The 55,580-nt window shown below is 72.7% G+C and carries 56 protein-coding genes, 1 tRNA gene, 1 pseudogene and 1 riboswitch (2 of these 59 only partly in view); of the genes and pseudogenes, 20 read left to right on the top strand and 38 right to left on the bottom strand.

Annotated features, from left to right (window positions below; all coding sequences use genetic code 11):
- Nucleotides 1-202 carry the start of a hypothetical protein gene (locus EV384_RS07125; protein ID WP_130331248.1) on the bottom strand. The gene continues 245 nt to the left of window position 1, outside the view, so the window shows 202 of its 447 coding nt (coding positions 1-202); the start codon lies at nucleotides 200-202; its stop codon lies beyond the left edge, outside the window.
- Nucleotides 203-458: 256 nt separating this feature from the next.
- On the opposite strand from EV384_RS07125, the gene EV384_RS07120 reads away from it, so the two are divergent.
- The 3 genes from EV384_RS07120 (at nucleotide 459) to EV384_RS07110 (ending at nucleotide 2,490) form a co-directional block, all read left to right on the top strand.
- Nucleotides 459-974, top strand: coding sequence for an SMI1/KNR4 family protein (locus tag EV384_RS07120; protein WP_130331246.1), 516 nt, complete (start codon nucleotides 459-461; stop codon nucleotides 972-974).
- A gap of 121 nt (nucleotides 975-1,095) precedes the next feature.
- Entirely contained in the window at nucleotides 1,096-1,725 is a 630-nt protein-coding gene (locus EV384_RS07115) for a VOC family protein (RefSeq protein WP_207232253.1), read from the top strand.
- Between the two features lie 93 nt (nucleotides 1,726-1,818).
- Entirely contained in the window at nucleotides 1,819-2,490 is a 672-nt protein-coding gene (locus EV384_RS07110; RefSeq protein WP_207232252.1) for a site-specific integrase, read from the top strand.
- Nucleotides 2,491-2,888: 398 nt separating this feature from the next.
- Here EV384_RS07110 and EV384_RS07105 read toward each other — a convergent pair.
- From EV384_RS07105 to EV384_RS07095, 3 genes are all read right to left on the bottom strand, one after another.
- Nucleotides 2,889-2,961: transfer RNA gene (locus EV384_RS07105), tRNA-Arg, on the bottom strand.
- 191 nt (nucleotides 2,962-3,152) lie between these two features.
- On the bottom strand, nucleotides 3,153-4,055 hold the full coding sequence (locus tag EV384_RS07100) for an SdrD B-like domain-containing protein (protein WP_130331242.1): 903 nt from the start codon (nucleotides 4,053-4,055) through the stop codon (nucleotides 3,153-3,155).
- A gap of 782 nt (nucleotides 4,056-4,837) precedes the next feature.
- Nucleotides 4,838-5,728, bottom strand: coding sequence for a LysR family transcriptional regulator (locus tag EV384_RS07095; RefSeq protein WP_130331240.1), 891 nt, complete (start codon nucleotides 5,726-5,728; stop codon nucleotides 4,838-4,840).
- Between the two features lie 94 nt (nucleotides 5,729-5,822).
- Here EV384_RS07095 and EV384_RS07090 point away from each other — a divergent pair, with 94 nt between their 5' ends.
- Nucleotides 5,823-6,758, top strand: a complete 936-nt coding sequence (locus EV384_RS07090; RefSeq protein WP_130331238.1) for a DMT family transporter — start codon at nucleotides 5,823-5,825, stop codon at nucleotides 6,756-6,758.
- Nucleotides 6,759-6,866: 108 nt separating this feature from the next.
- Here the strand turns inward: EV384_RS07090 and EV384_RS37195 are convergent.
- Nucleotides 6,867-7,103: pseudogene (locus EV384_RS37195) on the bottom strand (cellulase family glycosylhydrolase); the annotation flags it as partial.
- Nucleotides 7,104-7,261: 158 nt separating this feature from the next.
- On the opposite strand from EV384_RS37195, the gene EV384_RS07085 reads away from it, so the two are divergent.
- Nucleotides 7,262-8,686 carry an RNA-guided endonuclease InsQ/TnpB family protein gene (locus EV384_RS07085; RefSeq protein ID WP_130331236.1) on the top strand — a complete coding sequence of 475 codons (1,425 nt, stop codon included), beginning with the start codon at nucleotides 7,262-7,264 and terminating at the stop codon, nucleotides 8,684-8,686.
- Between the two features lie 11 nt (nucleotides 8,687-8,697).
- Here the strand turns inward: EV384_RS07085 and EV384_RS07080 are convergent, their stop codons facing one another.
- Complete coding sequence (locus tag EV384_RS07080; RefSeq protein ID WP_130331234.1) at nucleotides 8,698-9,876, bottom strand: FUSC family protein; 1,179 nt, start codon at nucleotides 9,874-9,876, stop codon at nucleotides 8,698-8,700.
- 317 nt (nucleotides 9,877-10,193) lie between these two features.
- Here EV384_RS07080 and EV384_RS07075 point away from each other — a divergent pair, with 317 nt between their 5' ends.
- Nucleotides 10,194-10,589 carry a hypothetical protein gene (locus tag EV384_RS07075; RefSeq protein WP_130331232.1) on the top strand — a complete coding sequence of 132 codons (396 nt, stop codon included), beginning with the start codon at nucleotides 10,194-10,196 and terminating at the stop codon, nucleotides 10,587-10,589.
- Nucleotides 10,590-10,626: 37 nt separating this feature from the next.
- Here the strand turns inward: EV384_RS07075 and corA are convergent, their stop codons facing one another.
- A complete protein-coding gene (gene corA, locus EV384_RS07070) occupies nucleotides 10,627-11,640 on the bottom strand; it encodes a magnesium/cobalt transporter CorA (protein ID WP_242623969.1) in 1,014 nt (337 codons plus the stop codon).
- 310 nt (nucleotides 11,641-11,950) lie between these two features.
- On the opposite strand from corA, the gene EV384_RS07065 reads away from it, so the two are divergent.
- Together EV384_RS07065 and EV384_RS07060 are read left to right on the top strand one after the other, a co-directional pair.
- A complete protein-coding gene (locus EV384_RS07065; RefSeq protein WP_130331228.1) occupies nucleotides 11,951-13,912 on the top strand; it encodes an APC family permease in 1,962 nt (653 codons plus the stop codon).
- Between the two features lie 118 nt (nucleotides 13,913-14,030).
- Entirely contained in the window at nucleotides 14,031-14,468 is a 438-nt protein-coding gene (locus EV384_RS07060) for a hypothetical protein (RefSeq protein WP_130331226.1), read from the top strand.
- A gap of 75 nt (nucleotides 14,469-14,543) precedes the next feature.
- Here the strand turns inward: EV384_RS07060 and EV384_RS07055 are convergent, their stop codons facing one another.
- From EV384_RS07055 to EV384_RS07005, 10 genes are all read right to left on the bottom strand, one after another.
- Nucleotides 14,544-15,233, bottom strand: a complete 690-nt coding sequence (locus EV384_RS07055) for a response regulator (RefSeq protein WP_130331224.1) — start codon at nucleotides 15,231-15,233, stop codon at nucleotides 14,544-14,546.
- On the bottom strand, nucleotides 15,230-17,782 hold the full coding sequence (locus tag EV384_RS07050; protein WP_130331222.1) for a DUF4118 domain-containing protein: 2,553 nt from the start codon (nucleotides 17,780-17,782) through the stop codon (nucleotides 15,230-15,232). Before EV384_RS07050 ends, EV384_RS07055 begins: the two co-directional genes overlap by 4 nt.
- 119 nt (nucleotides 17,783-17,901) lie before the next feature.
- Nucleotides 17,902-18,783: a potassium-transporting ATPase subunit C gene (locus tag EV384_RS07045; protein WP_130331220.1), complete on the bottom strand. Its 882-nt coding sequence runs from the start codon at nucleotides 18,781-18,783 to the stop codon at nucleotides 17,902-17,904.
- Nucleotides 18,783-20,975, bottom strand: coding sequence for a potassium-transporting ATPase subunit KdpB (gene kdpB / locus EV384_RS07040; protein ID WP_242623968.1), 2,193 nt, complete (start codon nucleotides 20,973-20,975; stop codon nucleotides 18,783-18,785). The genes EV384_RS07045 and kdpB overlap by 1 nt, the downstream gene beginning before the upstream one ends.
- Nucleotides 20,976-20,995: 20 nt before the next feature.
- The gene (gene kdpA, locus EV384_RS07035) at nucleotides 20,996-22,651 is read right to left on the bottom strand and encodes a potassium-transporting ATPase subunit KdpA (protein ID WP_130331218.1); all 1,656 of its coding nucleotides are present in this window, start codon (nucleotides 22,649-22,651) and stop codon (nucleotides 20,996-20,998) included.
- The gene (kdpF, locus tag EV384_RS07030) at nucleotides 22,651-22,740 is read right to left on the bottom strand and encodes a K(+)-transporting ATPase subunit F (RefSeq protein WP_036343797.1); all 90 of its coding nucleotides are present in this window, start codon (nucleotides 22,738-22,740) and stop codon (nucleotides 22,651-22,653) included. Before kdpF ends, kdpA begins: the two co-directional genes overlap by 1 nt.
- A gap of 591 nt (nucleotides 22,741-23,331) precedes the next feature.
- A complete protein-coding gene (locus EV384_RS07020; protein WP_130331216.1) occupies nucleotides 23,332-23,703 on the bottom strand; it encodes a hypothetical protein in 372 nt (123 codons plus the stop codon).
- A 661-nt stretch (nucleotides 23,704-24,364) separates the two neighbouring features.
- Nucleotides 24,365-25,123 carry an SRPBCC family protein gene (locus EV384_RS07015; protein WP_130331214.1) on the bottom strand — a complete coding sequence of 253 codons (759 nt, stop codon included), beginning with the start codon at nucleotides 25,121-25,123 and terminating at the stop codon, nucleotides 24,365-24,367.
- Nucleotides 25,124-25,251: 128 nt separating this feature from the next.
- On the bottom strand, nucleotides 25,252-25,710 hold the full coding sequence (locus EV384_RS07010; RefSeq protein ID WP_130331212.1) for a DUF6069 family protein: 459 nt from the start codon (nucleotides 25,708-25,710) through the stop codon (nucleotides 25,252-25,254).
- Nucleotide 25,711: 1 nt separating this feature from the next.
- Entirely contained in the window at nucleotides 25,712-26,320 is a 609-nt protein-coding gene (locus tag EV384_RS07005) for an ArsR/SmtB family transcription factor (protein ID WP_207232251.1), read from the bottom strand.
- 257 nt (nucleotides 26,321-26,577) lie between these two features.
- Between EV384_RS07005 and EV384_RS07000 the strand changes: the two genes are divergently transcribed.
- Entirely contained in the window at nucleotides 26,578-26,796 is a 219-nt protein-coding gene (locus tag EV384_RS07000) for a DUF6059 family protein (RefSeq protein WP_130331210.1), read from the top strand.
- Nucleotides 26,797-26,834: 38 nt separating this feature from the next.
- On the opposite strand, the gene nhaA is transcribed toward EV384_RS07000, so the two are convergent.
- Nucleotides 26,835-28,151: a Na+/H+ antiporter NhaA gene (gene nhaA / locus EV384_RS06995; protein ID WP_130331208.1), complete on the bottom strand. Its 1,317-nt coding sequence runs from the start codon at nucleotides 28,149-28,151 to the stop codon at nucleotides 26,835-26,837.
- Nucleotides 28,152-28,574: 423 nt separating this feature from the next.
- Here nhaA and EV384_RS06990 point away from each other — a divergent pair, with 423 nt between their 5' ends.
- A complete protein-coding gene (locus EV384_RS06990) occupies nucleotides 28,575-29,576 on the top strand; it encodes an ATP-binding protein (protein ID WP_130331206.1) in 1,002 nt (333 codons plus the stop codon).
- Between the two features lie 35 nt (nucleotides 29,577-29,611).
- Here EV384_RS06990 and EV384_RS06985 read toward each other — a convergent pair whose 3' ends face one another.
- A complete protein-coding gene (locus EV384_RS06985; protein ID WP_130331204.1) occupies nucleotides 29,612-29,848 on the bottom strand; it encodes a hypothetical protein in 237 nt (78 codons plus the stop codon).
- Between the two features lie 421 nt (nucleotides 29,849-30,269).
- On the opposite strand from EV384_RS06985, the gene EV384_RS06980 reads away from it, so the two are divergent.
- A complete protein-coding gene (locus EV384_RS06980) occupies nucleotides 30,270-33,506 on the top strand; it encodes an ATP-binding protein (RefSeq protein WP_130331202.1) in 3,237 nt (1,078 codons plus the stop codon).
- Here the strand turns inward: EV384_RS06980 and EV384_RS06975 are convergent.
- From EV384_RS06975 to EV384_RS06965, 3 genes are all read right to left on the bottom strand, one after another.
- The gene (locus EV384_RS06975) at nucleotides 33,448-34,239 is read right to left on the bottom strand and encodes an ABC transporter permease (protein WP_207232249.1); all 792 of its coding nucleotides are present in this window, start codon (nucleotides 34,237-34,239) and stop codon (nucleotides 33,448-33,450) included. The genes EV384_RS06980 and EV384_RS06975 overlap by 59 nt on opposite strands.
- Nucleotides 34,236-35,195, bottom strand: a complete 960-nt coding sequence (locus EV384_RS06970) for an ATP-binding cassette domain-containing protein (protein WP_130331200.1) — start codon at nucleotides 35,193-35,195, stop codon at nucleotides 34,236-34,238. Before EV384_RS06970 ends, EV384_RS06975 begins: the two co-directional genes overlap by 4 nt.
- Nucleotides 35,196-35,273: 78 nt before the next feature.
- Complete coding sequence (locus EV384_RS06965; protein ID WP_130331198.1) at nucleotides 35,274-36,308, bottom strand: extracellular catalytic domain type 2 short-chain-length polyhydroxyalkanoate depolymerase; 1,035 nt, start codon at nucleotides 36,306-36,308, stop codon at nucleotides 35,274-35,276.
- Between the two features lie 290 nt (nucleotides 36,309-36,598).
- Between EV384_RS06965 and EV384_RS06960 the strand changes: the two genes are divergently transcribed.
- Entirely contained in the window at nucleotides 36,599-37,345 is a 747-nt protein-coding gene (locus EV384_RS06960; RefSeq protein WP_130331196.1) for an SAM-dependent methyltransferase, read from the top strand.
- Between the two features lie 10 nt (nucleotides 37,346-37,355).
- Here EV384_RS06960 and EV384_RS35840 read toward each other — a convergent pair whose 3' ends face one another.
- Nucleotides 37,356-37,598 carry a dihydrofolate reductase family protein gene (locus EV384_RS35840; protein ID WP_242623967.1) on the bottom strand — a complete coding sequence of 81 codons (243 nt, stop codon included), beginning with the start codon at nucleotides 37,596-37,598 and terminating at the stop codon, nucleotides 37,356-37,358.
- Nucleotides 37,599-38,028: 430 nt separating this feature from the next.
- On the opposite strand from EV384_RS35840, the gene EV384_RS06950 reads away from it, so the two are divergent.
- Nucleotides 38,029-38,454, top strand: a complete 426-nt coding sequence (locus EV384_RS06950) for an ATP-binding protein (protein WP_130331194.1) — start codon at nucleotides 38,029-38,031, stop codon at nucleotides 38,452-38,454.
- Nucleotides 38,455-38,494: 40 nt separating this feature from the next.
- Here the strand turns inward: EV384_RS06950 and EV384_RS06945 are convergent, their stop codons facing one another.
- The 3 genes from EV384_RS06945 to EV384_RS06935 form a co-directional block, all read right to left on the bottom strand.
- Nucleotides 38,495-39,472 (bottom strand): aldo/keto reductase, encoded by a 978-nt coding sequence (locus EV384_RS06945; RefSeq protein ID WP_130331192.1) that lies wholly within the window; start codon nucleotides 39,470-39,472, stop codon nucleotides 38,495-38,497.
- 13 nt (nucleotides 39,473-39,485) lie between these two features.
- Nucleotides 39,486-40,331, bottom strand: a complete 846-nt coding sequence (locus tag EV384_RS06940) for an NAD-dependent epimerase/dehydratase family protein (protein ID WP_130331190.1) — start codon at nucleotides 40,329-40,331, stop codon at nucleotides 39,486-39,488.
- 118 nt (nucleotides 40,332-40,449) lie between these two features.
- Nucleotides 40,450-41,304, bottom strand: coding sequence for a DUF3152 domain-containing protein (locus EV384_RS06935; RefSeq protein ID WP_242623966.1), 855 nt, complete (start codon nucleotides 41,302-41,304; stop codon nucleotides 40,450-40,452).
- A 215-nt stretch (nucleotides 41,305-41,519) separates the two neighbouring features.
- On the opposite strand from EV384_RS06935, the gene EV384_RS06930 reads away from it, so the two are divergent.
- The 3 genes from EV384_RS06930 to EV384_RS06920 all read left to right on the top strand — a co-directional run bounded on the left by EV384_RS06930 (nucleotide 41,520) and on the right by EV384_RS06920 (nucleotide 44,455).
- The gene (locus EV384_RS06930; protein WP_130331188.1) at nucleotides 41,520-42,737 is read left to right on the top strand and encodes a DUF2786 domain-containing protein; all 1,218 of its coding nucleotides are present in this window, start codon (nucleotides 41,520-41,522) and stop codon (nucleotides 42,735-42,737) included.
- A 114-nt stretch (nucleotides 42,738-42,851) separates the two neighbouring features.
- Nucleotides 42,852-43,211 carry a YciI family protein gene (locus EV384_RS06925; protein WP_242624442.1) on the top strand — a complete coding sequence of 120 codons (360 nt, stop codon included), beginning with the start codon at nucleotides 42,852-42,854 and terminating at the stop codon, nucleotides 43,209-43,211.
- Entirely contained in the window at nucleotides 43,208-44,455 is a 1,248-nt protein-coding gene (locus EV384_RS06920; protein ID WP_130331184.1) for an RNA polymerase sigma factor, read from the top strand. The genes EV384_RS06925 and EV384_RS06920 overlap by 4 nt, the downstream gene beginning before the upstream one ends.
- Before the next feature lie 115 nt (nucleotides 44,456-44,570).
- Here EV384_RS06920 and EV384_RS06915 read toward each other — a convergent pair whose 3' ends face one another.
- The 10 genes from EV384_RS06915 to EV384_RS06870 form a co-directional block, all read right to left on the bottom strand.
- On the bottom strand, nucleotides 44,571-45,011 hold the full coding sequence (locus tag EV384_RS06915; RefSeq protein ID WP_130331182.1) for a hypothetical protein: 441 nt from the start codon (nucleotides 45,009-45,011) through the stop codon (nucleotides 44,571-44,573).
- A 17-nt stretch (nucleotides 45,012-45,028) separates the two neighbouring features.
- The gene (locus EV384_RS06910; protein WP_242623965.1) at nucleotides 45,029-45,529 is read right to left on the bottom strand and encodes an EndoU domain-containing protein; all 501 of its coding nucleotides are present in this window, start codon (nucleotides 45,527-45,529) and stop codon (nucleotides 45,029-45,031) included.
- A 6-nt stretch (nucleotides 45,530-45,535) separates the two neighbouring features.
- The gene (locus EV384_RS06905; RefSeq protein ID WP_130331180.1) at nucleotides 45,536-46,030 is read right to left on the bottom strand and encodes a WXG100-like domain-containing protein; all 495 of its coding nucleotides are present in this window, start codon (nucleotides 46,028-46,030) and stop codon (nucleotides 45,536-45,538) included.
- A gap of 3 nt (nucleotides 46,031-46,033) precedes the next feature.
- Nucleotides 46,034-46,357, bottom strand: a complete 324-nt coding sequence (locus EV384_RS06900; RefSeq protein ID WP_130331178.1) for a hypothetical protein — start codon at nucleotides 46,355-46,357, stop codon at nucleotides 46,034-46,036.
- Nucleotides 46,357-46,779, bottom strand: coding sequence for a YbaB/EbfC family nucleoid-associated protein (locus EV384_RS06895; RefSeq protein ID WP_130331176.1), 423 nt, complete (start codon nucleotides 46,777-46,779; stop codon nucleotides 46,357-46,359). The genes EV384_RS06900 and EV384_RS06895 overlap by 1 nt, the downstream gene beginning before the upstream one ends.
- 171 nt (nucleotides 46,780-46,950) lie before the next feature.
- A complete protein-coding gene (locus EV384_RS06890; protein WP_130331174.1) occupies nucleotides 46,951-47,454 on the bottom strand; it encodes a hypothetical protein in 504 nt (167 codons plus the stop codon).
- A 218-nt stretch (nucleotides 47,455-47,672) separates the two neighbouring features.
- Entirely contained in the window at nucleotides 47,673-47,846 is a 174-nt protein-coding gene (locus EV384_RS06885; RefSeq protein ID WP_130331172.1) for a CsbD family protein, read from the bottom strand.
- Between the two features lie 120 nt (nucleotides 47,847-47,966).
- Nucleotides 47,967-50,222, bottom strand: a complete 2,256-nt coding sequence (locus tag EV384_RS06880) for a heavy metal translocating P-type ATPase (RefSeq protein WP_130331170.1) — start codon at nucleotides 50,220-50,222, stop codon at nucleotides 47,967-47,969.
- Nucleotides 50,223-50,236: 14 nt separating this feature from the next.
- The gene (locus EV384_RS06875) at nucleotides 50,237-51,205 is read right to left on the bottom strand and encodes a hypothetical protein (RefSeq protein ID WP_130331168.1); all 969 of its coding nucleotides are present in this window, start codon (nucleotides 51,203-51,205) and stop codon (nucleotides 50,237-50,239) included.
- A 34-nt stretch (nucleotides 51,206-51,239) separates the two neighbouring features.
- On the bottom strand, nucleotides 51,240-51,449 hold the full coding sequence (locus EV384_RS06870; protein ID WP_130331166.1) for a heavy-metal-associated domain-containing protein: 210 nt from the start codon (nucleotides 51,447-51,449) through the stop codon (nucleotides 51,240-51,242).
- A gap of 114 nt (nucleotides 51,450-51,563) precedes the next feature.
- On the opposite strand from EV384_RS06870, the gene EV384_RS06865 reads away from it, so the two are divergent.
- Nucleotides 51,564-51,863, top strand: a complete 300-nt coding sequence (locus EV384_RS06865) for a metal-sensitive transcriptional regulator (RefSeq protein WP_130331164.1) — start codon at nucleotides 51,564-51,566, stop codon at nucleotides 51,861-51,863.
- A 140-nt stretch (nucleotides 51,864-52,003) separates the two neighbouring features.
- Entirely contained in the window at nucleotides 52,004-52,219 is a 216-nt protein-coding gene (locus EV384_RS06860; RefSeq protein ID WP_130331162.1) for an SHOCT domain-containing protein, read from the top strand.
- A gap of 90 nt (nucleotides 52,220-52,309) precedes the next feature.
- Here EV384_RS06860 and EV384_RS06855 read toward each other — a convergent pair whose 3' ends face one another.
- Together EV384_RS06855 and EV384_RS06850 are read right to left on the bottom strand one after the other, a co-directional pair.
- Entirely contained in the window at nucleotides 52,310-52,954 is a 645-nt protein-coding gene (locus EV384_RS06855) for a DUF305 domain-containing protein (RefSeq protein ID WP_242623964.1), read from the bottom strand.
- Nucleotides 52,955-53,034: 80 nt separating this feature from the next.
- The gene (locus tag EV384_RS06850) at nucleotides 53,035-53,517 is read right to left on the bottom strand and encodes a hypothetical protein (protein WP_130331160.1); all 483 of its coding nucleotides are present in this window, start codon (nucleotides 53,515-53,517) and stop codon (nucleotides 53,035-53,037) included.
- 221 nt (nucleotides 53,518-53,738) lie between these two features.
- Here EV384_RS06850 and EV384_RS06845 point away from each other — a divergent pair, with 221 nt between their 5' ends.
- Together EV384_RS06845 and EV384_RS06840 are read left to right on the top strand one after the other, a co-directional pair.
- A complete protein-coding gene (locus tag EV384_RS06845; RefSeq protein ID WP_130331158.1) occupies nucleotides 53,739-55,070 on the top strand; it encodes a YibE/F family protein in 1,332 nt (443 codons plus the stop codon).
- A 154-nt stretch (nucleotides 55,071-55,224) separates the two neighbouring features.
- Nucleotides 55,225-55,355, top strand: a riboswitch (cyclic di-AMP (ydaO/yuaA leader).
- Nucleotides 55,356-55,359: 4 nt separating this feature from the next.
- Nucleotides 55,360-55,580, top strand: partial view of a coiled-coil domain-containing protein gene (locus EV384_RS06840; protein WP_130331157.1) — the start only. The gene runs 802 nt beyond the window's last position; only the first 221 of its 1,023 coding nucleotides appear in the window; its start codon is at nucleotides 55,360-55,362; the stop codon falls past the right edge of the window.

Here is a 55,580-nt window from a genome sequence, read left to right as displayed (position 1 = left end):
CGGCCGGCGGAAGCGAGTCCTTCGGATCGCCCAACCGTTCCAACCGCGGGTCTAGTACAGCCGAAAAGTCACCGGTGTGCAGTGCGGCCACGAGCAGCACACCGAAGCTGCCGACCAGGTACACGGTCAGGAACAGCAACTGTGCCGACACCACTACGCGGCCGCCGAGTGAGGCCGCCGGGACCTGGTCCTCTCGACTCATCGGCGCAACGTACACCCTCGCTGCCGGCCTCGACAGGCCCGCGTCGGCACGCCAGCCTTCGCTGGCGTCGAACTCGGATTTCGGTGCCTCCGCGGACGCACGGGCAGCGTCGGATGTTCATCCGCTCACTGGGCCGGGCGGTCGCTACGACGACCGGATCTGCCGATCAGCGGATGCCCGGCGGTTTGTCCGCCGTGCGACCGCAGGCGAGGTCTTCCCGGCAGGGCAGCCGTGTCCGTCTGCGTAGGATCGCTTGGTGACAGAGGAGGACCGAACACTGCCGGCCGTCGTCGAAGAAGCACACGCATCGGGGTTCTTCGAGGACCACGACGGCCACGACTTCCAGCCGGACGTCATGTTCATGTGGTCCGGCGAGACCACCGAGTGGTGGCGTCACTGGACCGGCGACTCTGCCGCCGGCGCCCCACCGTTTCGGGTCTTCGGGCGCGACGGGTCCGGCGGGTTGGCTGCCTTCTGGATCCGTGCGCCGGGAGCCGCAATCGAAACACAACCCATCGTGTTCCTCGGTTCGGAGGGCGAACTGCAGGTCATCGCCCGAGACCTGGGTGACTACCTCTGGCTGCTGGCGAGCGGCGTTGGACCCTTGGAGACTGTCGACGGCCTTCACCGCGTACCCGAGCCCGTCCCGGAGCTCGTCGCTATTGCGCAGCGATACACCGGCACTGCGCCGCGGACCGTAGAGGCACTGATCGCCGCCGCCGATGCCGAGCTACCCGCGTTGACAGCGCTCGTCAATTCCGCAACCAAGTAGGCACGGGGGACCCGTACGGCTGGCGCACCCTCACCGATCCGCCTCCGCCCGACGTCCGAATCTGCCGCTTGCAGGCGTTGCCGGTGGCCGCGACGGTGACACACCGTCTATGTTCGCTGGCATGACTGGCCAGATCACGGCAGGGCAGTTCCACGAAGCCGACGGCGTCGAGGACTGGCGCTCCCTATACCATCTGGTCTCGGCCTACTTCAAGACCGGCTCGTTTGCTAAAGGCATCGCGCTCGTCGATGAAATCGGCCGGCTCGCCGACGAAACTGAACAGCGCCATCTTAACGTCGACCTGCGCAACGCTGGCGTCACCGTATCCCTCGGGCTGCGCAACATAGCTTTGGCCCGACGTATCTCGGCCGCCGCCAGGGATCTGGACATCTCGGCTGACCCGGCTGCCGTGCAGCTCATCAACGTCACCCTCGACGCACTCGTCGGAACGGAGGTGCTGCCGTTCTGGCGCGCGGTGCTGGGCTACCGCCAGATCGGCGAGGATTACCTGTTCGACCCGTCGCGCCGTGGCCCGGGCTTTGGGTTGCAGCGAATGGATACCGCGCGTCCACAACGCAACCGCATGCATCTCGATGTCGCCGTCCCGCACGATCAGGCGCAGGCCCGCATAGCCGCCGCCCTGGCCGCGGGCGGCCGACTGGTCTCCGATGCACACGCGCCGATGTGGTGGGTCCTGGCCGACGCCGAGGGCAACGAGGCGTGCGTCGCCACCTGGCTTGGACGCGGATAACAGGCCGCCCCGCACACTCTCAGCCGCTGACCGCGCGCCCCTGACGGACCGTCGAGTCTGCTGCCGCTGCCCGACCTTCGGGAACCGAGGACCGTGCGGGGTGCGCTCGACGTCCTGGCGGTGAAGCTCGACGGCAAGCCGGCCGCCGCCACGACCATGCGTCGCAAGCGGTCGGTGTTCTACAACGCGCTTCAGTACGCGGTCGAGCTCGAAGAGTTGGAGTTCAACCCGATTGACAAGCTTCGCGTGCGGTCGCAGCGCAAGAAGGTCGCCGAGGTCATCGACCGCCGGGTGGTCGTCAACCAGCGACAGGCGCTCGAACTGCTGATCGCCCTTACCTACGTCGGCCAGCGGGGGAAGGCGAAACGTGGTGAGCGCTTGGTCGCGTTCTTCGCCTGCCTGTACTTCGCCACGCTCCGCCCCGGCGAGGGGCTGGGGCTCCGGGAGCAGGACTGCGACCTTCCCGAGACGGGATGGGGACGCCTGACGTTGGCGAAGAGTCGCCCCCAGGCGGGCAAGCGGTGGACCGACAGCGGCCAAAGTCCACGACGATCGCGGGCTGAAGCACCGGGCCGAAGACGAGCCGCGCGGCGTGCCGATCCCGCCCGCGCTCGTGAAGATCCTGCGGGAACACATCAAGCGATTCGGTGTCGCCAAGGACGGCCGCCTGTTCCGCAGCGAGCGGGGCAACATCGTAGCCGCCCCGACATACTCCCGCGTCTGGGAACGGGCGCGCCTTCTGGCGCTGACGCCGCGTCAGGTTGACTCTCCGCTCGCCGGACGGCCGTACGACCTGCGGCACGCTGCGGTCTCGTTGTGGCTCAACATCGGGGTTCCGGCGACCGAGGTCGCCGAGCGGGCCGGGCACTCCGTCGACGTCCTACTCAAGGTCTACGCGAAGTGCATCGATGGGAAGAGGCCACCGTCAACGGCCGCATTGACGAGGCGTTGACCGGCGTAGCCTGGCCGGAATGATGGTAAGCCATTCCGGATCTTGCTCCGAACATCCTGCTTGACCTGGGCAGACACCCTCAAGATCATTCCGTGTATGTTCCGCGACCTACGACAAACGGCCGCTCTCAGTGGCCTACGGCTGCCTATGCTAACCAATCGAGCGCTGTGCGTATTGCCAGCTCAGGTAGTGTTTTCCCTGATCTTCGAGGTGCCCCCGGCAGGATTCGAACCTGCGACACACGGTTTAGGAAACCGATGCTCTATCCCCTGAGCTACGAGGGCGCGAGTGCCCAGCCTACCTGCCAGCGGATACCCACGAGTGCCCAGGAGTCATGTACGAGATCTCATGGGCCGGCAACGCCGGCCCACGAGGGGAGCGCCACGACCGTCCTCGCCCACATCACCGGCTGAGCCGGCCGCTGGGTGTCCGGACCGCCGCCCGCCCGAGTTGTCTGGGGCGGGCGGCGACCGGCTCAGCTCTGGGTGACCAGGCCGGCGTCGACCACGTACTCGCCTCCGTGCACGGCGGAGAACTCGGCGCTGGCGACGAGCAGGGTCGGCTCGAACTGGTACGAGGTCACCATGTCCGAGTCGGTGGCGTCGTCACCCATGTCCGCGACGGTACGAGCGTACGCGCTGGACGCCTCCACCCGGACCTCGTACAGCAGCTCGGTGCGGGCGGTGATCGACCAGGTTCCGTCCGGGTTGACGGTGGTCGAGCCGCCGCCGATGGCCTGCCCCTGCCGAGCCCACAGACGCACGTTCAACACGCCGTCCGGGCCGTCGGCGATGGCCGGCTCACCCTCCTCGCGCTGCCCGTCGCGGTCGAGGTCGTGCCAGACGGTGCCGCGGATGACGCAGGTACCGGAGATCGCCACCGTGACGGAGCCGGTGTTGTTGTCGGTGTTCGATTCGCGCCGGGCCGGGGCGATGGTCGTGGTGATGGGCACCGTGCTGCCCGGCGTCGCACCGGCCACGACGAACGGCACGTGCAGCCGGCTCGCCCGACCGCCAGCCGTCAGTTCCGGGTACGAGCACGTGTAGCTCGTCGTGCTCGCCACCGTGCAGGCCCAGCCGGCGTCGGTAGCGTACGGGGTCGTCGTCTCCAACCCCGAGGGCACCGAGACGGTGACGCTGATCGGGCTCGACTCGCCGGTGCCGTTGTTCCGGATGTCGATCTCGGCGTTGAAGGTCTCGCCCTCCGCCGGGTTCAGCACGTCGGTCACCATCAGGTCGACGACCAGATCGGGCTGGAGTCGCCCGGCCGCCACCGCGTCGGCCGGGGCAAGCGCCGCGCCCCCTACCAGGGCGAGGGTGGCGAGAGAGGCGGAGAAGAAGGTACGTCGGATGGAGCGGGACAGGGAACGAGATCGCATGAGTTCCTCACGTCGCAGGTGACGGCCCTCCCGGACGGCGAGGGCCGGCTGGAGATCAACTGTCTCCACTCATCCGGCGTCGTCGATCCATCTGGCGTTACACAAGGGGGCGGCTCGGCCGGATGGACAGTGGTCCCGCAGGTTCTTCGTCCCGTCCGCATCCCGGTAGAGGTACGCCAGCATGCTGTTGGCGTCCGTAGGCAGGTCGGCTTGGTGTGCCAGATCTGCCGCAGCGCCGGAACGACCGTTCCCCGTCCCGAGTCATCCTCCTCCACGCTCAACGTCGCGGTGCGCGACTCGACGTAGACGAACTGGTCAGCCCGGACCGGCAGGGCGGACTGCCGCCTCGCCTGGTCGGCCGCGCCAGCGAGGACCTGCTCGGCGGCCGACGCCGTCGACACCGGCGCCCGGTCCCCGAAGGAGACCACCTGAGTGGCCAGGACGCCGACGGTCAGCGCCGCGGCCAGGCCGCTGACCGCCGCCAACTGCCAGCCGAGCCGCGGCATCGCGCTCCGGGGCGTACGGCGGGCCGGCCGGGTGGCTTCGGTGAGCACCTTGTGTCGGAGCCGCCCGGCCGGGGGTGGCGGTGGGCGGGTCGACCGTACGGCCCAGCTCGTCCAACGCCTTCAGGTCGTTCATTGGTCCACTTCGGTGGCTTCCCGTACGACGCCACAGCTACGTCGACGTCGCGCCGGCCGACTACCCGGATGCGCAGGCGGCACTCCCGGATACCGGCGACAGGACGTGCGGTGGGGCCGGTCGCCGACGCGTCGCGTCCCGGCTCATCGCGCCGTCGTGGAGTGCAGCGCGGCGAGCAGGGCGGCGAGTGCCGGCTGGGTGGTCGAGGTCTCCCGGACGCCGGCATGGATCGCCCGCACGGGCTCCGGATTGCGGAGTCGACGCACGACGACATCGGGATGGCGGTTGTCGAGTCCCATGCCGGGAACGAGGCTGATCCCCAGACCGGCGGCGACGAACGCCTGGGCCGTCCCGTAGTCCTCGCTCTGCACCACGACCTTCGGGCGGAAGCCGGCCGTGGCGCAGGCATCGAGGATGACGTCGAGGCAGGGTCCGGGCCACTCGCTGCCCACCCACGGCTCGTCGGCCAGGTCGGCCAGGTCGACGACCCGCGCCGAGGCGAGCCGGTGGTTCCGGGGCAGGACGACGCGGTACGGGTCGTCCAGCAGATGCACGAGACGGATGCCGCCGTAGGGCCGGTCATGGGGTCGAACCACGATGGCCAGGTCGGCCTGGCCCTGGGCCACCTCGGGCAGCGGATCTCCGGCGTCGGCCAGGTTGAGGTCGACGTACACTCCGGGATGCTGGTCGCGCAGCCGGGCGAGGGCGGGTGCCATCAGGGCGGCGCCCGCGGTGGCGAAGTAGCGGACCACCAGCCGGCCGGTGCGTCCGGCGCGCAGGTCCGACAGCGCCGTCTCCGCCTCCGCCACCTGCCGTTCGATGACGGCGGCGTGCTCGGTGAGCAGCCGGCCGGCGGCGGTCGGTCGCACCCCCCGGCCGACCCGTTCGAGCAGCACGATCCCGGCCTGCTTCTCCAGGGCCGCGACCTGCTGGCTAACGGCCGACGGGGTGTAACCCAGCACCGTCGCCGCGGCGGTCACGGAACCACTGGTCACCACCGCACGGAGCACCTGCATCCGTCGCACGTCGAGCATGTAGCTCAGCTTAAGGGTAGGGCAAGAACTCTACGCTTGTCCTTACCGGTGGTTTCGGGCAACGTGCAAGCCGGACCGACCGGGGAGGGCTGGGATGACGAGTTACGGACGTGGCGCGGTGGTGCGGATGGCCGTCCTGGCCCTGTTGTGGGGGTCCGGCTTCTTCTGGATCAAGCTGGCGCTCAACAACGGCCTGACCCCGCTCCAGATCACCGTCACCCGCTCCGCCCTCGGGGCCGCCGTCCTGCTCGCGCTCGCCGGCGCGGCCCGCCAGCGCCTGCCGCGGGGTCGCCGGGTCTGGGGCCGCCTGACGGTGGCGGCCTTCTTCTGCAACGCCCTGCCGTTCTACCTCTTCAGCTTCGGGGAGCAGGGCGTCGAATCCGGGGTGGCCGGCGTGCTGAACGCCACCACCCCGCTGTGGTCCCTGCTGATCGGCCTCGCCATCGGCACGGAGCGGGGACTCCGCCCCGTCCGGCTGGGCGGGCTGCTGCTCGGATTCGCCGGCACCCTGCTGATCTTCGCCCCCTGGCACGAGACCGGACTCCTCAGCACCGGCGCCCTCGCCCTGCTGGGGGCCGCGGCGAGCTACGCCGTCGCCTTCGCCTACATGGGCCGGGCACTCGCCGGGCAGGGCACCGCCCCCATCGCCCTGTCCGCGGCCCAGCTCGTCGCCGCCACCGGGCTGAGCGCGCTCGCCCTGCCGGCCGGCGGCACCGCGTCCGTCGATCTCCGCCTGACAGCGGTCTTCGCGGTCGTCGTCCTCGGCATCTTCAGCACGGGATTCACCTTCTACCTCAGCTACCGGCTCATCGCGGAGGAAGGAGCGACCAGCGCGGCCACCGTCGGATACCTCCTGCCGGTCGTCTCGGTGGCGCTGGGAGCCCTCGTACTCCACGAGGAGATCGGGCCACGCGTCATCGCGGGGATGATCATCGTGCTCGCCGGCGTCGCGATGACCCGCCTCGGGCAACGACCACCGTCCCCGCCGGTCACCGGACCCGCGGCGACGCTCGCGCCATCGGGCCGCTGAGCCGGCACCAGCCAGCGCGGACCGGGCAGACCATCCGATGGGAGCCTGTCCTGCGGAGCAAGGTCGGGCGGGATCCGACGACTTAGAACCGCCGTCGCTGGTGTAGTCGGAGGTGTCCCACTCGATGGCGAAGAGGGGCATCCCCTTCGAGATGAGCCCGGCCACGTTCCCGCGCTGACCGTCACCGTTCTGGCCCCAGTAGAAGTGCAGGCCGTACATCACGTTGGGCACGGTCAGCGGATTGGTCCGGGCGTCCTGGGGCGACGAGTCGTAGTTCGGGGTGCCGACCACGATCACGCTGTTCGGCGCGGCCGACGTGCCGCCACCCTGCCCTCCTCGACTCACCCCGACACCTGAGGCGGATCCGGCTCCTCCGGCCGCAGGGTGGGACAGGCCGGCGAGGTGGGACCGCACGCCGGCGTGAGCTAGTGCCGTGTCCACAAACGTTGGTCGGGTTGGTCGGGGTTGGGAAATTGTCGTAGGGGTGGTGTTGGCTTCGGTTCGTGCCTCGTCGTCGGGATCCCGCCGCTCCGCGGGTCGTGCACCGCACCGCGCGCGTCGCGTTGCGGGTGACGCCCGGCCAGCGGCGCCGTTGTTTCGGGCTGCTGCGCTCCGCCGGTGACGTGTGGGCGTGTGTGCTGGAGGTCAACGCGTGGCGGCGCCGCCGTCACGACGCGCCGCTGGTCGGCTATCAGCAGTTGTGCCGCGAGTTGGCGGCGTCGGGGCCGGGCACCTTCGCCGAACTCGATTGCGCCGGGGCGCGGTCGGTGTTGCGGCGGTTTTCGGATGCGTGGTTCGCGGCGGCGAAGCGCCGCAGCGCCGGTGACGTGTCGGCGCGGTTTCCGCGTCGTCGGCGGGGGCTGGTGCCGGTGCGCTGGTATCACGGCACGTTCGCCCTCGACGGACTTCGGGTGCGGATCCCCACCGCCAAGGGCAGTGCGCCGTTGTGGGTGCGCCTGGCGCGGGAGGTGCCGTATCCGGTCGAGCAGGTCCGGTCGGTCACCCTGCTGTGTGAGGGCGGCCGCCTGTTCCTCGACGTGACCGCCGAGGTGCCGGTGGCGGTCTACCCGCCCGGTGAGCAACCGGATCCGGCCCGGGTGGCCGGGGTGGACCTGGGGATCGTCCACCCCTACGCAGTGGCCGGCCCGGACGGGGAGGGGTTGCTGGTGTCGGGGCGGGCGATCCGCGCCGAGCACCGCATGCACCTGGCCGACACGAAAGCCCGCCGCCGTGCGGTGGCCCGTCGGGCGCCGAAACCGGGTGAGAAGGGGTCCCGGCGGTGGCGAAAGTACCGGCGTCGGGCCCGCCTGGTGGAGGGCCGGCATCGCCGGCGGGTCCGCCAGGCCCAGCACGAGGCCGCCCGCGGCGTCGTCTCGTGGGCGGTGCGGGAGCGGGTCGGTGTGCTGCACGTGGGCGATCCCCGCGGGGTACTCGACATCGCCGCCGGGCGGCGGCACAACCTGCGGCTGCGGCAGTGGCAGATCGGCCGGCTCCTGCAGGTCCTCACCGACAAGGCCACCCTGGCCGGCATCACCGTCCGGCTGGTCGACGAACGCGGCACCTCCTCCACCTGCCCGGCCTGCAGAAGGCGGGTGCCGAAACCCCGTGGGCGGACCCTGTCCTGCCCGCACTGCGCATTCTCCGGGCACCGTGACCTCGTCGCGGCTGCCATCATCGCCACCCGTATCCCGGGCGGCGGATCCACCACCCCGGCAGCGGTCGTGCTGCCGGAGGTGGTCACGCACCGTCGAGCCGGCCGGCACCTTCCCGGTGCCGGTCGGTCCCGACGTGACCCCCGCCGTCCAGCGCACGACCGGGCGGCGCGAGGATCAGTTGGCCCGCGGAGGCCCGCCCCACCACCCGGTGGGGAGTCGCTCGCCCCCAAGGCGAGGATCCACAACACCCACCGCAAACCCGGTGAACGTTAGTGGACACCGCACTAGCCGAAGGTGTGCCGGATCATCCGGTTCGCATCGTCCTGACTGGTCCCGGTGGCCACGAGCAGGTCACTGGCCGCGGTACGGACCTGGGCGACGACCACCTCACCGGAGAATCCCACCCCCGCCCGGTACGCCCGGCCTGCCTCGCACACCGACCGCAACGCCTGTTCGCGGGCCCTGTCGGGATCGTCGCCGGCGGTGAACTCGCGCCGCAGCACCCGCACGGCCTGAGCCAGCGCGGCCACCGCCGCCGGCATGGCCTCGGGGATCGGTTCGCCGTCCTCGATCATCGTCACGGCGCGGCGGATCAGGGTTCCGCTGTTGCGCATGGCCCGGTCTACCGGCTCCACCGACTGCACGTACCGTTCGATGGGGCCGCGCCGGTGGCCCCAGTGCACCGGGGACAGGGTGCTCGCCTCCCGGGCCCCCTGTGCCGCCTCGCTGAACGCGCCCAACTGCTTCTTGTTGTCGCGCAGCCGGTCCAGGGCGGCCTGGGCGCGGTCGGCGTCCCGACTTCTCATCGCCTCGGCGGTAGCCTCCAACTGGTCAATGAGCAGGTCCAACGCGGGTTTAGCCGCCCGGTTGACCACCCGGAGCGGGTTCAGCGGCAGCAACACCGCGGTCACCACCAATGTCACCGCGCCGCCGACGAGAGCGGCGACGAACCGGGGGATCTCCAGGTTCGGTACCGACGGGGTGAGGGTGCCGATGAGCACGGCCGTGGCGGCGGACTGGACTACCAGCGCCGGGCTGCCGCCGATGAACACCGCGACGACGACGGCCAGCACCACGATCAGGCCAAGCTGCCACGGCCCGGCCCCGATGAGGTAGATCAGCAGGTCGCCGACCAGCACGCCGATCGACACCCCGATGATCAGCTCGACGATCCGGCGCAGCCGCTGGCCGACGGACGCGGCCAGCGCCACGACGGCGGAGATCGGCGCGAACAACGGAAGCGGAATGTGCAGCAGGTCGCCGGCCACCCACCAGGCCAGTCCCGCCGCCAGCCCCGCCTGCACCGCCAGGCCGGTGCCGGCCCGGACCCGACTCAGCCGCTCACGCACCGACTGCGCGGACCGACGCCGCAGCTGCGCCACCCGTACCGCCCCGCGGCCGTCGGCGGCCCGGTCGGCCGGTGCCCGCCAGCTGCCTCCCCTCGGCGGACCGTCACCGACCATGGCGGCTCGTACCCGGTCGACGGCCGACCATTCCTCCGCCAGGCGACCGTCCCGTCGCGGGGCGCGGAGTCGCGGAGTCGCGGAGTCAGAAGATCGCCGGCTGGCTCCACGGTGACGCGCCGGGACCACGGAGGTTGACCTGCTCGATACGTACCGGCGGTGCGGCACCGCGCTGGCCCGCCTCGGCGGCATCCGCCACCCGGCTGGTTCGGCCGGCCCCCGTCGGGCGTCAAGGAGACGTGAAAATGTCGGCCCGGGCCGTCAATTCGGCGTAGCGGCCGCCTGCGACATCGCTGGGAAGCGTGAGCATGGATGGCATGACGTCGGGATTGGTCAGACGGCGTGACCGGTGGAACCTGCCGGTTACCGGCCGGGCACCGGCCGCGGCCGAACCGGAGCAGGTCCTCGGTGCCGCGGCGGCGTCCGAGCCAGCCGCGCGGACGCACGCGGTGCTGGTGTGCGTCCGGCTGACCGCGGTTACCCCGGGCAGCAGGTTGCTGGACTTCCTGCACGCCGAGCCGTGCGCGGTCCAGGCCTGGTGGATCGCGGCCGACATCGACGCGGTGGTCCTGCTGTCGTCGCCGAGCCGGACCGCGCTGCATCGGGCCGTGGGGGATCTGCGGCTGCGTGGCGGAGCGGAGGTGGTGGCCGTGCACGGCATCCTGCGGCCCCTCGACCTGGCAGGGGCCAGCACGACGGCAGCGGGAGGGTGAGCGCGATGTCCACCCGCGCCGGGCCTTCGGCGCCGGCTCACAGCCATCCGCGGCGTTTGAAGATCAGATAGAGAGTGCCGCAGACCAGGGCCATCAGGGCGAGGGCGAACACGTACCCGTAGCGCCAGTTGAGTTCCGGCATGTGGGTGAAGTTCATGCCGTAGACGGTGCCGATCAGGGTCGGCGCGAACAGGATCGCCGCCCAGGAGGAAGTCTTCTTGATCTCTTCGTTCTGGGCGTAGCTGGCGGCCGTGAGGCTGCGCATCTCCTCGTTCTGCGCCTGGGTCACGAGGGTGGTGTTCACGGTGAGGATGTTCTGCAGCAGGTGCCGGAACCCGTCGACACGTTCGACGACCTGGGTGAGGTGGTCGGCCACGTCGCGCAGTCGGCGGCGCAGCTCCTCGTCCGTACCGTAGGTGTCGAACCCGGCGGTGAGCGCGTCGAGCACCTTGACCAGCGGGCGGGCGGCTCGCTGGAACTGGATGACCTCGCGGCTGAGTGCGTAGATGCGACGGCTGGCGTTGGGGTCGCCACCGAAGACCTGGGTCTCGATCTCGTCGATGTCGTTCTCCAGTCCGGCGACGACGGGGGCGTAGCCGTCGACGACCTGGTCGAGGACCGCGTACAGGACAGCTTCGGGCCCGAGCGCCAGGACCTGCGGGTCGGCCTCCAGCCGGCGGCGGACGGCGGGGAGGTCGGGCGCCTCGCCGTGGCGGACGGTGATGACGAAGCCGGGTCCGATGAACAGGTGCAGCTCGCTGAACTCGACCTCCTCGCGGTCGTCGAGGTAACGCGCGGCGCGCAGGACCACGAACAGGGTGTCGCCGTAGCGTTCCAGCTTGGGCCGCTGGTGGGCGTTGATGGCGTCCTCGACAGCCAGGTCGTGCAGCTGGAACTCCCGGGCCAGGGATCGGAGCTGTCCGGTGCCGGGCCGGTAGAGGCCGATCCAGGCCATCGCCCGATCGAGTTCCTGGAGGCAGCGGTAGGTGTCGGCGAGAGTGCCCGGGGAGGCGTGGCGCCGGCCCCGGGCGTAGACGGCGCTGTCGACCACTTGGCTCCGGGTCGGCTCCGGCCGCGCGTCAACCGGCGCATGCTCGTCCAGGCGGCGTCCGAAGCCTCCCGTTCGGGGAGGCCACTCCTTGTCGCCCATCCCCCCTCCCGGAAGTGGTCCACCGAGCACAACGCCGTCACGCGGCGCTGATCCTGCCGCCGGTTCCCCCACCCGTTCGGGGTGAAACCCGGCCCCGGCGGCGCCGGCCAGGCCCGCAGCGGCGTCGGGAGACGCGTGTCGGGTACTGGCTGCTGGCCCGACGTTCGCGCAGCGCATACTCGCGACGACCATGGCGAGTTGGGGAGGCACGATGAGCGTCGGCACGCGTGATCGGGCGCGGACCCGGGAGAAACGTCCGCTGCGCGACTGGCTGCTGTCCGACATGTCCGCGCGGCCCGCCCAGACCGAAGGCCCGTACGCCCGCCCGCCCGAGCAGCGCCACCACACCTGGTGGAAGGTCATGTGCCTCACTGGCGTGGACTACTTCTCCACCCTGGGCTACCAGCCCGGCATCGCCGCGCTGGCCGCCGGGGTGCTCTCCCCGATCGCCACCCTGGTGCTGGTGCTGGTCACCCTGCTGGGCGCGCTGCCGGTCTACCGGCGGGTCGCGCACGACAGCCCGCACGGCGAGGGCTCCATCGCCATGCTGGTGAAGCTCCTGACGTACTGGCAGGGCAAGCTGTTCGTCCTCGTCCTGCTCGGCTTCGCCGCCACCGACTTCATCATCACCATCACCCTGTCCGCGGCGGACGCCACCGCGCACATCGACGAGAACCCGTTCTGGCCCGACAGCCTCAAAGGCCACGACGTGATCATCACGCTGCTGCTGGTGGCGCTGCTGGGAGCGGTGTTCCTCAAGGGCTTCGGCGAGGCGATCGGCATCGCCGTCGGGCTCGTCGGGGTCTACCTGGCGCTGAACTTGGTGGTGGTGGCCGACGCGCTGTGGCGGGTGCTCACCCACCCGAGCGCGGTCAGCGACTGGACGACGGCGTTGACCACCCAGCACGGCGACCCGTTGCTCATGATCGCGATCGCGCTGCTGGTCTTTCCCAAGCTCGCGCTCGGCCTGTCCGGCTTCGAGACCGGTGTCGCGGTGATGCCACATGTGAAGGGCGACCCGGACGACACCGAGGAGAAGCCGACCGGACGGATCCGCGGCGCGCGGCGCCTGCTCACCACCGCCGCGGTCATCATGAGCATCTTCCTGGTCACCAGCAGCATCGCCACCACCGTGCTGATCCCTGCCGAGGCGTTCGAGCCGGGCGGGCCCGCCAACGGACGGGCGCTGGCCTTCCTGGCCCACCAGAACCTCGGCGAGGCGTTCGGCACCGTCTACGACCTGTCGACCATCGCCATCCTCTGGTTCGCCGGCGCGTCCGCCATGGCCGGCCTGCTGAACCTCGTCCCCCGCTACCTGCCCCGCTACGGCATGGCACCCACCTGGGCGCGGGCGGTGCGGCCGCTGGTGCTGGTGTTCACCGCCGTGGCGTTCCTCATCACCGTCATCTTCAAGGCCAGCGTCGACGCCCAGGGCGGCGCTTACGCCACCGGCGTGCTGGTGCTGATCACCTCGGCCGCCACCGCGGTGACCCTCTCCGCGCGGCACCGCCGCCAGCACGGTCTCACGGTCGCCTTCGGCATCATCACCGTGATCTTCGTCTACACCACCATCGCCAACGTGGTGGAACGCCCGGACGGCGCGAAGATCGCCGCCTGCTTCATCGCCGGGATCATCGGGGTGTCGCTGTTGTCCCGCCTGTTCCGGGCGTTCGAGCTGCGGGTCGACACCGTCGAACTGGACCCGACCGCGCGGCAGTTCATCACCGACTGCGCACGGCGACGCATCCGGCTCATCGCCCACGAGTCGGCCAGCCGGGACGCCGCCGAGTACCGCGCCAAGCTGGCCCAGATCGTGGCCGACAACGACTTCCCCGCCGACAGCGACGTCATCTTCGTCGAGGTGACCGTCACCGACCCCTCGGACTTCGAGACGGAGCTGCGGGTCACCGGGGCGGTCCTGCACGGCAAGTACCGGGTGCTGCGCCTGTCCAGCTCGTCGGTGCCCAACGCGCTCGCCGCGCTGCTGCTGCACATCCGCGATCTCACCCACCGCCGCCCGCACATCTACTTCGAGTGGACCGAGGGCAACCCGGCCGGCAACTTCCTGCGCTACCTGATCTTCGGGCAGGGCGAGATCGCCCCGGTCACCCGGGAGATCCTGCGCCAGCAGGAGCCGGACCGGTCGCGCCGACCGCACGTGCACGCCGGCTGACCCTGCCCGGCCGGACGGGCCGGATGGCCCTGCGCCGGCACGGGCGACCGCGCGAGGATGAGGGTGTGCGCGGAGATGTGCCGCCACGTGGGTGCGAGCGACGAGGAGGCGGGGAGCGGTGGACCCGAACCGGGGTACGGGCCGACGTCACCGTCATGCCCACCGGCCGCCGGCGCTGGTCAACCGGGCGACGTTGGCGATCCTGCGCTCCCCACGCTGGCACCGGCTGTTGGACGCTCAGCTCTGCGAGTTGCGCTACCGGGCCAATGACGGTCGGGACATCAGCCTGCCGGTGCTGTACGCCGCTACTGACGACCGGTACGTGGTGCTGGTCGGCGACGCCTCCGACAAGCGCTGGTGGCGCCACTTCCGGCGACCCGGTCCGGTCGAGGTGCGTCGAGGCGGTCGGTGCCGCACCGGGCTCGGCCGAATCCTCACGCCCCCGGATTCGGCGTTCGGCGCGGCGGCGGATGTCTACGTCCGGCGGCACGCGGTGCGGGTCGGGCCGAACGACCAACTCCTGGCGGTCGACCTGTCGCCGCCGGCTACCGACTGACCGGGAGGGGTGGCGGACCGGCCGCAACACCCGTCGTGGGGCTCGTTGCCGGTGGTATCTCCGCCTTCCGGGCGATCAGGGCCGGTACCGGTAGCCCATGCCCGGTTCGGTGATGAGGTGGCGGGGGCGGGCGGGGTCGTCCTCGAGCTTGCGCCGCAGTTGGGCCATGTACTGGCGCAGGTAGTTGGTCTCCTGCTGGTACTCCGGGCCCCACACGTCGTGCAGCAGCTGGCGCTGGCTGATGAGCTTGCCCGGGTGGCGCAGCAGCTTTTCCAGCATCGCCCACTGGGTGGGGGTGAGCTTGACCTCGGCGCCGTCGTCGCGCGTGACGGTCCGGTCGACGAGGTTGATCGTGTGGCGACCGACCCGTGGAGCGACCACGGAGGCGGCGTCGGCCGGCGTGGCGGAGAGGCGACGGGTCACCGCCCGGATACGGGCGAGGAGCTCGTCGACGCCGAAGGGCTTGGTGACGTAGTCGTCGGCCCCGGCGTCCAGCGCAGCGACCTTGTCCTCGCTGCCGGCCCGGCCGGAGAGCACGATGATCGGCACGGTGGTCCAGCCGCGCAGGCCGCGGATGACCTCGACGCCGTCGAGGTCGGGCAGCCCCAGGTCGAGCACCACCAGGTCCGGGGGGTGGGCGGCGGCGGCCTTGAGCGCTGCGGTGCCGGTGTCGGCGACCTGGACGTCGTAGCCGCGGGCGCGCAGGTTGATCCGCAGGGCGCGCAGGATCTGCGGTTCGTCGTCGACGACCAGGATGCGGGTCATTCCTGCGGTCCTTCCGTCGTGGTGTCGGTGGCCGCCGGCAGCCGCAGGACCATGGTGAGGCCGCCACCGGGCGTGGTCTCCGGGGTGATGCTGCCACCCATCGCCTCCGCGAGGCCGCGGGACAGGGCGAGGCCGAGCCCGACGCCGGTCTGGTTGTCCCGGTCGCCGAGGCGCTGGAACGGCAGGAAGACGTGCTCCCACTGGTCCTCGGGGATGCCGGGGCCGGTGTCGATGACCCGCAGCTCGACCTGCCCGGCGTGGGCGCTGGCGGTGACGGTGGGCGGCTGCCCGGGCGGGCTGTGCCGCAGCGCGTTCGCGACGAGGTTGACCAGCACCCGCTCCAGCAGGCCCGGATCGGCGGTGGCGGCGGGCAGGTCGGCGGGGATGTCGGTGCTGACGTCGGCCGCCGCCGGGCCGAGTTCGTCCAGGGCACGGGGTACGGCGTCCTCCAGGCCGATCGCGGCGTGGGTCACGCCCAGCGCACCGGCCTGCAGGCGACTCATGTCGAGCAGGTTCGCCACGAGCCGGCTGAGCCGGTCGAGGGACTCGTCGGCGGTGGCCAGCAGTTCATCTCGGTCATCGGCATCGAACTCGATGTCGGGGCTGCGCAGGCTGCTCACCGCGGCCTTCGCCGATGCCAGGGGCGTACGCAGGTCGTGGCTGACCGCGGCGAGCAGCGCGGTGCGCATCCGGTCGGCCTCGGCGAGCGGGCGGGCGGTGGCGGCCTCCTCGGCGAGGCGCTCCTGCTTGAGGGCGACGGCGGCCTGGGCGGCGAAGGCCTCGACGATGCGCCGGTCGGCGGCCTCGAGCCGCCGGCCGCTGAGCACCACGGTGAGCCGGTCGTCGACCGGCACCGTGGTCTCCCCCGCACTCGGGCTGCACGCGGGCCGGTCACCGACGCTGGCGACCACCCGCCAGGCGCCCTCGTCGCGGGCGCGGTCGGGTCGCCCCTCGGCGTCCGCGGCGAGTTCCAGCACACTGACCGCGCGCAGCCCGAACGTCTCCCGGAGCCGGTCGAGCAGGGCCGGCAGCGGCCGTTCGCCGCGCAGCACGCCGCCGGCGACGGTGGCCAGGGTCTGCGCGTCGGCGGACGCGCGCGCGGCCTCCCGGGTCCGCCGCGCGGCGACGTCGACGACCCAGCTGACCGCGACGGCGACGCCGACGAAGACGCCGAGGGCGAGCAGGTTGTCCGCCTCGGCGATGGTCAGCGTGTGGAGGGGCGGGGTGAAGAACCAGTTCAGCAACAGCGATCCACCGAGCGCGGCGACCAGGGCGGGCCACATCCCGCCGACCAGCGCCACGCCGATGACGCCGGCGAGGAAGAGCAGGATGTCGTTGGTGAGGCTCAGGTCGGGCAGGGCCAGCAGCAGCAGGGTGAGCAGCGGCATGCCGAGCCCGGCGAGCGCGAAGCCGAGCAGCCGGCGTCGCCGTGACAGCGCCGCCGGCACCGCGGCGGCGCGCCGGCCCCGCCCGGCCTGCGGGTGGGTGACCAGGTGGACGTCGATCGGCCCGGACAGCGCGGTGGTGGTCACCCCGACGCCGCGCGAGAGCAGTTGCGCGAAGCGGCCGCGCCGGCTGGCGCCGAGAACGAGCTGGGTGGCGTTGACGCCGCGGGCGAAGTCGAGCAGCGCGGCGGGTACGTCGGCGCCGAGGACCTGGTGGTAGGTGCCGCCGAGGCTTTCCACCAGCACCCGCTGCCGGGCGAGTTGGGCGGGGTCGGCGTCGGCCAGGCCGTCGCTGCGGGCGACGTGCACGGCGAGCAGGTCGGCGCCCTTGCTCCGGGCGGCGATCCGGGCCGCACGCCTTATCAGCGTCTCGCCCTCCGGCCCGCCGGTGAGCGCGACCACCACCCGCTCACGCGCCTCCCACGTGGCGGAGATGCCCTGCTGGGCGCGGTAGCGGTCGAGCTGGTCGTCGACCTTGTCGGCGAGCCAGAGCAGCGCCAGCTCGCGCAGCGCAGTGAGGTTGCCGACCCGGAAGTAGTTGCCCAGCGCCGCGTCGATCTTGTCGGGCCGGTAGATGTTGCCGTGGGCCATCCGGCGGCGCAGCGCCTCCGGCGTCATGTCGACCAGTTCCACCTGTTCGGCGGCGCGGACGATCTCGTCGGGGACGGTCTCCCGCTGGGTGGTGCCGGTGATCTGGGCGACGACGTCGTTGACCGATTCCAGGTGTTGGACGTTGACGGTGGAGAGGACGGTGATGCCGGCGTCGAGGAGCTCCTGGATGTCCTGCCAGCGCTTCTCGTGCCGGGAGCCGGGGACGTTGGTGTGGGCCAGTTCGTCGACGACGGCGACCTCGGGCCGGCGGGCCAGCAGGGCGTCCAGGTCCATCTCGGTGAATCCGGTGCCGCGGTAGGTGATCTCACGCCGCGGCACGACCTCCAGGTCGCCGATCATCGCGTCGGTGTGCGCGCGGCCGTGCGTCTCGACCAGGCCGACCACCACGTCGGTGCCGCGGTCGGCGCGACGCTGGGCCTCCTCCAGCATCGCGTAGGTCTTGCCGACGCCGGGGGCGGCCCCCAGGTAGATCCGGAGTTCTCCTCGTGGCACGCAGAACATCCTTCCTGCTCGGGAGCCGCCACGACACCGACCGAGGTCGGTGTCGTGGCGTAGGGGGCCGGCGGCACGGGCGAGACCGGTCGGGTCCGGCCTCGCCCCGTGATGGTGGATCAGCGAGCCGGGAACTGCCGGTCGAGGGCGACGTTGAGCTCCAGGACGTTCACCCCCGGTTCGCCCATGAAGCCCAGCGACCGTCCGGTGGTGTGTTGGTCGACCAGGCGGCGGACCGCCGCCGGGTCCGCGCCCCGTTCGCGAGCGACCCGGTTGACCTGCAACTTCGCGTACGCCGGGGAGATCTGCGGGTCGAGGCCGCTGCCGCTGGCGGTCACCGCGTCGCACGGCACCGCCGAGTCGGTGGGGGCGTCACCGCGCATCGGGGTGATCAGGCCGCCGGCCGCCACGTAGTCCTCGCCCGGCTTGGCCAGCTCGACCGGCACGCCCTGGTACGAGGCGACGAACGGCGTGGCCGGGGCGGTCTGGTTGACGCTGACCACCCGGGTGATCCGGCCGGTGAGACCGTCGGCGCGGAACACCGCGAGCACGGCGCCGACCCCGTCGGACGTGCAGTACGGTCGCCGCCCGTCGACGCCCTCGAGTTCCCCGACGGCCTTGCTCCGGGCGCAGACCTGGCTGAGCAGGCTCGGGGTCGACTCGGCCGGGTCGGTGGCGATGGTGTCGACGACGCTCTCCGGGCCGAGGTTGCTGGCCGCGGTCGACGTCGGGTCGTAGCCGTCGCCGGCGGCGGACGGCCGGGACTGGAAGTAACGCGGGACGGGGTTGCCGTCGGCGTCGGTGAAGGACTGCCCGATCAGCGCGCCGCCGACGGTCTTGCCGTTGGCGGTGAGCAGGGAGCCGTCCGCCTTGTCGTGCAGGCCGGGCAGCCGGCCGACGGCGACCAGGGCGAGCGGATAGGCCAGCCCGAGCAGCACGGTGAAGACGAGCAGGGCGCGCAGGGCGGCGAGGTGTTGGGCGAGCCAGGTGGGTAGGCGCATCACGAGATCCCTGGGATGAACTGGATGAGCAGGTCGATGAGCTTGATGCCGACGAACGGCACGACGATGCCGCCGAGGCCGTAGACCAGCAGGTTGCGGCTGAGCAGCTTCGACGCGGCGGCGGGCCGGTAGCGGACGCCCCGCAGGGCGAGCGGGATGAGCGCGATGATCACCAGGGCGTTGAAGATCACCGCGGAGAGGATCGCCGACTCGGGGCTGGCCAGCCGCATCACGTTGAGCGTGTCCAGGCTCGGGTACAGGCCGGCGAACATGGCCGGGATGATCGCGAAGTACTTGGCGATGTCGTTGGCGATGGAGAAGGTCGTCAAGGCTCCCCGGGTGATCAGCAACTGCTTGCCGATCTCCACGATCTCGATCAGCTTGGTCGGGTCGGAGTCGAGGTCGACCATGTTGCCGGCCTCCTTGGCGGCCGACGTGCCGGTGTTCATGGCGACGCCGACGTCGGCCTGGGCCAGGGCGGGGGCGTCGTTGGTGCCGTCGCCGGTCATCGCGACCAGCCGGCCGCCCTCCTGCTCCTTGCGGATCAGGGCGAGCTTGTCCTCCGGGGTGGCCTCGGCGAGGAAGTCGTCCACGCCGGCCTCGTCGGCGATCGCCTTCGCCGTACGCGGGTTGTCGCCGGTGATCATCACGGTCCGGATGCCCATCCGGCGCATCTCGTCGAACCGCTCCCGCATGCCGGTCTTGACCACGTCCTTGAGGTGGATGACGCCCAGGGTGCGGGCCGCCTCCCCGTCGAGGTGCTCGGCGACCACCAGCGGGGTGCCGCCGATGCCGCTGATCTCGTCGACGAGTTGGCCGACCTGCTCGGTCGGGTGACCGCCGTTCTCGCGTACCCACTTCATCACCGCGGCGGCGGCGCCCTTGCGGATCCGGCGGACCCCGCCGGCGACGCTCTCCGCGCCGAGGTCCACGCCGCTCATCCGGGTCTGCGCGGTGAACGGCACGAAGGTGGCGTGCGGGATGACGCCCGGCTCGCGCTCCCGCAGCCCGAAGGCGTTCTTGGCGAGCACGACGACCGAGCGCCCCTCGGGGGTCTCGTCGGCGAGGCTGGACAGCTGGGCGGCGTCGGCGACCTGCTCGGCGGTCACGCCCTCGACGGGCAGGAACTCGGCGGCCTGCCGGTTGCCCAGGGTGATGGTGCCGGTCTTGTCGAGCAGCAGGGTGTTGACGTCGCCGGCGGCCTCGACCGCGCGGCCGCTCATGGCGAGGACGTTGCGCTGGACCAGGCGGTCCATGCCGGCGATGCCGATAGCGGAGAGCAGCGCCCCGATGGTGGTCGGGATCAGGCAGACCAGCAGCGACACCAGGACGACGCCGGTGACCCCGCCGTCGGTGATGGCGCCGGTGTCCGGGGCCGCCGCCTGGTAGGCCTTGGAGAAGATCGCCAGGGGCTGGAGGGTGACCACGGCCAGCAGGAAGATGATCGTGAGCGCGGCGAGCAGGATGTTCAGCGCGATCTCGTTCGGCGTCTTCTGCCGGTTGGCGCCCTCCACCAGGGCGATCATCCGGTCGATGAAGCTCTCCCCCGGCTTCTGGGTGATCTTGACGATGATCCGGTCGGAGAGCACCTTGGTGCCGCCGGTGACCGCGCTGCGGTCGCCACCGGACTCCCGGATCACCGGGGCGGACTCGCCGGTGATGGCGGACTCGTCCACGCTGGCGATGCCCTCGACCACGTCGCCGTCGCCCGGGATGATCCCGCCCGCCTCCACCAGGACGACGTCGCCCTGCTTCAGCGCGGGGGCCGGCACGGCCTCGTCGCGGTAGGTGTTCGCCGCGGCGCCGGGCGTCCAGCCGATCAGCCGGGTGGCGATGGTGTCCCTCTTCGCCTGCCGCAGCGCCGCGGCCTGCGCCTTGCCCCGGCCTTCGGCGACCGCCTCGGCCAGGTTGGCGAAGAGCACGGTCAGCCAGAGCCAGACGGTGATCGCCCAGGCGAACACCGACGGTTCGGTCACCGCCAGGACGGTGGTGAACGCGGCGCCGATCTCGACGATCAGCATCACCGGGTTGCGCCACAGGGTGCGCGGGTCGAGCTTGCGCAGCGCGTCCGGCAGCGACCTGATGAGCTGCTTGGGGTCGAGCAGGCCCCCGCCGACCCGGTTGCCGTGGGTGGCCGGAGTGCCGGCGGTCGGCTGTTCTTCGGTCCCGGATGTCACTGGCGTGACGGACATGTCCTTGTTCCTCATGGTGGTCACAGCCCTTCGGCCAGCGGGCCGAGAGCGAGTGCGGGCAGGAAGGTCAGCGCAACGAGGATCACCGTGACGCCGACGACCATTCCGATGAACAGCGGTCGGTGGGTCGGCAGGGTGCCCTCGGAGGCGGGGGTGGGTGCCTGGCGGGCCAGCGAGCCGGCCAGCGCGAGCACGAAGATGATCGGCAGGAACCGGCCGAGCAGCATGCACAGGCCCAGCGCGGTGTCCCACCAGGTGGTGTTGACCGTGATGCCGGCGAAGGCGGAGCCGTTGTTGTTGCTCGCCGAGGTGAACGCGTAGAGCACCTCGGACAGCCCGTGCTGTCCGACGTTGAGCGCCGTCGAGTTGTTGCCGGTCGCGAACGCGGCCGCGGTGCCGATCAGCACCAGCGCCGGGGTGATCAGGAAGTACAGCGAGGCGAACTTGATCTCCCGCGATCCGATCTTCTTGCCCAGGTACTCCGGGGTGCGGCCGACCATCAGGCCGGCGACGAAGACGGTGATCACCGCGAGGATGAGCAGGCCGTAGAGACCGGAACCGGTACCGCCGGGCGCGACCTCGCCGAGCATCATGTTGACCATGGTCATCATGCCGCCGAGCGAGGTGAACGAGTCGTGGAACGAGTTCACCGCGCCGGTCGAGGTCAACGTGGTGGCGGCGGCGAAGGTGGCCGAGTTCGACACGTCGAACCGCACCTCCTTGCCCTCCAGCGCCGCGCCGACCGCCTGCGGCACGGTGCCGTGCCCGGCGAGCTCGAAGACGTTGGTCAGGGCGATGCTGCCGACCGCCAGGATCCCCATCACGGCCGCGATCGCGTAGCCCTGCCGGTTCTGCCCGACCATCCGGCCGAAGACCCGGGGCAGGCTGAACGGGATCAGCAGGATCAGGAAGAGCTGCAACCAGTTGGTCCACGCGGTCGGGTTCTCGAACGGGTGCGCGCTGTTGACGTTGTAGAAGCCGCCGCCGTTGGTGCCGAGTTCCTTGATCACCTCCTGGCTGGCCACCGGCCCGCCGGTGATCGTCTGCGTGCCGCCGGTCAGCGTGGTCACGTCGGTGCCGCCCGAGAGGTTCTGCACCGCGCCACCGATCATCAGGGCGAGCGCGCCCAGCACCGCGATCGGCAGCAGGATCCGCAGCGTGATCCGGGTCAGGTCCACCCAGAAGTTGCCCAGCTCGCCCGTGCGGCTGCGGGCGAAGCCGCGCACCAGCGCCACCGCGACCGCGATGCCGACGGCGGCGGAGACGAAGTTCTGCACCGCCAGCCCGGCCATCTGCACCAGGTGGCCCATCGTCGACTCACCCGAGTAGGACTGCCAGTTCGTGTTGGTCACGAACGACACCGCGGTGTTCCAGGCCCCGTGCGGCACCACCGGGTCGAAGCCGAGCGACAGCCAGAGGTGATTCTGCAGCCGCTGGAACGCGTACAGGAACAGGATCGAGATGGCGGAGAAGGCCAGCACGCTGCGGGCGTACACGCCCCAGGACTGCTCGGCGGCCGGGTTGACCCCGACCAGCCGGTAGATCCCCCGTTCCACCCGGGACTGCCGGGTGCCGGAGACCACCCGGTACATGTAGTCGCCGAAGGGTTTGTAGACCGCGACGAGCGCCGCGATCAGGGACAGGATGAAGATGACGCCGGCTGTGGTCATGGTCATCAGAAGCGCTCCGGGAACAGCAGGGCGACCACCAGGAACACACCCAGGCCGATCGCCAGCACCAGGCCGACGGCGTTGACGGCGCTCACAGCTTCTCCACCGCCCGTACCACCAGGGCGAGCGCCGCGAACAGCGCCACCGTCACCAGCACGAACACCACGTCAGACACAGCTGACTCCTCATCGCGGATTCATTCGTCACGACCGCCTTCCGGTCGCGCCGGGCAATCAAAACGCCACCCCCCCTAGAAGGACAGGGGCTATAACGCGACCGTGACGGGGAACCGTCGATTCTTGACGCGCTTTTGACGCAGGCCCCTGATCGGGTGAAGGTGGTCACGCCGCCCAGCGCTCAGCGGCGCGCGTGCCACGACGGCGGGAGGGGCGGCAGGTCCGCCGTCGGACGCCGCGACGGGCAGGTCAGGGCGTGGTCGTCGGGGAGGTTCCGCCCGTACTGGTCCGGGACCGCTCCCCAACCGCGCAGCGGGTACGGCGTCCCGGCGGCCGGAGGCGACGTCGATCGCCTCCGCGAGGTCGGCGAAGGTGTGCGCCGAGCTGGCCGCGAAGACGCGACCGGGCCGTGGCCACCGGTCCTGGCCACGCCCGGTCACCAGCTCCACGGCGATCGACAGGCCGGCGCCGACCGCACCGGTCGTCCCGTCCTCGGCGGCTTCGGCGGACTCACGCCGCACCGGGACCGCCCGGCGCGTCGTCCGGCGGCGCGACGACGTTGGTACGGGGCCTGGCCACCGACGGGTACCGAGCTGCCTCCTCCCCATCGGCCGAGGCCATCGAACGCAGCTGCCGGTAACCGGCGCCGAGGACCGCGGCGAACGCGATCAACGCCGCGTAGGTCCAGGCGCCACCGCCCCCGGTCAGCTCACCGAACCGGTGCGCGAGGAACCCGACGAACGTGGCCATCGCCAGGGCCGTCACCGCGGCGACCGCCCGCAAATCCGCCACCAGCGCCGCGTACGCCCCGGCGGCGACGGCGACGAGGAGCGCCCGCGCCGGGAGGTCCACCGGCGGGAACAGGGCAGCACTCAGCAGCACGGTCCCGACCATCACCGCCCAGCCGACCGCGACGCTGATCCCCGCAGGCGTCGGCCCCCCGTACGCCCCGATTTCCTGATCTCGATCGACAGACACAGCACGCCTCCGGCGACGGCGCGGACCCGTACCTCAGGCCCTTCTCCGGCCATACCAGTCCCGGGCGGCAGCCGTGTCGATGGCTTTCACACGTTCGCTACGCCCGGCGGAGGATTTTTGACGTCGCTTTGACGACCCGCCGGCAGCCACGTCCGAAGCCGTTCCGGGAGGCCCTTCCCCGTCGCGTGAAGGTGCGTGAAAAGTGCGGCCCGCGGTGCCAACATCGTGTATCGGATCGGGCCGATCCCTTCCGACAGCGCATGTTCGGGCTCAGGTCCGATGACGCGACGCCGAGCGCGTCGGCATCGCCGGTCAGCCCGTCCCAGTAGCCCGGTACCGACGTGACCGCCCAGGTGAAGGCGGCGGCGCAGAGCTGCAAGGAGTACCGGTCGCCGGGCGACGAGGTGACGATCCTCGGCCCGGTGGACCTGCCCGGGTATCCGGGCACGGAGGCCCGCCTGAGTTCGGATGACGGCGCTCCAGGACGGACCGCCGACAGCCGGAAGCGGCCCCTCCGCGGAGAAGGCCGCTCCCGGCTGGCGCCGGCTACCTCTGCCGGCTCTGCTCAGCCGATGGGGAGCGTGGCCAACCAGTTCTGCCAGGCCTGGTCGGTCCGGGCCGGGTCCTGGCCAGCGCCGAAGATGTGGTGGCCGAGGACCAGGGTGTCGCCCCGATCGCTGCCGGAGTGGAGGAACCGGTAGAGCGCGTCGGCGGTGCGGACCCCGAAGTAGGTCGGCAGGCCGGCGAGGTCGACGACACCCTCGATCGGCGGCAGGCCGTCGACGGTGAGCCGGACCGGCTCCCCCTCGCGGACCGGGCCGGAGATGCCGAAGGCGCCGGTCACCGCCGCCCACACCTGGTCCGGGGCGCCGGCCCCGGGGCGGAACGCCGTGACCGGGGTGCCGGTCCGGCCGGCGAAGTGGCTGAGGTAGGCCGCCAGCGTCCCGAGGTACATGTCCCAGCCGACCTTCATCGCCTCGTACTCGGTCTCCCAGTTGTCCCCGAGGACGCCGCTCTGGACGAGCCGCAGCACCGTGGTGCCCTGGTCGCGACCCTCGATGAGGTATTCGATCGCCATGAAGCTGCCGTCCGGCCCGGGCTCGGTGCGGTTCGCGAACCGCTTGCCGGGCTCCCACGCGGTGACCGTCGCCTCGTTGACGTGGCCGGCCATGGTCAGGCTGGTCCGTCCGCCCTCGACCGCCTCCACCTCGCTGCGACCCATGAACCACGAGTCGATGCCCGGGCCGGTGGCGATGGCCTCCCACACCTGCTCGGGAGTGGCGGCCAGCTCGATGTCCTTGTGCAGCTCGAAGTGGTGTCCCATGATCGGTGCCCTTCTGTCGGGTGTGGTCGTGACGTGTCGTTGTCGGGTCGGGATCTGGTCGCCGGCGACGGGCACCGCCGCCGGCGGAATGGCGGCCACCGCGTCAGGGGCCTGCCGGACGGTGCGGGTCAGCGGGCGTCCGCCGGGGCCGGCCGGCGCAGCATCGGCAGCAGTGCCAGGGCCACCACGACGTGCAGGACGCCCAGCATGATCCGGGTGTCCACGGTGGCCCGCTCGATGAAGATCGGGACGAAGGAGGCCAGCAGCACCGTGCCGGCCAGCACCCCCCAGACGATTCGCGCGTGGCGGGTGAACCGCTCGAGCAGCGCGAGGGCGCCCCAGCCGAGCAGCGCGAAGACCAGGCTGAAGACCGCGATCTCCGGCAGGATCAGCGGGTGGGCCTCCGTCGCGCCCGGGTCGGTCAGCACGAAGTCGGCGCCGGCCGCGCGGGCGGCCAGGTAGAGCAGGCTGTTCGCGGCCACCGCGGCACCCACCCCCAGGACGCGCTGCCGGCGGCGCCGGGCTGTGGCGCTCAGCGGAAGGGTCGGCCGGGTCCGCGAGGCGATCGGGCTGGTCATGGCGGTCATGTCAGGACTCCTCGGATTCGTGGTCGGTCGGGGCGTTGACGCTGGGGTGCAGGGCGAGCACCACCCGGTGCTCGCGGCCGCCGGGGGCCTTCTCGTCGTGGTACCTCCCGACGAGGGCGGTGACCGTGGACGCCAGCTCCTCGGCGAACGCGGCCCGGTCGCTCGCCGAGGCGAACCGGACGGTGGCGTCGACGGTGAAGGTCGCCACCGGCTTCCGCGCCCGCTCCGCGCCGGTGATCAGCGTGCCGACGTCCTGCACGAGACGGGCGGCGACCGCCAGCAGCCACCGCGCGGAGAGCCGGTCCGGCGACTGGGCCGGGTTGGGCCGTACGGCGGCGAGGGCCATCGGCGAGATCACGTACGACGCGGCGGTGGCCCGCATGACCCGCTCGGTGACGTTGCCCTTGCGGCGCTCCTCCACCAGCTCGATCAGGCCGTGCTGCTCGAGCGCGCGGAGGTGGTAGTTGACCTTCTGCCGGGGCAGGCCGACCCGGGCGGCGAGCGCCGTCGCCGAGGCGGGCTCGGCGAGTGCGGCCAGCAGCCGGGCCCGCGTCGGGTCCAGCGACGCCTCGGCCGCCGCCGGGTCCTCGATCACTGCGATGTCGAACATGACCTGACTCTCCCACCGACGACTTTTCTTGTCAAGACAAATCTTCTTGTCGGTGGTGGCGTGCGTCGGGGCTGCGGGGTTGCGGAACAGGGCGGGCAGGCGGCGACGATTGAGGGGCACGCCGCCACGTCGAGCGTTCCTCGAGCCGGTCCACCGACCATGGACACCCGGCGCCGGCGGGCGTCGGAGCGATGCGGGCAGAGTCGGTGTGGGTGGTGAGGTCGGTGCCGGCACGGTACGTGCGATGGCTCCGGACGGTGTCGCGGACACTGTGGCTGGGCCTGCAACACTGCGGGGCCAGCTACACCGGCCTGATCCTGCCGCCACCCGCCGCCGCGCCGGACCCGGAAGGCGCGGCCCCGACGGTGACCGCCCCGGCGTCGGGGCATCCCGAGCGGCTCGCGGCCCACGTGCCGATGTCGCCGGTGGAGGAGCGACTCTGGGCGGACCTCGGTCACCACCGCCGGGAGGCGTGACCGGTCGCCGGAGCGGGACCCGCCGCAACGGCCTCGCGTCAGCCGGTCGGCCGGTCGGACTCCCGTTGGTAGATGTCCGGCACGCCGTCGTGGTCGCGGTCGACGGTCTCCGCCTCGTACAGCCGGCGGTAGAGGCGGCCGCGGGCGCGCAGGATGACCGTGGCCACCGTCGCGGCGAGCAGCGACCCGGCGAGCACGGCGACCTTGACGTGCCCGTCGCGTTCACTGCCCAGGCCGAACGCCAGCTCGCCGATCAGCAGCGACACGGTGAACCCGATACCGCCGAGCAGCGCCAGGCCGAGCACGTCGAGCCAGTTGAGGCCCTCGTCCAGATCCGCCCGGGTGAAGCGGGAGACCAGCCAGGTGGCGGTCATGATGCCGACCGGTTTGCCGACCACCAGGCCGACGACGATGCCGAGCGCGACCCGGTCGGTCAGCGCGGTGGCCAGGCCGGCGATGCCGCCGATGGTGACCCCGGCGGAGAGGAACGCGAAGACCGGCACCGCGACGCCGGCGGAGATCGGCCGGAACCGGTGCTCGAAGTGCTCGGCCAGGCCCGGGCCGGCGTCGGGACCGCCCGCGGCCTGACTGCGGATCACCGGGACGGTGAAGGCCAGCAGGATGCCGGCCACGGTGGCGTGCACCCCGGACGCGTGCACCAACGCCCAGGTCACGGCCGCCAGCGGCAGGAGCAGCCACCAGGACCGGACCCGCCGCTGCACCAGCACGGCGAAGATCGCGAGCGGGACCAGCGCGCCGAGCAGCGGGACGACGGACAGGTGTGCGGTGTAGAAGACGGCGATGATCACGATCGCGAGCAGGTCGTCGACGACCGCCAGGGTGAGCAGGAAGGTGCGCAGCGCCGACGGCAGGAAGCGGCCCACCACGGCCAGCACGGCGAGGGCGAAGGCGATGTCGGTCGCGGTCGGGATCGCCCACCCCTTCGCGCCGGCGCCGCCCGCGATCAGGAGGTAGAGCACGGCCGGTACGACCACCCCGCCCGCCGCCGCCGCCACGGGCACCGCGGCCCGGCGCGGGTCCCGCAGGTCACCGGCGACGAACTCGCGCTTGAGTTCCAGCCCGGCGACGAAGAAGAAGATCGCCAGCAGCCCGTCGGCGGCCCAGGTGGCCATGCTGAGGTCCAGGTGCAGCGAAGCCGGACCGAGGCGGAGGTCGCGCAGTGCCCGGTACCCCTCCGACCAGGGCGAGTTCGACCAGACCAGGGCCAGCAGCGCGCCGGCGAGCAGCAGCGCCCCGCCGACCGTCTCCTTGCGGAGGATGGCGGAGATGCGACTGGTCTCGGCCCACGAGCGGCGGGCGAACAGGTTGGCACGGCGCCGGGCGGCGTCGGTCACGGGGTCTCCTCGTCGGCAGGGGTCGCGTCATCCATCGCCGACCAGACTTCCCGGCACACCGGTGACTAACGTATCCGCCGGCCGCCCGACCAAACACCCGAGGGGCCTGGTGCCCGGGGACTTCCGCCACGCCGGTCGGTTCCTGACGGATCTTCGACAGCGCGACGAGCAGGCGGAACCGGTGACCGTGGCGCTCAGCGGGGGTCCGGGGACCGCGCTAGGCTCGTCCCACGGGACCTACCCGTCGGAGATCACCGGACCGGCGCCCACGCCGACGTCGTACCGCCCCGGCTTTCCCTACTTCCGGAAGGCGTGGTGTCACATGGCGGACCGGCCTCCGACCCTCGCCGGCGTCCCCGACGGCACGGGGTGGGTCGGTGCCTCCGCCGGCTCCCGGGGCACGGCGGCGCCGGAGCAGGCGCCGTGACGGGTCACGCCTCGCCCGTCGCGCGGGACTTCGTGCACGCCGCCCTGATCGTCGACTCGGACGACACCCTGCGCTCCCGGCTCGTCCCCGCGCTGCGGCGGTCGGTCGCCGCGCACGAACGGGTCTGCCTGCTGGTCGGCGCGCACGTCGAACGGGTCGTCCGCGATGCCCTGGGTTCGCTGGCCGACCGGCTCGAATGGGGCGAGCGGGCCACCTCCCCGACGCGGCTGGGCTTCGCGTACGAGCGGCTCCGCCGGTATCTCGCCGCCCAGCACGCCGCCGGCAGCAGCGTCCACGTGATCACCGAAGCCGACGTGTCGGCCGAACCCGGGTCGGACGCCCCGGTGGACCGCGCCACCGCCCACCTGTCGTACGAGTCCGCGTGCGGCGACGCGTACGCCGACTACGGCTGCGCGGTCACCTGCCTCTGGGACAGCCGGCGGCACCCCGCGGTCCTGATCGAGAGCGTCCGGACCCTGCACAACCACGAGTTCACCGAGAACGGCCGCGAGCCCAACTCCGGCCACGTCGCGTCGGCCGACTACCTGCGGCGGCGCAGCGAGATCCCGCTCGACGCGATGCCGCCGGTGGTGGACCTCGACGTCCGCCTCGTGGACCTCGATCAGCTCACCCCTCTCCGCGGCGCGCTGCGCGGCTGGGCCGAGGCGAGATCGTTCGACGCGGACGCGACAGGTGACGTGGTCGTCGCGGTCACCGAGGTGGCCACGAACGGCCTGGTCCACGGCGCGCCCCCGGTACGCCTCCGGGGCTGGCACCACCGGGACATGCTCGTCGTCCAGGTCGACGACCCGGGTGGCCACCGGATCCCGCCGGCGGCCGGCTTCCACCGGCCCGGCAGCGCGGACCGGGTCGGCGGGCGGGGTCTCTGGCTGGCCCGACAGCTCGCCGACGTGGTGACCGTGCACTGCGGGGAGAGCAGCACCAGCGTCCGGTTGCACTTCCCGCACGCGGGCACCCACGGTCAGCCGGCCGGCTGACCGGGGCCGCCGACGACGGCGGCCCGGAGCCGACGTCAGGCGCGCCCGACGCGGTCAGCCGGCAGTTCGCGCCAGGCCGGGTCACCCCCGCGCCACGCCCCGGCGAGAATGCTGGCCGAGCCACGGCTGGGGCACTCCTGCACCTTCGAACGGCCCAGGGCGCCGCCGATCTGCGCCTGGACCTCCCACCGATGCCCATCGGTGCGGATGTACACATCGCGACGCCCGCGTGCCGTCGCGTCCCCATTCCACCAGTGCTCCTCGACGATCACCTGGCGACGGTATCTCACCAGGAGGCCGCACCGCATCGCCCGGCAGCCGGATCGGGACCTGGCCGCCACCCGGTCCGGGACGCCGGATCGGACAGAAGCCGCGGTGACGGCCATCACGGACGGTGAGCCCCCGCCGACGAAGGAGCAGATCGGACGGGCCGCAGACGAGTAACTACGGTCGGTAGCGACAGCCGATTCCCGGCTTGGTGATCAGGTGCCGGGGCCGGCCGGGTTGTCCTCCAGCTTGCGCCGGAGCTGGCCCATGTACTGGCGGTGCGCCATTCCCCGGGCCCATACCGGCCGCCCGGGCCGGTGGCGGGAAAGACAGGTGGAAAATGGGGATCCACGGCGTCAACAAGCCGTGGTGAACGGGAACGATGCGGACTTCGGCCGCCGGCGCCGGCCTGCCTACTCTGTCTGGGTGGCCCCCGAACTGATCCTGCTGTCGCGAGTGGCCTGGCGCGGTGCGGAGATCACCGGGCCCCGGCTGCGCGGGCTCCTCGCGCTGCTGGCCGGCCAGCTCCGCGCCGGGTGCGGCACGACGAGACTCATCGACGCGTTGTGGCCGGACGAGCGCCCACAGCATCCGGCGAAGGCTCTGCAGATCCTCGTCTCCCGTGCGCGGGCCGAACTCGGGGCGGGCCTGATCGCGAGAACCGCCACCGGCTACCGCCTCGCCCTGACCGAGGAGCAGGTCGACGCGTCCGCCGTGGTGCTGCGCGCGGCGGCGGCCCAGGGGCACTCCCGGGCCGGAAAGCACCACGCGGCGCTCGCCGAGGCGGAGGCGGGCCTCGCGCTGTGGGCCGATCCACCCACGGACGAGCCGGGGGTCGATGATCCACTGGCGGCGCTGCGCGCGGACCGCGCCGCGGTCCACGATTCGCTGGCCCGCTCCCGGGCGTTGGCGCTGGCTCGGCTCGGACGGCACGCCGAGGCCGTACGCGCCCTCGGCGAGCTGGCCGCACGGTGGCCGCGGGACGAGGAGATCCTGGCGGAGCTCCTGCGCTCCGAGGCCGCAACGGCGAGCCGGTCCGCGGCCCTGGTTCGCTACGAGAAGTACCGCCGGTCGCTGCGCGACGAGCTCGGCACCGACCCCGGCCCCGCGCTCCGGCAGCTCCACCGGGACCTGCTCGACGGCGACGCCCCGGTCCTGCGGCCGGGCGTGCCGCACGAGCCCAACCCGCTGCTCGGCCGGGAGGACGACATCGCGGCGGTGAGCGCGCTGCTGCGCTCGTCCCGGGTGACCTCGATCGTCGGTCCGGGCGGTCTCGGCAAGACCAGGCTGGCGTACGCCGTGGCACGGCGGGCCGAGCAGCGGGTGGTGCACCTCGTACCGCTCGCCGGGGTCACCGACGACGGCGACGTGACGGCCGAGGTCGCGTCGGTCCTCGGTGTCGGCGAGGCCCGGTCGACGCCGGTCGGTCCCGTCGCCGTCGCCCCGGACACGGTCAGCGTGATCGTCAACGCGCTCGGGTCCGGTCCCGTCCTGCTGGTCCTCGACAACTGCGAGCAGGTCGTTCGCGGCGTGGCCGAGCTGGTGGGCGCGTTGGTGGCGACGACACGGCACGTCCGGGTGCTGACCACCAGCCGTACGCCGCTGGGCCTGTCGTCGGAGTCCGTCCACCCGCTGCCCGAGCTGACGCTGCCCACGGCCGTCGAGCTGTTCACCCAGCGGGCGCGGGCCGCCCGACCGGGCGCCGCGCTGCCGGCCGACCTGGTGGCGGAGGTCTGCCGTCACCTGGACGGGCTGCCGCTGGCGATCGAACTGGCGGCGGCCCGGGTCCGGGCCATGACGGTCGCCGAGCTGACTCGCGGCCTGGACGACCGGTTCGCGCTGCTCCGCGGCGGACCGCGTGACGCGCCGCGGCGGCATCACACCCTGCACGCCGTGGTGGACTGGAGCTGGCACCTCCTCCGGCCCTCCGGGCAGGCGGCCATGCGGGCCCTGTCGATCCTCCCCGGCGGCTTCGGCCCGGACGCCGTCCGGCACCTGCTGCGCACCGACGACGTGCTGCCGGTGCTGGAGCACCTGGTCGACCAGTCGCTGCTCAAGGTGGAGGAGACCCCGACCGGCGTACGGTTCCGGATGCTCGAGACGGTCCGCGAGTTCAGCGCCGACCGCCGCGACGAGGCCGGCGAGACCGGGCTGGTGACGGCGGCCCTGCTCGCCTGGGCCCGCGAATTCGGGCTGGCGCACCACGAGTCGCTGCTCGGGCCGGCTCCCTTCGCCACCACCGAGCTGATCCGCGCCGAGCAGGACAACCTGGTGACGGCGCTGCGGTACGCGCTCGCCCACGCCGACGGCGCGACCGTCGCCGCGACCACCGCCGTCCTGGCCGGCCTGTGGACCCTCGACGCCAACTACCCGAGGATGCTCGCGCTCGCCGACGAGACGGAGTGGGTCCTGTCGCACCTCCGTCCGGAACCTCGTTTCGTGCCGGTCACCCGCACGGCCGCGGTGCTGTGCCTGGTGCACACGTTCATGATCCTGGGACCGCGGGCGACGCGGTCGCTGGCCACGCTGCGGCGGCTCCCCCCGCCGCCGTCGGACACCCTGCTCGGCGCCATGGCCACCGTCCTGGCCGCCGCGCGGGAGATCGGCGCGGATCCGGAGGTCCTGGTCTCGCTCTGCTACCACCCCGAGCCCCTGGCCGAGGGCGTCGCGAACGGCCTGGCCAGCTACGTCTTCGAACAGGCCGGGCAGCCCGAGCACGCCCTGGCCGCCGCCCGCCGGATGCTCGCCGCGGTCGTCGACCGCCCGGTCCCCTGGGTCCGCGTCCTCGCGCACTCCCGCGTCGGCGAGCTGTGCATGCAGGCCGAACGCGCGGAGGAGGCGCGCCGCAACCTCACCGCGGCCCTGGACCTGCTGGCCGAGTCCGGACCGTGGTTGGACGTGCTGCACATCCGGTGGGCGCTGGTCCTGGTCAATCTCCACCTCGGCGCGGTGGACGAGGCGGAGCGCTGGCTGCGGCTCGCGGCGTCCGACCGGACCGACGACGGGTACGGGATGCGCGCGTTCGAGTTCGGCATCCGGGCGGAGGTGGCGCTCGCGCGGGGAGACGTCGACGCCGGCCTGCGGCTGTGGGACGACGCCGTCGCCCACCTGGCGACGCCGGTGGATCCGCTGGTGTGGGCGGAGCCGGCCGGCGACGCGCCGTGGATGCTGGAGGTGCAGGCCGCCGCGATCGTCGCCCACGTCCGGCACGGTCGGCTCGACCCGGCCGGGGAGCTGGTCGGCGAGCTGCCGCGGAAGCTGTCGGCGCTGCTCGCCCGACCGATCAGCAATCCGCCGGCGTTCCTGGTGCAGCTGCCCGTCTGCGGGGCACTGGTCCTGGCACTGGCCATGGTGGACCTCGACCGGGGACGCCGGGCCGGCGACCGGGGCGCCCTGGCCTCCGGGGCACGCCTGGTCGCGCTGGCCGAACGCCTCGGCTACCTCCGCAACTTCCAGCCGACCATGTCGTCGGCGGCGGCCCGGCGGGAGGCCGACCAGGCCGACCGGGCGGCGTACGACGAGGCGGTCTCGTCGTACGCCGCCCTCGACCACGCCGGCCTGCGGGCCGCCGCGCTCGCCGCGGTCCGGGCGCGGCCGGAGCCGGTCAGCGGGACGGATCCCGGTCGTACAGCCGGCGTGCCCACAGGTAGCCGGCCAGGCTGATCGCGGCGCACCAGGCGACCGCCTGTCCCGCGCTGGCGCCGATCGGCGCGCCGAGCAGCAGTCCGCGCAGCGTCTCGATGATCGGGGTGAACGGCTGGTACTCGGCGAACCAGCGCAGGCCGACCGGCATCGACGCCGTGGGCACGAACCCACTGCCGAGGAACGGCAGCAGCATCAGCGGCATGGGCAGGTTGCTGGCGGTCTCCACGCTCTTCGTGACCATGCCGAGCGCGACCGACAGCCAGGTGACCGCGAACGCCACCAGCACGAGCAGCCCGCCGGCGGCGAGCCAGTCGAGGGGACCCGCCGTCGGGCGGAAGCCGACGAGGAGCGCGATCCCGACGACCACCGCCAGCCCCAGCATGGTCTGCAGCACGCTGCCGAGGACGTGGCCGGTCAGCACGGAGGCGCGGGCGATGGACATCGTGCGGAACCGCGCGACGATGCCCTCGGTCATGTCCATCGCCACCGAGATGGCGGTGCCCTGCGCCGCCCCGGCGATGGCGAGCAGCAGGATGCCCGGGGTGACGTAGTTGACGTACTCGGCGCGACCACCCCGCACGCCGTCGAGGCCGTCGCCGAGGGTGCCACCGAAGACGTACACGAACAGCAGCAGGAAGATCACCGGTAACGCGATGACCATCAGGGTCAGGGAGGGATAGCGCAGCGCGTGTCGCAGGTTGCGGCGCAGCATGGTCGCCGAGTCGCCGAGGGTGTGGGAGAGGGTCGTCACCGCGTCGTCACCTTCTCGTTCGTGGGGTGGCCGGTGAGGGCCAGGAAGACGTCGTCGAGGTCGGGGGTGTGCAGGGTCAGCGCGTCGACGTCGACGGCCGCGTCGTCGAGGCGGTCGAGCAGTGCCTTCACCGACCGGACGCCGCCGTCGCTCGGGATCTGGAGGGTGAGGCTCTCGTCGTCACGGGCTGCCGTCGGCACCGTCCGGGCCGCCGCGGCGAGCCCGTCCACGTCGGCGAACCGCAACCGGACATGGCCACCCGGGACGCGCCGCTTCAGCTCGTCCGGGGTCCCCTCGGCGACCAGCCGCCCCCCGTCGAGCAGCGCGATCCGGTCGGCGAGCTGGTCAGCCTCCTCCAGGTACTGGGTGGTCAGGAAGATGCTCACCCCGCCGGCCACCAGGTCCCGGATGATCTGCCACATCACCCGGCGACTGCGGGGATCCAGGCCGGTGGTCGGCTCGTCGAGGAAGATCAGGCGCGGCTCGCCGACCAGGGTCATCGCCAGGTCCAGCCGGCGCCGCATCCCGCCCGAGTAGCTCGACGCCGGCTTCCCGGCCGCCTCGGTCAGGTCGAACCGCGCCAGCAGGCCGGCGACGGTCCGCCGGCCCTCGGCGCGACCCAGGTGGCGCAGGTCCGCCATCAGCTGGAGGTTCTCCGCGCCGGTGAGCAGGTTGTCCACCGCGGAGAACTGACCGGTGACACCGATCACCGACCGGACCGCGTCCGGCTCGGCGGCCAGGTCGTGCCCGCAGATCCGGACCGCGCCGGCGTCGGCCCGGATCAGCGTGGAGAGGATCTGCACGGTGGTGGTCTTGCCGGCGCCGTTCGGGCCGAGCAGCGCGAAGACCGAAGCCTCCGGGACCCGCAGGTCGACGCCGTCGAGCACGACGTGACCGCCGTACGACTTGCGCAGGCCGGTCGCGGTGACCGCCAGCGGTGGTGAGGTTGTCGTCATGCCGGCAGCGTGCCCGGGGCGGGGATCACCGCGGTTTCACGACGGTTTCACCGCCCCGGGCACGGGCTGCGGCCGGGCTCAGCCGTCCAGCCGGCGGACCATGTTCATGATCGTCTCGACCTGGGCACCGCCCTTGATCGGGTAGTTCGTCCCGCCGAGGTAGCCCCACCAGTCCCAGCAGCCGTTCGGGTTCACCCCGGACGGGATCGCCTGCGGGTAGAGGACGATCAGCCGGTTGGTGTCGGCGTACTGGTTGAGGTTGGCCCGGTCGACGAAGGCGGTGCCGACCCTGGAGTAGCCCTGCAGGCAGCCGTGCAGGGCGACCAGCAGCCGGCAGGTCTGGCCGCCGGCGCAGGCGCTCGGGACGTACGCGAAGCCGTTGGCGTCCATGCTCAGGCCGTTGGCCCAGCCGTTCACCGCGAAGGCGTCCTGGCCGAACCGGACCAGCGTGCCGCCGAGCGGGCCGGTGTTCGGCGCCGCCACCGAGCCGAGGAGCTTGCCGAGGAACGCGCCCTGCGGGTCCGTCCCGCAGTCGTTGAGGTACGGCGAGGCGGTCGCCGTGCAGCTCACCGTGCCGTAGGGGGTGACCCAGGCGTGCCCGGCGGCGCTGCCGGAGTCGTACCGCACGCTGGCGCCGAAGTCCTGGTAGTAGCGGACCAGGTCGTCGGTGACCGACCTCTTCACGGTGTTGTCGTTGTTGCCGTGGTAGACGTACACCGGCTGGCCGGCGAGGTTGCCCGTGCCGTCGATCCAGCCGTACGACGCCCAGCTGCGGGTGTAGTTCTCCAGTGTGGAGACGTACGTCGGGTAGATGTTGTCGCCGCAGCCGTAGAGCGCCTGCGAGACGTTGTTCTGGGCGCAGTAGTAGGGCCCGGCCGCGAAGACGGCGGCGCCCCGGATCCGCGCCGAGTAGGCGACCTGGAGCTGGGTGGCCAGGTACCCGCCGGAGGAGACCCCGGCGACGTAGACGGCGGAGACGTTGTACGTGCCGAGCGACCCGGAGACGGGCGTCCTGGTGTACGGCGTGCCGGCCGCGTGGACGGCGGTGCCGGTGGACAGGACCAGGAGCAGGGCCGCGGCGAGGGTGGTGGCGGCCTTCCACGGTGTGTTCATGGGGTTCTCCCGTTTCGGAAGCGGCCGGCGGCCCGCCGGCGTGCCCGGACGCTAGCGTGATATAGACCACAGCAGATATCCGCGCGGCCGACACCTCGCGCCCACCGGCCGTGTGGGCGGCCCACCCGTCCCGAATTCGGTTGGCGGTGGACCCGTCGCCACCTAGCCTGGCCGCACGTCACTCCGATGGGTCGAAGAGGGTGTTTTCGTGCCGGTGCCGAGCGTGCTGATCCGAGCCGACCAGCGTCCGCCCCGCCACACACCGACATCGACCCACCGGAGTCACCGACATGGACCTGCCACGTAGTTTCGTCATCCGCGAGGGCGACCTCCGCATCCTCAACCCCTTCGACGCCGGCAAGCTGGCCACCCTCGGGCGGGCCCTCAAGCTGCGGTCGGGCACGTCGATCCTCGACCTGTGCAGCGGCAAGGGCGAGCTGCTCTGCACCTGGGCGCGCGACCACGGCGTCGTCGGCACGGGGGTGGACATCAGCACGGCCTTCACCGCCGCGGCCCGGGACCGGGCCGCGGCGCTGGGCGTCGCCGACCGGGTCCGCTTCGTGCACGGCGACGCCGCGACGTTCGTACCCGAGGAGCCGGTCGACCTGGCCGCCTGCGTCGGCGCCACCTGGATCGGCGGGGGTGTCCCCGGCACGATCGGGATCCTGGCGCGCAGCCTGCGCCCCGGCCGGATGCTGCTCGTCGGGGAACCGTACTGGCGGCTCGACCCACCGGACCGGGAGACCGTGACCGCGTGCCACGCGGAGTCGAGGGAGCAGTTCCGGGACCTGCCCGGCCTGGTCGGGCTCTTCCAGGAGTGCGGCTGGGACCTGGTGGAGATGGTCCTCGCCGACCAGGACAGCTGGGACCGGTACGCCGCCGCGCACTGGCTCAACCTGCGCCGCTGGCTGGACGACAACCCGGACGACGAACTCGCCGGGGAGCTGCGGCGGGAGCTGACCGAGGACCCGCTCCGCCACGTCCGCTGCCAGCGGGAGTACCTGGGCTGGGGCGTCTTCGCACTGCTCCGGCGCTGACCGGCCGGGCTCACGCCGGGACGTAGGTGAGGACGGCGACCCCGCTGGTGGTGATGTGCGAGCGGGTCAGCTTCAGGTCGGCGGTGGTGCCATCGGCCCAGAGCCGGCGCCCGGCGCCGATGACGACCGGGTAGACCATGATCCGGTACTCGTCGACCAGCCGGTGCGCGGTGAGGTGGTTGAGCAGCTCGGCGCTGCCGTTGATGAGCAGCGTGCCGGGCTCGGCCCTGAGCGCGGCGACCGCCTCGGCCACGTCCCCCCGCAGGAAGCTCGCCCCCCCACTCCGGCTCGGTGAGGGTGGTGGTGGCGACGTGCTTGGGGATGCGGTTCATCCGCTCGCCGAAGTAGCCCTCGTCCATCTTCGGCCAGGCCGCCTTGAAGCCCTCGTACGTCTTGCGGCCCAGCAGCAGGGCGTCGGCCTCCTGGAGGTTCTCCCACTGCCACTGCTGCAGCTCTTCGTTGAAGTACGGGAAGCTCCACTGCGGCTCCTCGAAGACGCCGTCGAGCGTCACGTACTCCACCGCGATGACCTTGCCCATCCCGACCACTCCCACTGTTTAACGATGTCGTTAATTAACTGACTCGTAAATTACAGAGCGGGGAGTCGGTCGTCAAGCCCCCCCGGGCGCGACCCGTCCGCGGCCGCCCGCTTACCGGACGGCTACGCAGGGTAAAGCGGGATCATGGGACAGTTGCGCACGTCGCCGCCGCCGCCGCGGGCCACCGAACTCGAGAGGTGGGACCTCGGCACGGCCGCGGAGCTGCGCGAGCTGAGGGCGTCGCTGCGCGCGGCGCTGACCCGCTACGGGCTGGCCCAGGGGGAGGAGCTCGACGAGGTGCCCGGCCTGGTCGTGCTGGTCGCCACCGAGCTGGCGAGCAACGCGCTGCGGCACGGCGTCCCGCCGACCATCGTCACGCTGCTCGCCGCCGACGACTGCTTCATCCTCGACGTGGCCGACCACGACCTGGCCAGCGTGCCCGAGCTGGCCGACACCCACCCGCTCGACTCGGGCGGACGCGGGCTGCTGCTGGCGCAGTCGGTCTCCCTCGCCGTCGGCTGGTACGCGACGGACGACACCAAGAACATCTGGGCCTCCTTCCCCCGCTGAGGGGCGGGCCGGCCCGGGCCGCGCCCGGCTCGACGGCCGGTTAGAAGCCCGCCACCGGGTGCGGGACGTACGGCGCCTCCAGCGCCGCCACCTCCTCGTCGGTCAGCTCCAGCTCCAGCGCGGCCACCGCGTCGGTCAGGTGCTGCGGCTTCGTCGCGCCGACGATCGGCGCGGTCACCGCCGGGTTGCGCGCCACCCAGGCCAGCGCCACCTGCGCCCGCGGTACGCCCCGCGCCTCGGCGATCCGGGCCACCGCCTCGACGACCCGCCGGTCCGGCTCCTCGGTACCCGCGTAGAGCCCCCGGCCGAACTCGTCGGTCTCCGCCCGCGCGGTGCGCTCCCCCCAGTCCCGGGTCAGCCGCCCCCGGGCCAGCGGGCTCCACGGGATCACCGCGATCCCCTGGTCCACGCAGAGCGGCAGCATCTCCCGCTCCTCCTCGCGGTAGAGCAGGTTGTAGTGGTTCTGCATGGAGACGAAGCGGGTCCAGCCGTGCCGCTCCGCGGCCCAGAGCGCCCTGGCGAACTGCCAGGCGTACATCGAGGAGGCGCCGAGGTAGCGGACCTTGCCGGCGCGGACCAGGTCGTGCAGCGCCTCCAGGGTCTCCTCGATCGGCGTGCCCGGGTCCAGCCGGTGGATCTGGTAGAGGTCCACGTAGTCGGTGCCGAGCCGGCGCAGGCTCGCGTCGATCTCGCTCATGATGTGCTTGCGGGACAACCCGCCCCGGTTCGGTCCCGGACCCATCCGGCCGTGCACCTTCGTCGCGATGACCACCTCGTCGCGGCGGGCGAAGTCCTTCAATGCCCGGCCGACGATCTCCTCGCTGGTGCCGTCGGAGTAGACGTTGGCGGTGTCGAAGAAGTTGACCCCCAGCTCCACGGCCTGCCGGATGAACGGCCGGCTCTCCTCCTCCGGCAGCGACCACGGGTGCGGGCCGCGGGCGGGGTCGCCGTAGCTCATGCAGCCCAGGCAGAGCCGGGACACGTCCAGGCCGGTCGCCCCGAACTTCACGTACTCCACGCGGACCTCCTCCTCAGCGCCAGCCGTGCTGCGGCTCGTAGCCGAGCACCCGCCGGGCCTTGTCGATCGAGAGCAGCGTCTCGTTGCCGGTCAACTCCCGGCGCACCGGAACCCCCGGGAAGACCTCCCCGGCCAGCTCGGCGGTGGGGCGGCTCATCACCGTGTCGGCGTTGGCGATGATGAAGACGTCCATCCCGGTCGCGTCGTGCTCCAGCGCCCGGCGGACCGCCTGCGCCCCGTCCCGGGCGTCGATGTAGCCCCAGAGGTTCCACGAGCGCAGCGACGGATCGGCGTCGTACCCGGGGAAGGCGGCGTAGTCGGCCGGCTCCATCACGTTGGAGAAGCGCAGCCCGATCGCCTTGAGCCGGGGCTCCCAGCGGCAGAACTGGGCGACCAGCTGCTCCTCCAGGTGCTTCGCCAGCGCGTACGACGTCTCCGGCCGGGCCGGGTACTCCTCGTCCACCGGCAGGTACGGCGGCGGGGTCCCGAACGGCAGGCCGAGCAGCGTCTCGCTGGACGCCCAGACCACGTTGGTGATGCCGACCGCCCGGGCGGCGGAGAAGACGTGGTAGCTGGCGGTGATGTTGTTGCGGAAGGTCACCGCGTTCCCGGCGACGCCCGGCCCCGGGATGGCGGCCAGGTGCACCACCGCGTCCACCCCGGAGTAGCGCTCGTCGATGCCGGTGAACGCCTCCAGCACCTGACCCTGGTCGGTCAGGTCGATCCGGGTGAACGGGCAGCGCGGCTCGGCCGGCGCGATCAGGTCCAGGTTCACCACGTCGTACGAGTGGGCGAGCAGCTCGTCCACGACCGCTCGGCCGAGCTTTCCGCTGCCTCCGGTGACCACGACCCGACTCATCCGCCGTCCCCTCCCCGGGGCCCTGGGCCCCTGCCGTGCGCCGCCTGTCCGCGGTCCATCTCACCACCGCCGGCCACACGGCGCCGGCCGGGGGCGGATCGACCGCTTGGCGACCCCGTCAGTCCTCGGCGGGGATCAGGTCGTCGTACTGGCCGGTCGGGCCGGTGTGCAGGGCGTCGTCCACCCGGGGCCAGGCGTTCGGCGTGCAGCCGTGCAGGCCGAGCGTCTGCTGCTCCATCACCGGCGCCGGCCCGCCGGCCCGTGGGCACAGCTCGTGGCCCCGGCCCAGGCGGTGGCCGACCTCGTGGTTGAGCAGGTACTGCCGGTAGCTGCCCAGATCGTCGAAGTGCGGGACGCCGCGGGCCCACCGGGCGACGTTGACCACCACCCGGTCGCCGTTGCGGCAGGAGGTGTAGCGGTCGGACGGGTCCGCGCAGAGCTCCCCCCGGGTCACCGGGGTGGCCAGCAGCACGGTGAAGTCGGCCGGGGTGTCCGGGCCGACGCGCTGGAGCCGCCACTCGCCGCCGCCGGTCCAGCCCCGCGGATCGGCGAGGATCACCGCGACCTCCCGGCCGAAGCGCTCCACGTCCACCTCGTCGATGCCCTCCTCGACCGCGACCCGGTAGCGGAGCAGCCGGCCGCTCCGGCCCGCCACCGCGCCGAGGACGGTGGCGGTGCGGAAGCTCCCGGTGCCCCGGGGCGGGTAACTGACGGTCGGCTCCCGTGGCGGGGCGATCCGGCCCGCCGGCACCTCCGGCGCGGGCGCCGACGCCGCCGGGCGCGCCGGGGCGGGGCCGGTGGCGGGCCGGGCGCCGGCCGTGGCCAGCAGGTTGGGGCCGCCACGCCGGGCGGCGTACGCGCCACCGGCGGCCAGTCCGACCGCCACCACCAGCGCCAGCAGGGTCACCGAGCCGGCGCGGGACGCCCGACGTCGCCGGTGCAGGCCGCCGTCCCGCGTGGTACGCCCGCCCACATCGATCTCCGTCCGTCGCCGCCCCTGGTCCGCCCAGGAGTACGGACGACGGGCCCGGTCGGTTGACCGTCGGCGGGAGAATCCCCCGCCGACGGTCGATGGTGAGGTCGCTCACGGGTCGCGGCACCCCGGGCGCCGGTACCGTTCGGGGCGGGTGCGCACCTCGCCACCCGTGGTCGGCCGCACCGGAGCGACCGTGGAGAAGGGGTCAACCCGTGCCGGACGCCGACAACCTGGTCGCTGCCGCCCTCGTGGCGGCGCGCGGCACCGACGTACGCGAGGCGGAACGCGCCCTGGACCGGCTGGTGGTCGGCGACGGCCCCGCGGTGGACGCGGCGCTCCTCGCCCGGCTACGCCGCGGCGTCGGCCGGCTCTGGCCGCGTGGCTGGCAGCCGGTCGACCTGGACCGGATCGCCGCCCGGCGGCTCGACCCGAACGCCGCCCGGCTGGTCCGGGCGGCGGTCGCCGCCCAGCGCGCCGGGCTGCCCGGGGCCGTCCCGCAGTGGTTCGACGAGCAGGTGGCCGAGCTCGACGCCGGGTGGGACACCGAGGTCGACTGGCTGAACCGGTGGGCGGCCCGGGCGGGCGTGGACCGGATCACCGCGCTCCGCGACGCGGTCGACGCGCTCGGCCTGGTCGAGGGACTTCCCCCGATCGCGCTGCTCCGCCCACCGCCGGGTAGAGCGGCCGCCACCCCACGGGTGTCCGCTCCGGTCTCCGGGTCGCGGATGCTGGACCGGGTACGCGCGCTGCTGGCCAAGGCCGAGTCGACCACCTTCCCGGCCGAGGCGGAGGCGCTGACCGGCAAGGCCCAGGAGCTGATGGCCCGGCACAGCATCGACGCCGCCCTGCTCGACGCGACCGCCGAACGGCCGGACCAGCCGGGTGGGATACGGCTGAGCACCGAGGCCCCGTACGCGGCGGCGAAGGCGCTGCTGGTGCAGGAGGTGGCGGCGGCCAACCGGTGCGAGTCGGTCTGGTCCGACGACCTCGGCTTCGCCACCGTGCTCGGCTTCCCGGCGGACCTGGCGGCGGTCGAGCTGCTGCACACCTCGCTGCTGGTGCAGGCCACCGCCGCGATGCTGCGCGGCCGGGGCGAGCGGCGGACGAAGACCGGCAGCCGGCGCACCAAGGGCTACGACGAGTCGTTCCTCAACGCGTTCGCGCTGCGGATCGGCGAGCGGCTGCGGGCGGCCACCGAGTCGGCCAACCGGGAAGCGGTCGAGGAGCGGGGCGACGGCCGCCTGCTTCCGGTCCTCGCGGCCCGCTCGGACGCCGTCCGGGAACGGCTGGACACCCTCTTCCCCGGGGTCACCCGGCACCGCCTCCAGGTGCGGGACGCCGAGGGCTGGTCCTCCGGGACGTCGGCCGCCGACCGGGCCTCGCTCGACGCCGGCGCACCGGCCCGCCGGGCGGTACGCGGGCGGCGCTGACCCCTTCCGGAATTTCCTCGGGCGAGGATGTCGGGTACGGCGCCTCGGCTCCGACCCCTCACCGAGAGGCGCCCACACCTGTGGCCCGTACCCGAGGAGTGCACCGTGAAGTACATGCTGCTGATCTGGAACCGTCCCGGCTTTCTGGAGGAGCTCTCCGAGCAGGAGCGGAACGCCATCTTCGGCGAGGTCGACGTGATCATGAAGGAGCTGACCGAGTCGGGTGAGCTGGTCGGCGGCCAGGCGCTCGCCGACCCGTCGCAGACCCGGACGGTCCGGTCCGTCGGCGGCCGCGCGGAGATCACCGACGGCCCGTTCATGGAGAGCAAGGAGCAGTTCGCCGGCTACCTGATGGTCGATTGCGAGAGCCCGGAGCGGGCCGCCGAGATCGCCGCGAGCTGGCCGGACGTCCGGCGGGGCGTCGGGGTGCTGGAGGTGCGGCCGGTGATGGACGAGGCCGGGACGGAGATGTGACCGCTGCCGACGCCGTCGGGGATCTGCTGCGCACCCTGGCGCCGCAGGTCCTCGCCGTCCTCGTCCGGCGGCACGGCCAGTTCTACGCCTGCGAGGACGCCGTGCAGGAATCGCTGCTCGCCGCCGCCGTGCAGTGGCCCGCGCAGGGCCTGCCCGAGCACCCCCGCTCCTGGCTGGTCACCGTGGCGACCCGCCGGCTCACCGACGAGTGGCGCAGCGAGCGGGCCCGCCGGGACCGCGAGGTGGCGGTGGCGCTCCGCGAGCCCGGGTACGCGGCGGTCGCGCCGCCCGCCGACGAGGAGTCGCCGACCGGGGACGACACGCTGAAGCTGCTCTTCCTCTGCTGCCATCCGGCGCTCACCGTCCCGGCGCAGGTGGCGTTGACGCTGCGCGCGGTCGGCGGCCTGACCACCGCGCAGATCGCCCGGGCCTACCTGGTGCCGGAGGCGACCATGAGTCAGCGGATCCGCCGGGCCAAGCAGCGGATCGAGGCGACCGGGGCCCGCTTCGTCCTGCCCTCGGCCGCCGATCGCGACGAGCGGCTGCGCGCCGTGCTGCACGTGCTCTACCTGATCTTCAACGAGGGCTACACCGCCTCCAGCGGGCCCGACCTGCACCGGGCGGAGCTGACCGGGGAGGCGATTCGGCTGACCCGGGAGCTGCGGCGGTTGCTCCCCGACGACGGCGAGGTCACCGGGCTGTTGGCGCTGATGCTGCTCACCGACGCGCACCGGGCCGCCCGGACCGGGCCGGCGGGTGAGCTGGTCCCGCTGGCCGAGCAGGACCGCAGCCGCTGGGACCGGGCCGCGATCGAGGAGGGGGTCGACCTGGTCACCGAGGCGCTGACCTGGTCGCCGCCCGGGCCGTACCAGGTGCAGGCGGCGATCGCCGCGGTGCATGCCGAGGCGCCGTCGGCGGCGGAGACCGACTGGCGGCAGATCGTCGCGCTCTACCGGCTGCTCGCGCGGATCGCGCCGAACCCGATGGTCACCCTCAACCAGGCCGCCGCGGTGGCCATGGTGGACGGCCCGCGCGCCGGGCTCGCCCTGCTGGCGCCGCTGGACGCCGACGAGCGGACGGCCGGGCACCACCGCCTCGCCGCCGTCCGCGCCCACCTGCTGGAGCTGGCCGGCGAGCGGGCGTCGGCGCGGGCGGCGTACCGGGCCGCCGCCCGGGGCACCACCAGCCTGCCGGAGCGGCGTTACCTGGAGGTACGGGCCACCCGGCTGGCCGCCGACCGATGAGTTCATCCGCCGACGGGTCGACCGGACATGGGAAACGTGACCAGGTCTGGTGGAGCCGGTGCGGGTGGTCGCCGCGTCGACCGTCACCCACGTCACGTACCGGGTGTTGCGCTGATCAGAACAGCCGACCCCGGTACGGGTGGGTGAGGCCCCACTTCTCCTCCCACCGCAGCAGGGCCGCCTGCCATTCCGGAAGGTCGGGACGGTACTCACGGATCAGCTCCCGCTCCGGCAGGCTCACCAGGTAGCGCCAGTAGCTCTCCAGGGCGTCCCGGACCTCGTCGACCGTGTATTCGCCACGCTGGTGCTCGAGCCACTGGTTCTGCAGCAAGACGCCCTGCTGGGTGAACTCCACCTCGAACTTGTCACTGCTCCACTCCTCGAACGGCGCCCGCCCAGCCGCGACATCATCGATCATGGCCAGGCCGTCGAGGCAGACCAGGAACTGGCGCGAGATGTCGGTGATCAGCCAGACCCCGAGGGTTGTGTACCGAGCGTCCTTCACCTGGTACGCCGGAAGGTTGAACTGGTTGAGGGAGAAGGTGATGAAGGTCAAGGCAAGCCTTCCGAGGATCAGAGGACGGGCCACCCGTGCGTGAAGCCGTCGGGGCCATCGTAGAAGCCCTGGATGGTCACCTCTCGGTACGTGCCGATCCAGGTCCCGTCCGGCTGTCGGACGGCATTCTGGAAGGCCCCGCTGATGGCATTGTCCACCTGCGCGGGGGTCCAGTCGTCCGGGAAGAAGGTGCTGACCCCGCCGTTGCCGGCCTTGGGCTTCCACTCACCGTGCGGCGGATTGCGGGTCGGGTCGAAGAACTCGGGTTCCGCCTCGTACGCTCCGTTCGTCGGGTGCCGGTTGACCGTGCCGGGCCTGATTCTGCGGCCGGGAAAGTCCTGACCGCCGGGTCGATAGTGATAGCCGGAGCCCTTGGTGAGGCCGGGTCGGACATGCCCGCCGAAGACATGGTCGACGAAGTGCGGCTTCATCCGGCCCGGCCGGTTGCGCCCCTTGGTCTTCTTCAGGAAGCGCAGCGCGGCCCGCATCAACCGCCCGCCGGCCTTACCTCCGCTCATCCCCGGTCACCCGTCGATCAGCTTCCAGATGACCTCTTGGATGAGGTTTCCGACGATGGTCCGGGCGAGTTGCTGGAAGACCGGGATCTCCAGCAACGATGCGCCGAAGGTGACCGCGGCCGTGGCGACCGCCTGGGCGATCTGGATGGCGAGGACCACCAGTTGCACGATCACCGCGATCTTCAGCGCGAGGACGATCGCGCCGCAGATGATCAGGCCGGTGCCGGTGAGCACGGCGGCGGTCACGCCGTCCCGGAGGCTGTCGGCGGGGCTGTCCTCCTTGGTCCACCAGGCCTGGAAGGCGCTGACGTCCTGCCCGGCGTGGGTGGTCCAGACCGCGCTCGCGCCGGTGTCCGCCTCGGCGACCACCCCGGCGAGAGTGCCGGAGAAGCCGATCCAGGCGTTCCCCATCTCGAAGAGCCGGGTCTCGTCCGCCTCGGGCCAGGTGTAGCCGAGGACGCCCAGCAGCGAGCGCAGCTCGCCGGGAAGTTCGAGGCCCACCGCTCAGCCTCCCAGGCCCTGCTGGAGGCCGTCGAAGCCTTTCGTGATGGCGGCCTCGACCTGCGCGTACCGGGTGGCCATGCCGGTGAGGTCGGTGCCGGCGGCGGCGATCTCCTGCAACGCGCTGTCGAAGCAGTCGAAGGCGAAGGCGGACACCTCGTCGTGGGCCGCGCCGATCAGCGAGCCGATATCGTCCGACCCCCAGGGCCGGCCGAAGCTCTCCAGCTCCGCGCGGAACGCCGCCAGCGCCTCGGTGAAACGGGTGGCGACGCCCTCCAGCGCCCGCCCCGAGCCGCTCAGCCCCTCCGGGTCGATCTGGAGCGCCATCACTTCCCGCCCTGGCGGGCGAGCCGATCCTGGGCCTCGATCAGGGAGTCGGTGAACTTGGTGAGCTGCCGGCCGGCGTCCTCCTGGATCCGCCGCAGCTGGTCGCCGAGCCCACCGAGGTCGACCTGCCCCGGCACCGCGCCGGCCGCCTTCTCCTGGAGGTCGGCGAGCGCCCCGTTGACCGCCCGGGTGATCTCCTCGGCGAGCGACTCGCTCGCCATTCGCATGACCCGGGGGTCGAGGGCGAGCGCGGTGACCCGACCGGGCGGCGCCACGGCCGCCCGGACCATGCCGTCGGCGGCTTCTCCCACGCCCTCGGGCGGCACCACGTCGTCCTGCGGGCCACCGCCGAACTGACCGAGCGCGGACATCGTCTCGGACAGCAGGCGGCCGAGACCGGACGGATCGATCGGGTCTGCCATGGCGCGGCTCCCTCCGTGGTCGGGGTCACCTCGCATCCTAGGTCCCGGACGCGAACCGCGATGACCGCCGGTGGGCGGGAGTCGACATTCCGATATGGACGACGGTATGCGCCGGCCGGGCCGGCGCAAGGGGTCGGCGGGGTGCTGCCCCCGGCCAGAGTGGACGGAAGGTCAGGCGCGGCACTCCTCGGTGAGGCGCCGCGGGATGCCGACGAAGGTCGAGGTGAGCCACTTCGCCGGCGCGGCCGACCTGGCACCGGCGTCGATCCGGTCGGCGGTGTCGGTGATCAGGGCCTTGATCTCGGGGTCCCGCGCCCGGGCGGCCTGGCCGCGCACGTCGTCGGCCAGGTCGGCGAGGTTGGCCTTGAGCTCCGCGTTCACCTGCTCCGGGGTGAGCTCGCGGCGGGACGCCGCCGCGGAGTCGTCGGCGATCTCCCGGCTGCCGGCGATGATCAGCTTGTCGACGCTGGCGCACACCGCCGCGGTGTTCGCCGCCGTCGCCGGGGAGGGCGCGGCGGTGGCGGCGGGGGTCGCGGTGGCCACGGCGGAGGCGCTGGGCGCGGGGGCCGTGGCGCCGGCCGGGGCCGCGCTCTCCTCCCCGGTGGACTGGCAGGCCGCGGCGAGCGTGGTCAGCGTCACCAGGGCGGCGGTACGGATCGCGGTGGTACCGGTCATGGTTCTCCCCGTACGGTCGGTGGCCGTCCCACGGACGGTCCTCGGTCAACCGGGGCTCACTGTCGTGCTGCCGCCCGCGCCCCGATCAGATCGAGCGGCGACAAACCATCCTGCCAACGCGGCGACGCCTCGGCAGGACGCGCCCCGGCCGGGACGTCGGGCCGGGCGCGCAGCACGCCGGGCCGGCGGTTGCCGGCCCGGCGTGCGAAAGCCGTACGTCAGCTCTTGAAGGCGTCCTTGATCTTCTCGCCGGCCTGCTTGAGGTTGGCGCTGGCCTGGTCGTTGCGACCCTCGGCCTCGAGGCGCTCGTCGTCGGTGGCCCGACCGAGGCCTTCCTTGACCTTGCCCGCGGTGTTCTCGGACGCGTTGTCGATCTTGTCGTCGATACCCATGCGAACCTCCACTCAGCGGTTTTCGCTACGCCCCCGATGTACCCCCGCGTCCGGTTGCTCAACCCTCCGTCACCGGCGGTGCTCACCGACGGTGAGCAGGTGGGCCCGCCGGCGCTGACGTCAGCCGACCGGCCGGAACCGGCGCAGCCGCAGGCTGTTGGCCACCACGAAGACCGACGAGAAGGCCATCGCCGCCCCGGCGATCATCGGGTTGAGCAGGCCTGCGGCGGCGAGGGGCAGGGCGGCCACGTTGTAGGCGAAGGCCCAGAACAGGTTGCCCTTGATGATGCCGAGGGTCCGCCGGGAAAGCTGGATCGCGTCCACGGCGGCCGTCAGGTCGCCGCGGACCAGGGTCAGGTCGGACGCCTCGATCGCCACGTCGGTGCCGGTGCCCATGGCCAGCCCCAGGTCGGCCTGGGCGAGCGCGGCGGCGTCGTTGACCCCGTCACCGACCATCGCCACCGTCCGCCCCTCGGCCTGGAGCCGCCGCACCACGTCCACCTTGTCCGCCGGCAGCACCTCGGCGATCACCTCGTCGACGCCGACCTCGGCGGCCACCGCCTTCGCGACGGTGGCGTTGTCGCCGGTCAGCAGCACCGGGGTGAGCCCCAGCCCGCGCAGCCGGGCGACCGCCGTCCGACTGGTCGGCTTGACCACGTCGGCCACCGCGAGGACCCCACGGGCCCGGCCGTCCCAGCCGGCGAGGACCGCCGTCCGTCCGGCGGCCTCCGCCTCGGTCACCGTCCGCATGACCTCCTCCGGTACGTCCAGACCCCGCTCCCGCAGCAGCCGGAGCCGCCCGACCACCAGCTCGCGGCCGTCGACCGACCCGGTCACGCCGAGCCCCTCGACGTTGGCGAACCCGGTCACCGCCGGCAGGGCGCCCGCGTCGACGGCGCCGGCGGCGACGGCCCGGGCGATCGGGTGCTCGCTGGCGGCCTCCAGCGCGCCGGCCAGCCGGAGCAGCTCGTCGGCGTCCTGACCGGCGGCGGGGAGCACGTCGACCAGGGTCATCCTCCCGGTGGTGACGGTGCCGGTCTTGTCCAGCACCACGGTGTCGACCTGTCGGGTCGACTCCAGCACCTCCGGACCCTTGATCAGGATGCCGAGCTGGGCGCCCCGCCCGGTGCCGACCAGCAGCGCGGTCGGCGTCGCCAGGCCGAGGGCGCACGGGCAGGCGATGATCAGCACGGCCACCGCCGCGGTGAAGGCGGCGGTCGTCCCGGCGCCGGTACCGAGCCACCAGCCCAGCGTGCCGACGGCGAGAGCGATCACGATCGGCACGAAGACCCCGGAGATCCGGTCGGCGAGCCGCTGCACCGCCGCCTTGCCGGTCTGCGCCGCCTCGACCAGCTTCGCCATCTGGGCGAGCTGGGTGTCCCCGCCGACCCGGGTGGCCCGGACGACCAGCCGGCCGCCCGCGTTGACCGTCGCGCCGACCACGGTGTCGCCCGGCCGCACCTCGACCGGCACCGACTCGCCGGTGAGCATGCTGGCGTCGACCGCGGAGGAGCCCTCCTCGACGACGCCGTCGGTGGCGACCTTCTCGCCGGGCCGGACCACGAACCGGTCCCCCACCGCGAGCTGGTCGACCGGGACGCGGACCTCCTGGCCGCCCCGGAGCACCGCCACGTCCTTGGCGCCCAGCTCCAGCAGGGCGCGCAGCGCGGCGCCGGCGGTCCGCTTCGAGCGGGCCTCGAAGTAGCGGCCGGCGAGGATGAAGACGGTGACCCCGGCCGCCGCCTCCAGGTAGATGTTGCCGGCGCCGTCGGTGCGGGTGATGTCGAAGCGGAACGGGTGGGTCATCCCGGGCATGCCGGCGTCGCCGAGGAAGAGCGCCCAGAGCGACCAGCCGAACGCGGCCAGGGTGCCGAGCGACACCAGGGTGTCCATGGTCGCCGCGCCGTGCCGCAGGTTGATCCAGGCGGCCCGGTGGAACGGCAGCCCGCCGTAGACCACGACCGGGGCGGCCAGGGTCAGCGAGAGCCACTGCCAGTAGTCGAACTGCCAGGCCGGGACCATGGCCAGCAGGATCACCGGCACGGCCAGGGCCACCGACACCCACAGCCGGGTACGCAGTCCGCGCAGCTCGTCCACCGGCTCGGCGGCGGTCTCCGCCCCGGCCGGCCTCGACGGCGGCGGTATGACGGCGGTGTATCCGGTCTTCTCCACGGTGGCGATCAGGTCGGCCGGGGAGACCTCGTCGGGGTACCGAACGGTGGCCTTCTCGGTGGCGTAGTTGACCGTGGCCTCGACGCCGTCCATCCGGTTGAGCTTCTTCTCGATCCGGGCGGCACAGGACGCGCAGGTCATGCCGCCGATCGCGAGTTCGATCAGGTTCGGGGCGACCGGCAGGGACTTGGCGGTCGATGTCATCGCGGCACCTCCTGTCAATTGTGCCCGTGACCGGGGGCGCCGTGGCCGGCGTCGGCGGTCGGCGTGGTCGTGGCGGCCGGCGCGGCCGTGGTCGCCGGGACGCCCGGGTCGCCGGCCACCACGGTGAACTCGGCGGTGTGCACCGCGTCGCCGTGCCGGAAGTCCAGGTAGAGGCGGTAGCTGCCGGCCGAGGGCACCTCGGCGTAGAAGGTCACCGCCGGCCCCGCCGCGGTGCGCCCGTCGCCGGGTGCGCCGTCCGGGTGCACGTGCAGGTACGCCAGGTCGCCCTGCCGCAGCGCGACCAGGTGCCCGTACGCCCCGAGGTAGGGCTGGAGGTCGGTGACCGGCTGCCCGTCCCGGCTGACGGTCAGGGTCAGCTCGGCGGTGCGGCCGGGCTGCGGAGCGCCGGCGAGGGTGACCGTGTACCCGTCGACGGTGGTGCTGGTCGCCGGCGCGGGCAGCGGCCGGGCCGCCAGCGCGCCGGGCACGGTGACGTCGACTCCGAGGGTCAGCGGCTCCCCGCCGGTCGGCGTGAAGTCGGCGAACGCCCGCCAGGCGCCGGGGCCGGCGAGCGGCGAAGCGACCCGCCAGGTGCCGTCGGCAGCCAACTCCGGGTGGACGTGCCGGAAGCCGGAGAGGTCCCGGCGGGCGACGATCAGGTGCATGCGCTTGTCGTGCGCCACGTCGTAGCGGGTGACCGGCGCGCCGTCCGGGCCGGTGATCCGGAAGGCGAACTCGCCGGCCGGTGCGGTCACCGGTTGCATCGTGTAGCCACGGTCGGAGACGAGCAGTCCGCCGGGCAGGTGGCTGGTGGTGGCGGCGCCGGTCGGGTGGTCGCCGTCGGCGTGACCGGCGTCGGTGGCGTCGTGGCGGGTCGCGACGGCGGGGGTGTCGGGGCCGGCCACCTGGCCGACGCCGTACGCCGCGCCGAACACCGCCGCGAGGCCGAGGGCGAAGCCGCTCAGCTTCGTCGCTGTGTTCATCGTGATACCTCGGTTCTCCAGGTCCGCGGACCCGTCACGCCCCGACGAGGTCGTAACCGGCCTCGTCCACGGCGGCGTGGACGGTGTCCGTGTCCAACGGGCTCTCGCTGGTGACGGTGACCCGGCCGGAGGCCAGGTCCACCTGGACGTCGCTGACGCCCGGGATCGCGCCGACCTCGGCGCCGACCGAGCTGACGCAGTGCCCGCAGGTCATGCCCTGGACCTGGTAGGTGGTGGTGACCATCGCAACTCCCCTTCCGCCGTTCCCATGCTATCCCAATTACCGGTACCCCCTTGGGGTATCAGCAACTGATCAGGACCGTACCATACCCCCGAGGGGTACGCTATCCTGGACGTCATGACCGCACCGACGACCCCGACCCGGGGCTACACCGCCAGCAAGGACCAGCTCCTCGCGCGGCTCCGCCGCATCGAGGGCCAGGTCCGCGGCATCGAGAAGATGGTCGACGACGACCGGTACTGCATCGACGTGCTCACCCAGATCTCCGCCATCCAGGCCGCCCTCGACAAGGTGGCGCTCGGCCTGCTCGATGGGCACGCCCGGCACTGCATGCACGAGGGTGCCGCCGAGGGACGGGCCGACGAGATGGCCAGCGAGATGATGGCCGCCGTCGGCCGGCTGATGAAGCGCGGCTGACCCGGGACCTCCGACCCGTACGCCGGGTCTCCCGACCCGGTTCCGCCGCACCCGGTTCGCCGTAGGGTCGAGGTGGCGACCGGTACCGGCGCCCTCGGCGCACCGGACCGGCCGACCCTCGGCACCGCGGGAGGGCAGCCATGATGTGGAACGGCCCGATGATGGGCTGGATGTGGATCTGGTCGCTGCTGGGGCTGGCAGTCCTGCTGGTCCTGGTCTGGTTGACGGTGCGGCTGACCGGCGGTCAACTGGGCTGGACCACGCCCTCCTCGGCCCGGCGCATCCTCGACGAGCGGTACGCCCGCGGCGAGATCGACGAGGAGGAGTACCGCCGTCGTCGCGCCGGCCTGACCTGAGCCGGCCGGCCCGCCCCCGACGACCCCGCTCCGGCCGACCCCACCGGATGCCCGGGCCGCGCGGCGGACCAGGCACCCGGCAGGTGCGGCTCAGAGCCGGTCGAGGACCTTTTTCATGGTGTCGATCTCGCTCCGCTGGGCGGTGACGATCCGCTGGGCGAGGGCCCTGGCGTCCGGGTTGGCGCCGCTCGCGATCTCCTCCTGCGCCATGGTGACGGCGCCCTCGTGGTGGGCGATCATCATGGTCAGGAACTGCCGGTCGAAGTCGACCCCGGAGGCCGTCGCGAGCTTCGCCAGGTCGGCCTCGGACATCATGCCGGGCATGCCGTGATCCATCCCCGGCATGCCCGTGCCGTGCCCCGCGCTCGCGGACGGGCCGGGCACGCCCCACGCGGCGAGCCAGCCGGTCATGGTGGCGATCTCCGGCGCCTGGGCTGCCTTGATCTGCCCGGCCAGCTTCTTCACCTCCGGGTCGGTGGCCCGGCTGTCGGCGAGTTCGGCCATCCGCACCGCCTGCTCGTGGTGCGGGACCATCATCCGGGCGAACATCACATCCGCGTCGCCGAAGGACGCGGAGGCCGCCGGGGCGGGCGTGCCGGTGCCGCCCATGCCCGGCATGCCGTGGCCGGAGCCGGACGTCGAGTGGTCGGCGTCGCCGCAGGCGGCCAGGGCGAGCGCGGCGAGGGCCGTCGCGCCGGCCAGGGCGGCACGACGCGCGATGATACGAGTGGACACGGGAAAGACCTTTCGGTGTCGGAACGTACGCAGCGGACAGCGGGACGCGGGTCACCGGACGGTCACCCGCGTCGGGCCTCCTATCTGCGCAGCACCGACACCGTCGCCAGGCGCAGTCCCCACGGTCGGGGCGGCGGGGCCCGCGGTCCGCAGGCGGGTCGCCGCGACCCGCGGGCGGCCCGTCCGACGGTCCACGGCCCGGCCCGCAGCAGCACGGCGACGAGCAGCGCCACGGCGAACGCGCCGAGCACGGCCAGGCAGACGCTCCACCCGGACCGGTCCGCGCCGGGACCGGTCAGCGGGAGCGCGCGGGCGTGGCAGCCGGCACCCGGGCAGTCGGCGACCGCGCCGACCGCTGCGCCGACGGTCGCGGCCGGCTCGGCGAGAACCGCCGGAAGGGCGAGATGGTGCCCGGCGGGCTGCGTCGGATGACCCGCCCGGTGCCCGCCCGAGGCGTGCGCGCCGTGGCCCAGGGTGTGCATGGTGGCCAGCCCGACCAGCGTGCTGAGCAGCAGCAGGAGCCGGACCCACCGCCCGGTCGTCACCGCCGCCTCCGTCCGCACGACGACCACGTTAGCCTCCCGGGTCGTACCGATCGGGAGGAACCGCCCGGATCCACGGGCCCGGCCGCGCGCCCCGCCGCCCGGCGGGACCGCGGGCCGGCCTGACTAGCATTCCCAGCGACGGCCCCGGCGACTGCCGCACCGGCGGACGCCTCACCCGGCCGGTGAACCGACCGGCCCGGTGACACGTACCTCGCCTGAGAATCGTTGGGAGACTCACCATGGGCGCCGACCACACCCGTCCCGCCCCGTCCGCCCCGCCGCGGGTACGACGGATCCTCGTCGCCACGGTGGTCCCGCTCTTCGTCCTCACCGTGCTCGCCGCGCTGGTGCTCTGGCCGCGGGACACCCCGGCACCGGAGCGGGCCGCGGACGTGCCCCGGTACCACGGCACGGTGACCCGGGTGGTGACCGTGCCGTGCCCGCCGGCGGCGGAGGTGCCGGAGGGCGTCCCGGGCGGCTCGGCCGGGCCCTGCGGGACGGTCGGCGTCGCGGTCGAGCAGGGCCCGGACGCCGGCCGCCAGGTGGAGACGCCCATCCCCGCCGGCCCCGGCGCGCCAACGGTCGAGGTCGGCGACCGGATCATCCTGGTGGAGCTGGTGGATCCGGCCGATCCCGCGACGAAGAGCTACAACATCGCCGAGCACCAGCGGGCCACGCCGCTGATCTGGCTGGCGGCGCTCTTCGCCGTCGCCATCGTCGCGTTCGGCCGCTGGCGGGGGCTGGCCGCGCTGGGCGGGCTGGCCGCGAGCTTCGCCATCCTGCTGGGCTTCGTGCTGCCGGGGATCGGCGGCGGCCAGCCGCCGCTGCTGGTGGCGATCGTCGGCTCGGCGCTGATCATGTTCGTGGTGCTGTACCTGACGCACGGGATCACCGCGCAGACCTCGGTGGCGGTCCTCGGCACTCTCGGCAGCCTGGTGCTGACCGGCGTCCTCGGCACGCTCGCCACCGCGGCCACCCACCTGACCGGCTTCGGCAGCGAGGACGCCACCACCCTGTCGATGTTCCAGCACGATGTCGACCTGCACGGGCTGCTGCTGGCCGGGATCGTCATCGGCTCGCTGGGCGTGCTGGACGACGTGACGGTCACCCAGGCGGCCACCGTCACCGAGCTGGCGCACGCGAATCCGGGGCTGTCCCGGTTGCAGCTCTACCGGGCGGCCACCCGCGTCGGCCGCGCGCACATCGCCTCCACGGTCAACACCATCGTGCTGGCGTACGCGGGCGCCTCGCTGCCCCTGCTGCTCCTGCTCGTCGCCGACTCGCGGGCGGTGAGCGAGATCCTCACCAGCGAGTTCATGGCGCAGGAGATCGTCCGGAGCGCGGTCGCCACGATCGGCCTGATCGCCGCCGTACCGCTCACCACCGGCTTGGCGGCCCTGGTGACCACCGCCGGTCAGGGCGGGGCCGGCGGGCCCGCCGTGCCAGCGTCCCGTCCCCCCGCGGAGCCGGATGCCGCACTGGCGGCGCTGAGCGCGCCACGCACCGGCGCCGCCCCGGGCGCCGCCGGCGGCGGGACCGGACCGCACGGGAGCACGGACATCGCATGGTGACACTCCGGAGCGTGACCGCCGGCGCCAAACGCGACGCTGGTCACGGAGCTGCCCGTCGAATTACCGCTTTTAGTCGGCTTCCGGACGTAGATCCTCGGGACGACTCTCGGGTAACCTCGCTGCCGGTCACCGCCGAAGGCGCGCAGCGGCGCCTGCGGTGCCACCGCCCAATCGCCGTACGGCGAGCCGGGGAACCAGGTACATGGGGTGTATCCGCGCCAGCGGTAGGGGCCACTTCCGTCCCGAACCCGTCAGCTAACCCGGTCGGCGGTCGAGGGAAGGGAACACTGTGACGGCACCCCTGCGCCGCTGGTTGATACCCGTGGTGGCCGTGCTCACCGCGTTCGTCATCGTCGCCGGCCCCACCCCGGCGATCGCGGCGCCGACGACGCCCCCCACCCCCTCGGGGCATGCGGAGGACGAGGAGCAGCCGCTCATCACCGATGTCATCGAGGCCGCCAACCGCGGCTACGTGCAGGCGAAGAGCCGGCTGGCGAAGTCGAAGCAGCG

The organism is Micromonospora kangleipakensis, assembly GCF_004217615.1.
GTDB classification, from domain to species: domain Bacteria; phylum Actinomycetota; class Actinomycetes; order Mycobacteriales; family Micromonosporaceae; genus Micromonospora; species Micromonospora kangleipakensis.
This window is presented reverse-complemented; position numbering and strand designations above follow the sequence as displayed.

What these genes read in the sequence shown, in the direction of transcription:
- EV384_RS07115 (WP_207232253.1), top strand. Translation starts at nt 1,096, where the DNA reads ATGACTGGCCAGATCACGGCAGGGCAGTTCCACGAAGCCGACGGCGTC.
- EV384_RS07100 (WP_130331242.1), bottom strand. Translation starts at nt 4,055, where the DNA reads ATGCGATCTCGTTCCCTGTCCCGCTCCATCCGACGTACCTTCTTCTCC.
- EV384_RS07095 (WP_130331240.1), bottom strand. Translation starts at nt 5,728, where the DNA reads ATGCTCGACGTGCGACGGATGCAGGTGCTCCGTGCGGTGGTGACCAGT.
- EV384_RS07090 (WP_130331238.1), top strand. Translation starts at nt 5,823, where the DNA reads ATGACGAGTTACGGACGTGGCGCGGTGGTGCGGATGGCCGTCCTGGCC.
- EV384_RS07080 (WP_130331234.1), bottom strand. Translation starts at nt 9,876, where the DNA reads ATGGTCGGTGACGGTCCGCCGAGGGGAGGCAGCTGGCGGGCACCGGCC.
- EV384_RS07075 (WP_130331232.1), top strand. Translation starts at nt 10,194, where the DNA reads ATGACGTCGGGATTGGTCAGACGGCGTGACCGGTGGAACCTGCCGGTT.
- EV384_RS07065 (WP_130331228.1), top strand. Translation starts at nt 11,951, where the DNA reads ATGAGCGTCGGCACGCGTGATCGGGCGCGGACCCGGGAGAAACGTCCG.
- EV384_RS07055 (WP_130331224.1), bottom strand. Translation starts at nt 15,233, where the DNA reads ATGACCCGCATCCTGGTCGTCGACGACGAACCGCAGATCCTGCGCGCC.
- EV384_RS07045 (WP_130331220.1), bottom strand. Translation starts at nt 18,783, where the DNA reads ATGCGCCTACCCACCTGGCTCGCCCAACACCTCGCCGCCCTGCGCGCC.
- kdpB (WP_242623968.1), bottom strand. Translation starts at nt 20,975, where the DNA reads ATGTCCGTCACGCCAGTGACATCCGGGACCGAAGAACAGCCGACCGCC.
- kdpA (WP_130331218.1), bottom strand. Translation starts at nt 22,651, where the DNA reads ATGACCATGACCACAGCCGGCGTCATCTTCATCCTGTCCCTGATCGCG.
- EV384_RS07015 (WP_130331214.1), bottom strand. Translation starts at nt 25,123, where the DNA reads ATGGGACACCACTTCGAGCTGCACAAGGACATCGAGCTGGCCGCCACT.
- EV384_RS07010 (WP_130331212.1), bottom strand. Translation starts at nt 25,710, where the DNA reads ATGACCGCCATGACCAGCCCGATCGCCTCGCGGACCCGGCCGACCCTT.
- EV384_RS07005 (WP_207232251.1), bottom strand. Translation starts at nt 26,320, where the DNA reads ATGTTCGACATCGCAGTGATCGAGGACCCGGCGGCGGCCGAGGCGTCG.
- EV384_RS06970 (WP_130331200.1), bottom strand. Translation starts at nt 35,195, where the DNA reads ATGACGACAACCTCACCACCGCTGGCGGTCACCGCGACCGGCCTGCGC.
- EV384_RS06965 (WP_130331198.1), bottom strand. Translation starts at nt 36,308, where the DNA reads ATGAACACACCGTGGAAGGCCGCCACCACCCTCGCCGCGGCCCTGCTC.
- EV384_RS06960 (WP_130331196.1), top strand. Translation starts at nt 36,599, where the DNA reads ATGGACCTGCCACGTAGTTTCGTCATCCGCGAGGGCGACCTCCGCATC.
- EV384_RS06950 (WP_130331194.1), top strand. Translation starts at nt 38,029, where the DNA reads ATGGGACAGTTGCGCACGTCGCCGCCGCCGCCGCGGGCCACCGAACTC.
- EV384_RS06940 (WP_130331190.1), bottom strand. Translation starts at nt 40,331, where the DNA reads ATGAGTCGGGTCGTGGTCACCGGAGGCAGCGGAAAGCTCGGCCGAGCG.
- EV384_RS06925 (WP_242624442.1), top strand. Translation starts at nt 42,852, where the DNA reads ATGCTGCTGATCTGGAACCGTCCCGGCTTTCTGGAGGAGCTCTCCGAG.
- EV384_RS06910 (WP_242623965.1), bottom strand. Translation starts at nt 45,529, where the DNA reads ATGAGCGGAGGTAAGGCCGGCGGGCGGTTGATGCGGGCCGCGCTGCGC.
- EV384_RS06900 (WP_130331178.1), bottom strand. Translation starts at nt 46,357, where the DNA reads ATGGCGCTCCAGATCGACCCGGAGGGGCTGAGCGGCTCGGGGCGGGCG.
- EV384_RS06895 (WP_130331176.1), bottom strand. Translation starts at nt 46,779, where the DNA reads ATGGCAGACCCGATCGATCCGTCCGGTCTCGGCCGCCTGCTGTCCGAG.
- EV384_RS06890 (WP_130331174.1), bottom strand. Translation starts at nt 47,454, where the DNA reads ATGACCGGTACCACCGCGATCCGTACCGCCGCCCTGGTGACGCTGACC.
- EV384_RS06885 (WP_130331172.1), bottom strand. Translation starts at nt 47,846, where the DNA reads ATGGGTATCGACGACAAGATCGACAACGCGTCCGAGAACACCGCGGGC.
- EV384_RS06880 (WP_130331170.1), bottom strand. Translation starts at nt 50,222, where the DNA reads ATGACATCGACCGCCAAGTCCCTGCCGGTCGCCCCGAACCTGATCGAA.
- EV384_RS06875 (WP_130331168.1), bottom strand. Translation starts at nt 51,205, where the DNA reads ATGAACACAGCGACGAAGCTGAGCGGCTTCGCCCTCGGCCTCGCGGCG.
- EV384_RS06870 (WP_130331166.1), bottom strand. Translation starts at nt 51,449, where the DNA reads ATGGTCACCACCACCTACCAGGTCCAGGGCATGACCTGCGGGCACTGC.
- EV384_RS06865 (WP_130331164.1), top strand. Translation starts at nt 51,564, where the DNA reads ATGACCGCACCGACGACCCCGACCCGGGGCTACACCGCCAGCAAGGAC.
- EV384_RS06860 (WP_130331162.1), top strand. Translation starts at nt 52,004, where the DNA reads ATGATGTGGAACGGCCCGATGATGGGCTGGATGTGGATCTGGTCGCTG.
- EV384_RS06845 (WP_130331158.1), top strand. Translation starts at nt 53,739, where the DNA reads ATGGGCGCCGACCACACCCGTCCCGCCCCGTCCGCCCCGCCGCGGGTA.